The following is a 52,381-nucleotide window of genomic DNA, read 5'->3' as shown; positions in this document are numbered from 1 at the left end:
GTCTTCGGGTCCCCAGACGAGCTCCCGTGCTTGCTTGACCCAGATACGGGCCATATAGAGCGTCTGCCCGGCGTTTGGATTGTCCATGGCTTCTCCGTGTGCCCGGTCCGGGAGTCTGCACAGCCATGCTTTCAACAGGAGCGCGTCGAGGTTGATGGGTGGTTTGGATCCGGGGTGCCCGGCGCCGTTGCCCATGCCCGGGCCTTTGGTGACAGCGGTCATGGTGATTGGGCCGTCGAGCATTTCCACGAGCGCGGGGACGTCTTTGAGTAGTCCGTCGAGCTCGATGATGCATTCGGTGCAGAGGTAGAGGGTTGTGTCCCGTCGGCAGTCTTCCGTGGTGCATTCGTTGCTCAAGCCTGATCTCCCCTCTCTTTGGGTTGCATCCATGGGGTGGTGATTCGGCCGCGCTCGTCGGACCATGCGCGAGATCCGCAATCCTTGCCGTTGATCCCGCATTCCACGAGTTCGTAGTGCTTCCTGTCCCAGCCCCATGCGATGACTGATTGACCCCTGTGCTGGCATTCGCCTTCGTAGTTTTCGACGGGGACAGGCCCGTAATCGCGGAACCATCGAATGTTGCCGTGGGTTTCGTCCTCGATGTGCGGGACGGTCATCGGCTGCCTCCTGCTTCGAGTTTCTGGATTTGCATGCGGAATCCGGTGGTGACTTTGACCGGCGTCCGGGGGTCGATGTCATGGTTGAGGGCGTTTTGGGCGAACGCGAAGACGTCGCCGACGGTCATGCCGGTTTTCTTGTCGTCTGCTGCGTGTTCGATCTTGATGTTGCTCATGGCTGCTCCTGGGTGATGGTGATGTCGAGTCCGCTGAGGTTGTCGGCCCAGACTTTGCGGATATTCCAGTGGACGATTCGAGCGTCGTCTTTGATGACCTTGGACTTGGTGAGTGCGTCACCGACGGCGCGTTGGAGCTTGTCGAGATCCGGGGTGCCGGCGGGCGCGTCGGCGTACTTGGTTGTCTTGGGTTTGGGTAGCCGGATCTCGCCCGCAATGGATACTGGCCCGTCGATTGTCGTCCAGTTGAGTCCGGCAGCGGCTCGGGCTGCTCCTTCGACTGCAGCGCGCCAAGCGGGCAGCTTCTCGTCCATCTCGACCAAGACGATCTTCCGCCCACGCTTGAACGCCTTCTTGCTGCCTTGACTGGCGGGAAAACCGTAGGCGACGACGCGCAGCGAGCTCATCGTCCGCCCCACTTTCGCCGGTCCCGACGTAGCGTGGGGTCGCGTGGGATGTTCGGTGGAAGTGGGATTTGGGCGAAGCTCATGGCCTCTAAGGCATCAAGTGCGGACTTAGCCTCGGGGAGCGGCGCGTATTTTGCCGCAACGGCTGTGCTTTCTCGTTCGACAGCCGCCTTCGAGGCGTAACCGGACCCGAATGCCGCAATGATTGGCGAGAAGGCAGCCGTCAATGCGGAGCCCAGCAATGCCCCGAAGTGCCCGAAGCTTCGTTCGTGCCGGTGGCATGCTTCGATGGCACGGAAGTGGTCCGGCTTGGTGACTCGGACTTCGCAGGGTTCGCAGGTGTACGTCCAGCGGGCTTTGCCTTCCTTGCGGATCATGGTTGGTCCTTCTCGGCGAGGATGAGTTCTTCGGGGGCGTAACAGACAGTGCCTCCGGCGCTGAGGCCGGATACGCCGAACGGGCGTGGATGGAGGCCTGTCTTTTCGATCTCGGTAATTCGCCCCACCTGATCGAAGTAGCCGGAATAGCTGTTGATGACGCGGACGGTGTCGCCCAGTTTGAATCTCATTCGTCCTCGATTCCGTTCCGGTTGATCGCTTCTTTCGCGGCCGCGATCATTCCGCGTTGCACGATGGATGTTGTTTGCGGTGTGTTGTCGATGTAGAGCGAGTCGGCGAGTTTCCCGTTGTCTCCGTGGGTTACTGCCCGCCTGAGAATGACGACGTCGGTGATGATGTCGCCGTCGTCCGGTTCCGCAAGCTCGACGTCGTTGCCGTCGATCGTGATCTTCATTTCTCTCCTGAGATGACTGAAGCCCCAGCGTTTGCCGGGGCTTCGTGGTGTTTTCGTTCGAGGATTCGTTGGACTAGAGCGCGGCCTTCGGGATCCGCAAACATTGCGGCCCGGCGTTCGGCGTCTTCGGATGATGTGAGCCCGTTGCAGCCGCCGTCGCATTCGCGCATGTCTCCGTAGACGTAGAAGCATCCCTCGCATGGTCGTGGTTCTGGTGGCCCGCAGCGATGGCAGCCGCCGCAAGGTTCGCCAAGCGACGGCCAGCAATAGCCGTGGTTCACGATGCTTGCCGTTCGCCGATGCTTTCGGCCTTCGCTTTGACTGCTGCGAGCTGCGTTGCGACGTGAGCGAAGGGGTTCAGTGCCCGCTCGACTTCCCTGATCGTTCCGTCGATCTCGCGCCTCACTTCGCGGGCGATCGACCTGCAGCGGGCGAGGTCGAGAATACCTTCGGCGATATCTTGCTCGGTGACGTCGTCGGGCATCAGGTAGGGCATCTTCGATTTGTAGTCGTGCTTGCCATGCTCGACCAGGTTCACGATCGTGTTGATTCGCTTCGTGTGCGGGCTGACGTGCCCGCCGCCGTTCAGGCGGGCTTCTTGCTCGCGTTGCTCGGCGCGTTCGGCCCGCTGCTTCCAGCTGTCGCGGTCATATTCTGCTCGTTTCACGACGCCTTCAAGCCTGCCAACCATGTAAGCGGCGAGGCGGGACAGTGCCGGTGCCATGTCGCCGTCGGGGGTGAGCTTCGGTGCTTCCCTCAGGATGGTCATTGAGCGGGTGCGCCTGCCTGACGGTGGTGCCATGACGCCCCACAGGTCGGGGATGGTCAGGCCCTCGATCAAGGCCGGGTCAGCGACGACGAGATACCAGCGGGTGCAGTACCGAAGCCAGGGGTCTGCCTTCGTGGGGTCGGCGAGCTCGGCCATGACGTCCGATCGGGTCACCTTGATCTCGTGCCCGATCAGGGTGTTTGCCTTTGCCCCTGCGATGGATATGGGGGCGACGAGCAGGTCGGCCCGCCGGCGCCCGCCAGGGGCTCCGATCTCGGGCATGAAGAGATGCCCCATTGCGCGGCCGTCTGGGTTGTAGTGCTGGCGTAGGAGCTCGGTCATGCTGTGGGCGGTGTGCGTCGCTTCCGTCACGGTTCTTCTTCCTCGCTTTCTGGTGTGTGGTGTTTGCCGATTTTGTCCGGCGGCCGGATCCCGGCTTTGACGTCGGCGTGGCATGAGCGGCATGTGTGGCCGTCTTGGCCGATGTGGTCTTCGCAGGGCGGCGGCTTCGGTAGTTGGCGGCGGGCGGCTTCGGGCCAGTGCGGCCCGGGGTGGAAGATCGGCGCCGGCGTCTGGCATGTCGGCTCCATGGCCTTGGTCGTCGCGGCGACGGTCAGGGCGCCCAGGCTTGGGACGTCGCTGTGCTTGTCGATGAGTGACACCAGCGAGGCTACGGGCCAGTCTGGTCGGATCTCGTGGAGCAGGTAGGCGACGGCCCGCTTTTGCTGGTCTGTGATGATCAAATTGGGATTCCTTTCAAGCCAAAAGTCCCGAACCCGCGCATCACCTAAGGTGACGATTGGTTGGAAACTCTTTTCATCACTTCTTTGAAAAGCACCTCAAACTCAAAGGCGAGAGGGGCCCACACGAGGTGAGTATTAAGTACTTGGTCTTGGTCTTGGTCTTGGGCACTGTTCCTGACGCGTTCCGTCCCGCCCTTTGTCCCGCGGGACATTCAGCGTTCCACCGCCGTTCCGGTTCTGTTCCTCCGCCATTCCGCCTTGCGCTCACGGGCCTTTGCCTTGTCGGCTTCGACTTGGCTCTTGGTGCGCTGGTATTCCTCCCAAGACAGGAATTGATAGTCATCGCCAGCGGATTCCCAGAGGCCCACCTTGATGAGCTTCTGCGCGAGTTGCTTACCCTTTGGCCACGACTCCACATACCAGGCCGGCACGAGCCCGTCCGTCAGGTAGTCGGTGCAATAGGTTCCTGCAAGTAGCCACAGGCCCATCGCTTCCAGACCAGCAGCCCGTGACTTCGGGTGGCCGTGCATTTTGTCATCCGCGTTGAACCAAGCCATCTACCTTCCACCTTTGCTCTTATGGCACCGAAGGCAGAGGGTTTGCAGGTTTTCTGGTAGGTTGGTCCCTCCGTCCGCATAGCGAATAATATGGTCCACCTCAAACGGGCTGCCAGCCCCGCACTGAATGCATGCCCTATCCCGCTCGACGACCTTCCTCCGCGTCGCCTTCGACAGTGGCTTAGTCCGCACGATGTTGCCGCCGTCGGTTATACGGTAGAGGTTGTCTCCATCAGGGCCCTTGAGCTTCAGGAGGGAAGATTCACGGGAGGTCATGGCTTTCAATTCGTGGACGCGAATTGCCTTCCAGACGTCGATGGGCATGGATCCGTCATAGGGTGGCAAGATTTCCATCGGTCCACCTCCCACGGGCCTTGATCCGCCCGTATTGCCTGGTCATTGATTCGTCCTTTCTCTGCTGGTTGGTAGCTGCTTGGTCATGTCCCGAAGGAATCCCGGGATGAAGTTGATAGGGCGTGGTGATGCGAATTGATTAGAACCTCTGGCTAACTGGGCCGATCTCCCTGTCGATAGAAGTCTTGGACTCCCGCAAAAGTGGCCAAACGTCGCCGCCGGGAGCCCTTAGAGGGGGAACTATGAACTCAGATCACTGGAATGCGCTTTCGACTCTCATTGCAACGGCAGTGGTTCTTTTGGGCAGTTTTCTGCAGATGATGACTAGGGCATCAGACTTCAAGGAAAAGCAACAACAGAGTGGCAGGTCTCTGACCCGTTTGGCTGACATCATCAATGACCGCGCCAGCATCACCGTCGCCATAGGAGCAGGCCTTGCTTATTGTTTCGCCGCAGGGACCTTCGTTTGGGTATGGGGTTTCGGGTTCGACGCGCCCGCGCTTAGCATCCTGATCTTCGGGGCAATCGCCGTTCTATTCTTGATAACGCTCTACTACGCGCTGCGGGTTTGGAAAATCCGCGATGGCGTCAGGATGCCGACTCCTTAGTAGTGCGTGTGTCGAGAAATAGCATTCTCACCCGGCCACGCCGAGTGATTCGGCGGCGATAATGCCGAGGTTCGGCAGCTAGTGTCAGTGCCGGTCTGTATGCTCCGCCCATGACTATTGATGCGACGACGGCCGGTCTGTTGGCACAGGTGATTCCAGTGTTGCTTGTCTTCTTGGCACTTGAGGAGCGCTTGCAACCCGCGAAGATTAGCTCTCGGAGGTGGAGAAAGCGGATCGGGTCGGCCCGAGAGCTTTCGGTGATGTTGAGCCTGGTCTCCTTGTTCATGTGCCTTTGGGTGGCCGTGACGAAGGTCGAATCAAGCCTTATGAGTTGGTTTGTTGGTCTGAGCATGATTTTGGTTCTCTTCACCCTTTTCGTTCTTTTTGCGGGCATGTTCGGTCGGGAAGCCATCTCTGAGAGAGGCCACCGGCGCTCCTGAGAGCATCAGCTGAGGTCTTTCATCGGCTCGGTTCGGGGCGTAGAGTGCCGCTGTTATCCATGCCAGAAGAGAGGGGATCGTTATGGCGGTCATCAATTTCGGTGACGAATCGTACGTGGTATCAGGGGACTCGGGCGAGATCTCCGACGGCATCAGCACTGCGTTGCGGGGTGGCCAACCGCTGAATCTTGAGGCGGCTCTTTCCACTCAGCTAGGGATGCGAGTGGCCCAGAAGCCGGGTCGCCTAGTGATCGGGCAGGCGCAGGCTTTCTTCGTCACAGATTAGATCGTGCGTGCCGTTGTCAGAGGCAAATCGGACACTCACCGACAACGGCACGCATTGCTCATGCGGCTTGGAGCGATTCGGCGGCGATCATGCCGAGGTCCCGGGCGTTGGGCGGGCAGACGGCGTTGCCAGCTTGCTTGACCATTTCCCGCTTGGTTCCGGTCATCGTGTAGTCCTTCGGGAATGCCATGCCCCAGGTGACTTCGTGTGGTTCGAGCATGCGGAAGGTGCAGTCTTCGACGGCGGGCGGGTTGACGCCCATGAGGGCGTGATGGTTGCCGTTGGCCGCGAAAGTGTCCAACGGGCCGTAGACGTCCTTGGGCGCGTTCTGCCCGCGCAGCGTTATCATGGCGTACCGGTCCACCGTCGTCAGCGTCCCGATGGGCTGGTCCACGCCCTGCGGCTTCGAGCTGCCGTAGTAGGGCATGAGCAGCGACTCGTGATTGCCCCCGCCGACAAGTGTCCTCAGGGGGTCATGGACTGTTGCCGTACGGCTCGCATCTGCCCCGGAGACGTTGTTGATAATCAGGGGTGGCATTAGTAATCCGGTCTCATTGCGAGTCGTCTGGGTCCGCATTGCCTCGCTGATGTCTCGCGTCTCTTTGCCGTCCCGTCCTTCCACTGGCACGAGCAGGCCCCTTGTGTAGCTCGTGGTCTGCGTCTGAAATGGTTCCGAGTTCACGGCCGCCAGGATCTGCGCGCCCCGTACGGCGTCGATTGCCACCGGTTGTCGGCCGTACTTTTCGAGACCAGCAAGAATGCGTGCCATTGTCTTGGGCGCAAGCGGTCCGGAACCAATGAAATCGCCAGCCTTGTTGTAGTAGTCCTTGACTGGACGGTCGCCGATGCGCTGGCCTTCGATGCCCCAGTCGATGGCGTCTGAGGCGGGCCGCCAGCCGGGCTCGATGATGCGGTTCCGGCAGGAGACTTTCGGACATCTCCAGTTGTATTGGGCGCGGTAGCGGCCCCAGCGCTCGTTGGGCTTTTTGAACACCTGCAGAGCGCGCACGGTCTCGTCGCAGGACGGGCAGTACGCGAGTGGCCGGAGTTTGTCGAAGTTGGGCTTGGTGTTGCCTTTCTTCCAGAACATCACGTACATGCGGTCCCTGCTCTGGGGCGCGGGCAGGCCGCCAAGTTGGGCGTGCATGCTGTTCATGTAGACGATGTGGTGTTCGTAGTCGAGGGACTTCATGGCGAGCAACCAGGCGTCGAACATGACCCACTTGGCGGCGTCCACGACGTTCTCTGTGATGATGATCTTGTAGTCGTGCACCTCGGCGTAGGCCGGGATGTCCCACATCGTGGCCCTGGACCGCATGGCCGCCTCGTCCGGGGCCTTGTCCCCGAACAGCGCACCCTGATTGGTGATCCGCTTCCGGCCCTTCGCCACGGAGTGGTTGGTGCATTCTGGGGAGCCCCACAGCATCTCGGTGGTGGAGATAGAGCGAGGGTCCGTGAGCTGGATGTCGGCACAGATGTGGTCCACGTCCGGGTGGTTGGTGTTGTGCGTTTCGATCGCACGGGCCCAGTGGTTCATGGCCGTCTTGACCGTGATGCCCGGGACAGCAGAAAGGCCGGTGGATGATCCTCCGGCCCCGCAAAACATGTCTGTAACTGTGATCGTCATGAGGTCTCTTCCTGCGCAAGCCGATGCTTGTCGGTTTCGGTGATTGGTCGCGGCTGAGTCTCGAGTTCGTGAGGGCCCAACAGCTCGAAAATGTCTGTCTGGCCTTCCAAGATCTCGTCCAATGTCAGCCGCCGGAGTTGTGTCGGTATCCGCGGCCAGTGGCTGGCACGGCGGGTGCTTCGATGACGATGACCTGGAGCGCGCCGCCGGATCCCGGGACGCGCCGGCCGTCAGCGATGCATGCCCGTGGCGGCCCGACGATAGTCGCGTTGTGGCGGTGGGCGACACTGGGCAGGTCGCCGATGGCCTGCAAGATGAGTTCAGGGTCCGTGGTGGCGGTACCAGTGCCTTCGACAATGGGCCAGACGGCGCGGAAGGTGTGCGTGGCGGTTGGCCGTTTGGGCCTCCGAACGCTCATCGATCCTCCTTCGGATACGAAAAAGGCAGCTTTGGGGCGGCCTTGGGTTTTGGTGCGCGCGTTTCGCGCGTGACGTTGTTGACGGCTTGATTGCCGGTCGGGTCGCGGTAGGTCAAATTGGAAGCGGCCCGTTCCTCTTCGGAATGAGCCGCTTTGTGGTGGTCGCAGTTGTGGTGGGTTGCGCACACCCCAGATGGGGTGCGGCATAACCAACAGCAGGGATCTTTCAAACGGGGTCCTTTCAGGCGTAGGCTGTGGCTGTTTTCTCGCCACAAGAGAGGGGATAGTAATGGCGGAATTGAGCGCATCTGAGCGCGACAAGATGGTTCTAGACCTGATTTTTCGACTGATGGATGAGACCGGATCGGAGTTGGTTAATCGCGACAGTCTGATGGCGCAAGTCGACGGACTCGGCGCCGAGAAGGTCATGGAGTCAGTGCAGGTCCTAACCGAGAACGGTCAAATCAAGCGCGACCTGTTTCTCGGCGGCAACTGGGTGATTACGGCGATGTCGGACCACGAGCTGTTGACCAGGTACGAATCGAAAGGAATTGACGTCGGGGCAGAGCAGAAGCGCCTCTTGCGCGAGATCGTCGAGCACGGATCTGTGCCGAGGCTTGATGGCGTCCCTGAAGTCCTAATGCGTTCGATGGTCCGGACGTTCCTCGGCCGCCGTTATATAGAGGGGCATTTGGGTCACGGCTCCAGCTTCATTGGCACCGCGACCGCCACTGGGCGACGCTGGCTCGAGGAGCATGACTAAGGATGTACTCGCTCATGCGGCATCGGCTCGTTTTGTGATGTGCTGCTCGATAAGGTCGGGGCGGAAGCCTGACCAATGCTCGTCGCCTTCGATAGCTGAGACGTAGACGACGGGCGCTTGCATGTATCCGAGGCCGCCGTCAGGAACGTCTCGGGTAATGAAGTCCCTGGCGGTCGCGTCCTGCGTGATGTCCACCTTCGTGTAGGCGATGTTGTCTCGGTCGAGCATCATGAAGGTTTGGTTGCATTGGACGCATTTGGGCTTGGTGTAGACGACGACGGCGACGCCTTCGAGTGCTTGGAGTTCTTGTGCGTGGTTTGGCATGTGGTTCTTTCAGGTAAGGGGCGCGGCGCCCGGCAGGGGGTCCGGGCGCCGCGGGCATGAAAAAAGGCCCTCAGCGGGGCCTTGCGTTTTTGTAGTACAGGTGTGCGGTTATCCCCAGCCGCCGTGGTTGGCAGCGGGCTCGTTGCCCCAGCTGGCGGCTTGGTCGGATTGCGGGTTGCCCCAGCCTTGGTCCTGATGCTGGGCTTGCTGCGCGGGCTGTTGTTGCGAGCCTTTCTTGTTGACTACTGAGAGGCCTCGGACGGTGACGTCCAGCGATGTCCAATTGACTCCGTCTCGGTCAACGTATTCGCGGGACATGAAGTCACCGTGGACGGTGACCCTGGCGCCTTTGCGGAGCCGTTCGATGTAGTACTCAGCGTCAGGGCCCCAGAGTGTGCAGCGGAACCATTGCGTCTGCTCCTGCGACTTGTCCCAGTTGCCTTGCCCGTCTTTCTTGCCTTTGGTGTCAGCGACGTTGAAAGTGAGGCATGCGTTACCGCTGCGTTTGAAGTCGATGGCTGGCTCGCCGCCGAGGTTGCCGGTGAATTCGATCTTTGCCACTATTCGGCCGCCTCCGCGATCGTTTCGAGCACGCTGATCCACTGGCGGGCGACGTCGGGTTTGATGTGGAAGAAGAAGTCGTCGCCCATGCGGATTTGCTGGCCGATCCGCTCATTGGATGCGATGGGGGCGACGTCGATGGGGCCTGCGAGGACTGAGACGGATACTGATCCGGTGTTGCTCATGCGTTGGTCTCCTGGTGGTGGTCTTCTCGTACTGCTGCAAGGATTTTCTGCGCATCCTCGGCGCTGATCTTGTTCGGGTGATCCCATGCGGCGCCTATGACCTGCCCTGCGGTGGCGAGCATCTGCTTTCCGTCGCCTTCGTAGCCGGCTGCGGTTAGCGCGTTGGTGATCGCCTGCCATTGCGCCCGCCACGGCTCTGTCTGTGGTTCGGCCAGAACTTCGACGTGATGCTGCTTGACCTGCTTACTGTTTAGGCGGACGGGGATGGTGAAGTCGGCGGCAATGTGGGACATGGCGATGACTTCCACGCCGCCCATCTTCACGCCGGCATAAATCACTTCGGGGTTGTTGGCGAGCTTTACCAGCCGGCCAATCCACGTATCGGATTCGGTGCCCCATGCGTGCGCGATTACCCGCAGCATTCCCTTTGACGGTTTCCACGGTCGCCCGTCCATGCCGACGAGATCGATAATGACGGGCTTGACCGCGTCGCCTCGGCGCACGGCGGCGATGGTTGCGACGATAGGTGCGCCGGTCAGGTCCGAGGCGTTGAGTTGGTCAGATTTGGCTACGAGCGCCTTTGATATGTCCACTAGAAAGTGATCTCCGTTTCTGTGTTGAGCCCGAGCAGGTCTTCGGCTTTGTAGATCGCCCACATTGGGAGGCTGACGGGCTCGGTGCTCGGGTAGCCCGGCCAGGTGTTCGACTCAAAACATTCGCGGTAGATGCGCTTGGCACGGTCGTTGAGCGCCCGGCCGATGTTGATTGCCTCGGCGTCCAGCGATACGACGGACACAAGGTATGGCTCAGTTTTTTCGACTAGGACGAATGGAAAGGGCAGCTCTTCGCCGGTGGCCGCTTTGACGCCGTCGATGTAGTGAGCGGCGGATTGGTGGTAGCCGTAGTCGGCCGCTGTTTTGCCGAACTCGTTTGGGTCGGCGTTCCGAGTGGTCTTGAGGTCTACGAGGATGGTGGGATGCCAAGCGTCAGGGCGGCATTTTAGGAACTGCCCGTCTTCTTCCCAGAACACGGAATGCTCGGCGCGGTGGCCGGTAAACATCTCCCGCGCAACGGGGTGCGTCATGACGGCATCACGCATTCCCTTAACCTGCTCCCACTCGGCGAACTTGAGCGGGATCTTTCCCTCAGCTCGTGCTGCGTCGGCCGGTACTGTCCATTTAGCGCCGCGCTTGTCCTCGACGTCGATCACTTCGACGGCAGACTCGTCCTGCTCCAGGATCAGCGAGTGGGCGACGGTGCCGAGGTCATAGGCGTCTTTGTGTACGGGGTGATCGCGTTCGTAAAGCCAATGCGCCGGCGTCCGCGTTGCCAACGTCTTCAGCGACGTCGATCCGAGCGCAGGATCGGCGTGATAGTCGAGGTTCGAAATACCTTCGTAAATTCCGGGGCTGTACCCCATGTTGTTCTCCTTGGATTTGGGCATGAAAAAGGCCCCTGTCGGGGCCGGTTGTCTTACTCAGGTTGTTACGATGAGCCAATGATGATGTCTGCGGCTGACGCTGATGTGGCGAACTCGCCCCAGGTCGTTGCTGCTATCTGGGTGGCTGGTGGAGCTGCTTTCATCGGGCTTGTGAACGTCGTCGTGACTATTCACCAAGGCTTCCTCACCCGCAGAGCCACCTCAAAAAGGGAAGACCGTGGACAATGGTGGAACCGATTCATCTGGGCGGCCGAGCATGTGGACGGTAATGACTCAGAATTCAAGGAACTCGGGGCCACTGTCCTACGGTCACTAGCGACCGTAGACTGGATCGAGGATAGCGATAAGGAACTGATCGACGCGATCCTGGAAGATGTCACAGATGAAGTCAGTGACGAGGATGTAGAGGAAGCACAAAATGGCTAAAGTCACTCGTGCCCACATCATTGCTGCGCGCGCCCGAAGAGATATTCTCAAGAGCCAGAAGAAGCCGATTCCCCCGAAAATTGTCAAGCTTGCTGACCTCGACATCACCAAGTTCCCACGGTCCGCGGTTTCAGTGTCGGTCGGTGAAAGTCATCCGGACCTACAGGCTCATCCAGCTGTTAGGGGATGGCTTGCGGGCCATATGCCGCTAGCAAATCACTTCCCGTGGCGTGATGTGACGGCCAAAGAAGAATCAACGGAAACAGAGCGTCGCATCAAATAGCATGAGCGGGATGCTCGGTGGACTCTCAGGATCCCACAACTTCCGTTTCACACCGTTCGGCGTCGCGACCTGCCAGAATTCCTTTGAGTTTACCGAGGTCTACTATGCCGTTGCCCCAGGCGAGCTCAATCTCGTAGAGGGCTTGTTTGTTGCGGCGGTGGGCTTCACACTCGGTCATTTCGTTCCTCCGAGTAGTTCGTCACGGTAGGCGGCCGGGAGTTTGGATAGGTTCTTGATCAGTCTGTAGTTGCGTTCCGGATCGAGACCGTAGTTCGGCAAGTCGATCGGGCGGGTTGCGGTCGGGATCGTCACGGCTTCCGCATCTGCCTTGTTGGCGGCGATGATGACGCTGCGGGCCTCCATGACCGTGATGTTGTGCTCGCGGGCCTTCTCGAACACCTCGGCCGGCGTCGGGATCGTCACCGGGTTACGGCCCATCAGTTCTCCGGTCATGGCATTTCCTCAGCTGTGGCCTGAACGGTGTGCTGGATGAGCGACTCGGGCACGGTGACCACAGCCTCCGGCGTCAATGGTTCGAACGCGGCCGCAGGGAGACGGATCCGCACCTTGACCACAACACAGCCAGGTTCAAGGACGGCGGGCTTGCGCTGAGTCGACTTGATGACGCGCAGCGGTCGGTTCCAGACACCTTCAGTGCGGCGCAGCTGCAGGTAGGTATCCGCTTCGATGTAGCCACTCATGGCTTGGCCCAAACAATGTGGTGGCGGCCCGGGACAACCTGCGGAATCAAGCGGTCAACGATATAGCGGCCAAACGTCCAACGGTTGGCGCGACGGGGTGTGGTGGTCATTAGAATCCGTGTTCCTTTCGGGCAGCGTCCGCATCATCAGCGGCGCGGGTGTCACGCTCGGCATCGAGCAGGTCGTAATCGATGTCTTCCGGCTCCTCAAACAACCGGTCATGTTCGGCGGCGCGGGGAATCATCACGAAACCTCCAACCATCGACGTCGCGAGGATCAGTACAAAAAGGCCGTTGATCATGTCTCCTTCTTTCTCCAAGTCCGTGTGACGCCGTGCTTGCGGGACTTGACGCGTGATGTTTGGTAGCCGACTGCTTCGATGAGGCCGAGGTTCTTGGCTGCGATGAGTGCCTGGCCGGTCCAGTTCCTGTGAGCGGGCGCCGGCATCTCGCCCCGAATGTCGTCGGCGGTAAAGAATTCGTGCCCACGCGAGATTCCGACGATCGCCGCGATGGCGTCTTCTCGCCACTGCTCCTTGTGCTGCTCTAGGACCGCGGCCTTCATGCGCAGCTCACCGCCATCTCACGCAGCAGGGTGTGGACATCGGTGTGCTCGTCGTCGTCCTTCATGCCGCCACCGCCAAGCGTCGAGCCGCGTTGGCTTCGTTCTGGGCAGCCCGTTCGGCGAGGACATTCTCGACGGCGGTTTCCCCGGTGGGATCTTGGTACAGGAGAAAGAAGGCGTCGAGGTCGACCGGGCCGCGCTCGTCGTGCAGTTTCTGCATGCGGCGGGCAGTCTTCTTCATCTCGGAAAACGTGGCGGTGATGCCGTGCTTGGCGTTGTAGGTGGCGAGTTTGGACAGATAATCAGTGTCTTTGGGCATCACAAATAGACCCTTCTTCTCGCAAAGAACACGAGAGTGATGGTTTAGAGCGGGGGAGTGGCCCCTGATGCAGGCGAGGTGCCAGGGCTGCGGCGAGGCCGACTCTGCGGCGAGGAAGGGAGCGGCTAAGCGCTCTTCATAAGGCGCTTGATGTTCTGTCGCTGAGTCCTGGGACGTTCAACAGGCTTGGTTGCTGGCGTGATGAATGCTTGGTAGTCGGACCGGCGTATACGGTATCTGTTGCCGTGCTTCGTTGCCAGCAGTTTCCCACTGTTGATGCAGCGGTAGACGTAGTGCTCGTCCATCCGGAGCGCTTGGGCAACCTCGGTGACAGTCAGCAGTTCATCCTCGTTCACGCCGCCCCCTCAACGGAGTATCGGTTGATGAAGTAGGCCTGCCCTTTGCCGGTTACTTTGGGCGTCTTGGACACGGTCACGTGGCCGTCCGAGTGGGTTACTGCTGTTTCTTTTACCTTGAATAGTTCGAGTTCCATGGCGCGCTGGGTTGGCATGTTCCAGTCGGTGCCCTGACGCCTGATCAGGTAACCGTCTTCGCGGAGCTGCGCGAACAGACGGTTAGCGCCGATCATGATGCCATTGCCGCGGAGGATCTTCGCCAGATCACCGACGAGGATGGTCGTCTCCGAAGTGGCTACCGAATCGGCGAAAAGGACTTTGGGGGCATCGTCCGCGACCTTCGCGGCCAGGGCCTCACGGGCCTCTACCTCAGCGGCGTAGGCTCGGAGGGCCTGTGGAAGTGTCTGCGGAACGGCCTGAACCCCATAGCCGCCGGTCTTGCGGATCTGAGGCAGAACCTCATGAGTCACCCACCGCTTGAACTGACGAACTTTCTCCATCTTGGCGTCGATCTCAGACTGATGCAGGCCGCGAGCCTTCTGCGGCTGCAGGGAGAAGAGGAGAGCATAGAGCCCGGATTCGTTGATCGTGGACAGCATCTGGCGACCGCCAGGGGTGTCAATCTGCGTACCCCCCTTGTCCTCTACGTCTACAACCTGCATGGCGCGGTTGCGGTTGCTGACTCCGAAGTAGTCGCAAACATCTGCGGCGACGAACCATGGTTCGCCGTCAATCGTGACAGTGCGAACAGGGGAGTGGTTGAAGTTGAAGGTGGTAATCTCGGACACGAGATTCCTTTCTCTAGGTTTTTCTCTTGGCCCTCAGCTATGCCAGTAGCTGGGGGCTATTTCTTTGCAGAGAAGTCGGGGTAGCTGATTGCCTCCATAGGAACGCCGAGGCCAACGGCAATCTTGCGCAAAGTTGCCGGAGATACTTCGCGGGAGCCGTTTTCTACGTGAGTAAGCGAGCCCTTGCTTACTTCTGCGCGGGCGGCGAGGTCCATGTGTCGTATGCCGAGTGCCTCGCGGATTACTCGGACTGCCGCACCGTTAACTCGGCGCTTCATTGCGGTTTCCATAGAGAAAACTCTAAGCAACTGAGCGCAATTTAAGCAAGTTGCGCAACTCGATTCTTTCGCAAACCGTGTAACTACCGGAAAGTTTGCCTTGCGAAGTTGCCTTGAGTTGCCATAACGTGTGGGTATGGAGATTAGCGCAGAAGACTTGAGGCTCACGAGGAACCACTTAGACCTGACTCAGGCAGAGCTTGCCGAACGCCTCGATGTGTCACCCCGGACGATCGTGAACTGGGAAACGAGTGGCGTCCCGGCACGTCGCGTGCCGCGAGTCGAGAAGCTTATTGGTGGTGCTATCCGTGAAGCTCTCGACCTCGAAGCGTCGTTCCAGTCCTTTAAAGAGACCCTGCCGCCTGAAGAAGTTCAGAATCGATGGGCCGAGGAAGGTAGTGCAGCGCAAGAGGCTGAAGCTGCAAAGCCCGCAGGCTTCCCAGAACCTGGACTTCACCCCGAAGCGAGGCGGGCGCACTTACTTATGCCATTTTCTGACACTGACCTACTCAATGAGCTGAGAAGTCGCGCATCTCGAAGGGGCGACAGGGCTTCGACTTGGAATGCCGAGCGGTTTGAGCGGTACCAAGAGTTCATCAACCCGAAGTGGGTCGAACTGGCCGCTAAAGAAGGCGACACTGACGAGGATCCCGACTACTCAAAAATGTCGGAGCAGGGTGCTTATGATTTGGCGGCTTACAAGGGGGACGAAAATATTGGACACGACGATCTACCGCATGAACCCTAAGGTAGTTGCTCATCGGATGGGGGTGCGTGTGAGGACCGCTGTGACGCCGGCCGGTTGGTGGGGTGCTTATGACCATCAAAGGCGACTGGTCACGCTTCGCCCTGGTTTGGGGCCGATCCAGTCGGCCTGCACGCTAATGCACGAGCTCGGGCACGCCTATTACAGTCATGTGGGGGTGACCGGCAAGCAGGAAGCCCTGGCGAACAGGTGGGCGGCGTACCGGTTGATTGAGTTCGACCGGGTCGTGACGGCCGCGGAAACTCATCAGTCGTCTGTGGCCGTGGCGGCCGAGCTCGGCGTTTTGCCGAGCGTGCTCGAAACGTACCTTCAAACGCTCACGAAGTCTGAGCTTGGGGCGGTTCGAAAGGCCGCACTGAGGATTGCCGCATGATGACCAAACGGGAGATTTTCGGTGTTGACGCCGTCAACAAAGCGCGCAAAATCGGCTTCCGGACGATTCGGGCGCGGGCAGGAGAAACCGCGTGATTCCGGCGTTTTTGGCTTTATGACGCGATATTACGCGGGGGTTCAAATCCCCCATTCTCCGCGTTTTGGCCCCGGTCCTTGGACCGGGGCCTTTTTGCATTCCCGAAGCCTCGGGCTTGGCCCGCCGAAGCCTGGGGCTCGGCCCCTCGAACGCCCTACACCCGTTCCGCGGCCACCCGTTCCAGCACCTCCCGGCACGCCAGGATTGCGGGATGGATCCGGCCTGCGGTGCGGGTTGAGGTGAAGACTGTCCGCTTGGGCAGCCCGGGCAGGTCCAGCAGCTGCAATGGCGTGGTGCGTCCCGTCCAGACGAGGTCCGGCATGAGTGCCACGGCATTGCCCGATTCGATGAGCCGGATCTGTGCTTGGAGGTCGGCGGTTTCGTAGCGGACGTCGGGCTCGAAGCCTGCGGAACGGCATGCTTGCTCCGCCCAGTGGCGGGACGCCGCACCGCGCGGTTCCATGACCCACGGCAGAGCAGCGGTGTCCGCAAGCGAGGAAATCGATTCGCCGCCGAGGCCAACCGGCGGAGTGGCCAGCCTGATGGCGTCGCTGGTCAGGGTGGCCCTGTCCAGGCCGGGGTGGTGCGGGGCGGCGTGTCCGGGGTATTGCTCGGCCACCACGATGTCGAAGTCGCGGGCCCACGTTTCATAGAGCGCAGTCTCCGGTTCGCGTTGGATCATCTCGACGCGCACCTCCGGATACTCGCTCTTCATGATGGTGAGAAAGTCCGGCATGAGAGCCAAAGCGGCGGTTTGGAACACGGCCAGCCGGACTGTGCCCGTGACCGTGGAAAGCGAGGCCGCCAAGTCCGTCTCCGCCCGCTCAAGGGTGGCCAGCAACGCGGCCGCATGTTCCACCAGGATCTCGGCCTGCGGGGTGAGTTGCACGCGTCTTCCCGACTTCCGAAGCAGTTTCACGCCGGCTTCCTTCTCCAGCAAGGTCAACTGCTGGGACACCGACGACGGGCTGTACTTCATCGCATCGGCCACTTCTGCGAGCGTTCCGCGGATCTTCAGTTCGTGCAGCAAGCGCAGCCTGCGGACATCCAGCATTCGGCCCTCCAGAAGGTTCTAGAAATCTAATGAATATTCTTCAGAAAAGATCGCTTTTCCTAATCTGATTGTAGATCCATACTGATGGAAACAAAGCCCTCTCCGCACCAAAGGAACGAAGCGCATGAGCACACCAACCCGGGATTCGAGCATCGACGCCAGGACGCAGTCCACCCTGGAATCCGGTCACCTCCAGGAGTTGGCCGATGAAGCCATCCAACTTGTCCGACACTGGCTCACCGAAGCCTCGAAGGTGCCGGTTGACGTTTCCGCGCAGCGCCTTGCCGGCGTCCTGAAGGATCCGAACGGCCTGGACTTCACGGTCGGATTCGTCGACGGCGTCATCCGCCCCGAAGACCTGTCCGTCGCCGGCCGCAACCTGGCCAAGCTTGCCCCGAAGGTCCCCGCCTTCCTGCCTTGGTACATGCGCGCTGCCGTACGCACCGGCGGCGTCATGGCGCCGGTCCTGCCGCAAGTGGTCATCCCGATCGCCCGCAAGGTCCTCCGTGACATGGTGGGCCACCTGATTGTGGACGCCACGGATGCCAAACTCGGTCCGGCCATCGCCAAGATCAAGCAGAACGGCGTCCACCTGAACGTGAACCTCCTGGGCGAGGCCGTCCTGGGCGAACGCGAAGCCAGCCGCAGGCTCCAGGGAACCCTCAAGCTCCTGGCTCGTGACGACGTCGACTACGTCTCCATCAAGGAGTCCTCCACGGTGGCCCCGCACTCGCTGTGGGCCTTCGACGAGGCAGTGGATCACGTGGTGGAGAAGCTCACCCCGCTCTACAGGCTGGCTGCATCATTCCCCAAGCCCAAGTTCATCAATCTGGACATGGAGGAATACAAGGACCTCAGCCTGACCATGGCCGTGTTCAAGCGCATCCTGGACAAACCCGAATTCAAGAACCTCGAGGCCGGCATCGTGCTTCAGGCGTACCTCCCGGATGCGCTCTCTGCCATGCAGGAACTGCAGGAATGGGCTGCGGTCCGCCGGGCAAACGGCGGCGCTCCCATTAAGGTGCGCGTCGTCAAGGGTGCCAACCTGCCCATGGAACAGGTCCAGGCCTCGATCCAGGGCTGGCCGCTGGCAACGTGGGGCACTAAGCAGGATTCGGACACCAACTACAAGCGCGTCCTCAACTACGCCCTCACCACCGAGCACATCGATGCGGTCCGGATCGGCGTCGCTGGCCACAACCTTTTCGATGTGGCGTTCGCCTGGTTGTTGGCCAAGGAACGTGGAGTGACCAAGGGTATCGAGTTCGAGATGCTTCTCGGCATGGCCACGGGCCAGGCCGCGGCCGTCCGCAAGGACGTCGGCAGCCTCCTGCTGTACACACCGGTGGTCCACCCGGGCGAGTTCGACGTCGCCATCGCCTACCTGATCCGCCGCCTCGAAGAAGGCGCCAGCCAGGACAACTTCATGTCCGCGGTATTTGAACTCAGCGAGAACGAAGCGCTCTTCGAGCGCGAGAAGAACCGCTTCCTTGCCTCCCTCGCGGCCGTGGACGACTCCGTTCCGCTGCCCAACCGCACCCAGAACCGCAACAAGCGAGCGGCGCCGGGGCCCACGGACCGTTTCGTCAACACTCCGGACACCGATCCTGCCCTGCCCGCCAACCGGGCCTGGGGCCGCGCCATCCTGGAGCGCATTCCGGGCTCCACCGCCGGCAACGCGATCGTTGAAGCCAGCAAGGTCAGTGACCCGCAGGAACTGGAACGCATCATCGCCGCCGCCGTCGAGGCCGGCGAAAAATGGGGCGCCATGCCGGCTGCGGAGCGCGCAGCCATCCTGCACCGTGCGGGCGACATCCTGGAATCCCGCCGCGCCGAGCTTCTTGAGGTCATGGCTTCCGAGACCGGCAAGACGATCGAACAGGGCGACCCCGAAGTCAGCGAAGCAATCGACTTCGCGCACTACTACGCCGAGCGCGCAAAGGACCTGGAAAAGGTCGACGGCGCCACGTTCGTCCCAGCGAACCTCACCGTCGTGACTCCGCCCTGGAACTTCCCGGTGGCGATTCCTGCGGGTTCCACGCTCGCGGCTCTCGCGGCGGGATCCGCCGTCGTGATCAAACCCGCAAAGCAGGCCCGCCGCTCCGGTTCCGTCATGGTGGACGCACTGTGGGAGGCCGGTGTGCCGCGCGAAGTGCTGGCGCTTGTGCAACTCGAAGAACGCGAACTGGGCACCCAGCTGGTCTCGCACCCCAGCGTTGACCGCGTGATCCTCACCGGCGGTTACGAGACCGCTGAGCTCTTCCGCTCCTTCCGGCAGGACCTCCCGCTGCTCGCGGAGACCTCCGGCAAGAACGCCATCATCGTCACTCCGCACGCGGACCTCGATCTAGCCGCCAAGGACGTCGTCTATTCGGCTTTCGGGCACGCCGGGCAGAAGTGCTCCGCGGCTTCGCTCGTGATCCTGGTGGGTTCCGTTGCCACCTCGGAGCGTTTCCATAACCAGTTGATCGACGCTACACGTTCCCTCAAGGTGGGCTACCCGGAACAGGCCACCACCCAAATGGGCCCGATTATCGAGCCGGCCAACGGCAAGCTCCTCAACGCGCTGACCACCCTCGGCGACGGTGAGACCTGGGCCGTGAAGCCGGAGAAGCTCGACGAGACCGGCCGCCTGTGGTCCCCGGGCATCCGGTTCGGCGTCAAGCGCGGCTCCTACTTCCACCTGACCGAGTTCTTCGGCCCGGTCCTCGGCGTCATGACCGCTTCGACCTTGGAAGAAGCCATCGCCATCCAGAATGAGATCGAATACGGCCTCACCGCCGGACTGCACTCGCTCGATTCCGATGAAATCGGCGTCTGGCTGGACACCATCCAGGCCGGCAACCTCTACGTGAACCGCGGCATCACGGGCGCCATCGTCCAGCGGCAGCCGTTCGGCGGCTGGAAGAAGTCGGCCGTGGGCGCGGGCACCAAAGCCGGCGGACCCAACTACCTCGTCGGACTGGGCGGCTGGCTCCCCGCAGAGCCCGGCGCGAAGCGCGGTGCCACGCTCAAGGGCGCGGCAGCTTCGATCCTTGCCGCTGCCAAGGCCGCAGGCCCGCTGGTCGAGGCCGGCGATGCAGAATCCCTGCAGAAGGCGCTCTTCAGTGACGCCGCGGCATGGGCAACGGAATTCGGCACCCGCAAGGACGTCTCCGGCCTGAGCGCCGAGCGCAACGTCTTCCGGTACAGGGCCGTCCCCGTGACCATCCGCTTGTCCGAAGGCGGGAAGCTCGTCGACTTGCTTCGCGTCGTAGCAGCCGGGGCAGTGGCGGGTTCGGCACTCACGGTGTCCTCCGCCGTCGAGCTTCCCGAATCGGTTGTGGCAGCGTTCGCGGTGCTCGGCGTGAGCACCCGCATCCAGAACGACGCCGAATGGCTGGCTTCCGCGGCAGGCATCAACGGTGGCCGCATCCGCCTGATCGGCGGGGACAGCAGCGCGCTGAGCGCCGCGACCGGCGGTCGTCCCGACGTCGCGATCTACCACGGCACGGTGACCCCGGCCGGACGCATCGAGATGCTGCCGTTCGTGCACGAGCAGGCCATCAGCATCACGGCGCACCGCTTCGGCACTCCGAACCACCTGTCGGACTCGCTGATCTAGCGGTTCGTCAAAGAAGCCCGGCAGGACGGCCACAAGCCTTTCCGCCGGGCTTCTTTGCGTCTACGCCTCGTACCCCAGGCGCCGCAACCGCTCACGGGCGGCCTGCTCGCTGGGGCCGCTGCGGCCCAGAGTCAGGCGCACGACGGCGAGGACCACCCGCGCGGCGAGAATCGACGGTAGCGGGATGGGGCCAAAACGGGCCTTTTCCAGCCCCAACAGTTCCCGATACCGGGGTTCCAGGCTGGCCACGGCCGCGGCGAACAAAATCCGGTAGCCGGGTTGCAGCGACGCTTTCAACGGGGGATAACGGATGAATTCGATGGTTTCCCTGAGCCGTTCGTCCGCGCGGAGGTGGCCGGAGGCATACCACTGGTCCATTTCCGACGCCACCTCGGCGAGGCTCAGGGGAGGGTCCTCGACTCCCATCAGGCGGCCGGCCTGGGCCCACTCGCGGACGTACGCATCGGTGCCCCCGGGGATGGCGCCTCCCCAGATCCGGTGCGCCGCCACGAACGAATCCGCGTACGCAACGTGGACCCAGCGCAGAAGCTCGGGATCGTTGGCTGAATACTCGCGGGCGCGGCCCTGGGCGTCAACGTAGCTGCCCTTGACGGAGTCGTGCACCCGCCGCACGAAGTGGGTTGCGGTCTCAGCGGCATCCATGGAGCCGTAGCTCACGGTGAAGATCCAACGGATCGTATTCGCCAGCCGGCCGAGGGGATCCCTTTTGAAGCCTGAATGGTCGTACACGCCCGCCAAGGCGCCGGGGTGCAGGGACTGCATGAGCAGCACCCGGATTCCCGCGACGATCGTGGACATGGACCCGTGGACAGCCCAGACGGCCGAGCCGGGAAGGTGGTATCCGGGGTCGTTTCCCTCAGCAAGCCGCAGCACCCAGTCGGGAGTGGACTGCGGGTGACCCGTGAAAGTCATCCGCAGTTCCGCTTGCCACTTCTTCAGGAAGTTGACCATGGTCCATTGTTGCGCAGCATTCTGTTGGCGCAAGGTGCGGCCTTGTTTACACAAAAGTGCCGGCCCGCTGTGGAAACAGCGGGCCGGCACCTCTCACACGAGTCCGCTTAGGCTGCGGGTTGCTCCGCAAGTGCCCGACGGCGGCGCGCCGGGGACGCTGCCACCAGCAGGGCCGCGATTGCCACGGCAGCGCTCAGGACCAAACCGGGACGGTACTGATCGAGCATGGCTGCCGCGCTGAGCGTGCTGCTCGTGCCATTGGTGCTGTGCCCGCTGACGATCGCAGTGGTCACGGCAAGGACAAGCGCTGCTCCGACCTGTGTGCTGGTCTGGATGAGTCCGGCGGCCAGACCCTGCTCTGAATCCCGGATGCCAGCGGTGGCTTGGACATTGATGGACGGGAAGGCCAAGGCGAAACCGATGCCCAGCAGGATAACCGAGGGAAGGATGTCCAGGACGTAGTTGGGCGAGGTTCCAACGCGGAGGAACAACACGTAGCCCAGTCCCAGCGAGGTCAGCCCTGTGAGGATAAGCTTCGGGGCCCCGAATTTCTCGATGAACCTGTCCGCGAAGGGGGCGCTTGTTGCCACCAGGAGCCCCGTGGGAAGCAAGGCAAGCGCCATGCCCAAAGGGGACCAGCCGAGAACCGACTGCAGGTACATGGTGAGGATGAACTGGAAGCTCAAATAGGAGCCGAACAATCCGATGGCGCTCAGGTTGGCACGGGCCACCCAGCCTTCACGAAGGATGCCGAAGCGGATGAGCGGGTGCTTGACGCGGTTTTCGATGACGGCGAAGGTTGCCAGCACGGCAGCGGAGATAGCGAATCCGGCGATTGTTGCCACAGATCCCCAGCCCTTCTCCGGAGCTGAAACCAAGGTGTATACGAGGCCAAGCATGCCGAGCGCGAGGGTGACCGCGCCCCAGACGTCATGGCCGCTCTCTTGCATGGATGGCTTGTCCCGGGGAATGAACAACATGCCGAGAAGCACAACGGCGACCGCGATCGGTACCGACACCAGGAAGGTCCAGCGCCAGCTCAAGCTGGTCATGAGCCCGCCGACCACCAGCCCGAGCGAAAAGCCGCTCGCGCCGAAAGTGGTGAAGATGGACAGAGCCTTGTTGCGCTCGCGGCCTTCAGCGAAGTTGGTGGTGATGATGGAGAACCCGGTAGGGGCAGTGAACGCCGCGGCCAGGCCTTTGACGAAGCGCGTGGCGATCAAGAGGGTCGGATCGTTCACGAGGCCGCCGAGGAGGGACGCCGCGGCGAACACGGCCAAGGCGATCAGGAAGATCCGGCGCCGGCCCAGCAGGTCGGCGAGCCGCCCGCCCAGGAGCAGGAGGCTCCCGTAGCCCAGGACATAGGCGGAAACGATCCACTGCAGGGAATCGGTTCCGAGGTGGAGTTCGTGGCCGATGGAGGGAAGGGCTACGCCCACCATGGAAACGTCCAGGCCGTCGAGGGCCAGGACGGTGCACACCACCATCAGCAGCAGCCACTGGGCTCTGGTCCAGCGGACGGCTGTATGGAGCTGCTCGGCAGATCTAGTGAGGGTGCTCGGTGAAGTCATGGATTCAATCTATATGACACGTCATTCAATGACAAGGAATATGACTAGGAATCTTATGACGTGGACTTTATTTGGCGTTTCGACTAGAATCAGGACATGGCAACAACGCAGGATCGCCAGCTGGTTGAGCAATGGCGCAGCATCCAGAACTCGTACTTCCGCACCGCGGCCGCCATAGACCGCGCCCTTGAAGCCAAGTTCGACATCGGCCTGAACGAATTCGAAATCCTCGATCTCGTCGCCGAAAGCGTCGACTCTGCCTGCCGCATGAAGGCGCTCGGGGAACGGACTCCCATGACCCAGAGCGCCGTCTCCAAGGTTGTTGACCGCCTCGAGAAGGCCGGACTCGTCTCCCGTGTGACCTGCGCGGATGACCGCCGCTCACTGTACCTCGAGCTGACCGACGCCGGCCGCGCGCTCCATTCGGATGCCGCCGTCGAGCACCGCGCGCTGCTGAAAGAGAACCTCGGCGAGTAGCCGGGCACGGTCCGGCGAGTAATCCGCGGACAGGCCAAGTAGGAAGTCGAGTGTTCCCATTCGATTTAATAGCGGCCAGAATGGGACAAGCGCGCCCGTACTACTGGGAATGAGCGCCTGTCTCAGGAGCCGCTGTGGGAAAGCATCATGAGTCTGGCCGGATTGTCGATCTGGTGCTCACAAGAAAACTCGGCCGGATCCTTTCGGCTTGCTTCCTCGCTGTCGTGGTGATCCTCGCTTTTGGTTTCCAGGGCCCGCGCCTGGGCGGTCCGGCAAGCGACGGATCGTTGGCGACGGGCCAGGTTGAACCCGGCATGCTGCCCACGGATAGTGCCACGTCGAGCGCGCAGGAGACCGTGCCTCAAAGCCCCTCATCGGCACCGGTGCAGGCAGGTGACAAAGCCACGGTGGCCTTTGAACGTTCCCCGGTCCAAACCCTCGACAAGAACGGCGTCGGTGCTCTCAACGTCTCCTCGAGTTCCCTCGACCGGCCCCCCGCCGGGAAACTCTACGCGCCGCTCGAAATGCTGCTTCCGAGCTCTCCCTTCGGGTTGAGGATCGATCCTTTCACCGGATTGCCGGGGGAGTTCCACTGGGGCCAGGATTTCGCCGCGGCTTGCGGCACGCTCGTCTACGCAGCCGACTCCGGCGTGGTCCGGGCCGTGGGCTGGCACCCTTGGGGCGGCGGCAATCGCGTGGAAATTGATCATGGCAACGGTCTCGTCACCACGTACAACCACCTGCAGGGAATCGCGGTGACCAAGGGGCAATCGGTCCGCGTGGGCGAGGTCATTGCCAGGGTGGGAACAACGGGTTCCTCGACTGGTTGCCACCTGCATTTCGAGACCATTCTCAACGGCGTCTACACCAACCCGATGAACTGGACGTTCCTGCCGACCAAACAGGTGGATCCCCTCGGCGATATCCCGATGGTCAGCTACCAGCCAGGTTCCGCCACCGCGACCTCGGCGGGGTCGGTCTGGTCCACCCCAGGGGCCGTGCCGACTGACCCGGGAGCCGCGCCCCCTGGACAGGCAGTCACCGGCGGGGTGCAGGAGACGAAGGTTGTGCCTCCAAGCCCGCCTGCTACGGGCACGCAAACGCCGACGGCGTCACCCACCGGGACGCCCAGACCGACGGGGACGCCAAGCGCTACGCCCAGACCGACGGCGACGCCCACGGCGTCACCCACCGGGACGCCCAGACCGACGGGGACGCCCAGACCGACGGGGACGCCAAGCGCGACGCCCAGACCGACCGCGACGCCGACTGCCACCCCAAGCGCGGCGCCGAAGCCCTCGCCGAGTGCCTCCCCCACGCCAAGCAAGACAGCGAGCGGCACTCCGTCCCCTACCGTGACGCAGGCTCCTACCAGGACGCAAGCGCCTGTGACATCGACGCCCACAGTGACAGCACCGCCTGTGGTGGCCGTACCGCCCACGGTGGCACCGACGTCGGGCCTCCCTGCTCCGGTCCCGACGGTGACGCACACCCAGTCAGCCCCGCCCCCGCCGGCGACGCCGGCACCTGCCAAGCCCACGCCGTCGGCGCCCGCGAGCCCCACGCCGTCGGTTACCGCGACCACCAAAACCACCCCTACGGCCCCCCGGCCGTAGAAGTCATCGCTTTCCTGGAGCCCGTCCGGCCGCACTGCCGCGCGTAGACTCGGAGGCGAGCTTGCCAAGGTTCCCCGTCGTAAGGAAGCGATTCAATGTCCCCGCTCTATAGCATCCCCCTGACGTTCAACGACGGCTCCGAAGCCGATTTCGGGCGTTTCGAGGGCAAAGCCGTACTGGTAGTCAATGTGGCTTCGAAGTGTGGATTCACCCGCCAGTACTCGGGACTTCAGGAGCTCTACGGCAAATACCGTGACCGCGGATTCGAGATTCTTGGTGTGCCGTGCAACCAGTTCGCCGGCCAGGAACAGGGGTCCGACGCCGAGATCGCGGAGTTCTGCCAGCGCAATTTCGGAGTCTCGTTCCCGCTCGCGAGCAAATCCAAGGTCCGGGGCAAACAGCAGCACCCGCTGTATGCCGAGCTGACCCGGACGGCCGACGGCTCCAAACCGCAGAAGGTGAAGTGGAACTTCGAAAAATTCCTCGTGAGCCGCGAAGGCGAGGTGCTCGCCCGCTTCCCGTCCGCCGTCGAGCCCGATTCCGAAAAGCTCATCGAGGCACTCGAAGAGGCCCTCGTCTAAGCAGGCTGGAACGAGCCGCGACTGACTCCTCCGGTGTGGGCCTGGCTGTTGTCAACAACGATTTCTCCGTCGACAACAGTCAGGATCACCGGCGTCTGCGCGAACTCGTCCGGCGCGGTGGTCAGGGGATTGTGTCCAACAATCGTCAGATCGGCGCGGGCTCCCCTCTCCACGATTCCGCCGACTTCGCCAACTGAGCGCCAGTACTGGCTCGTGTAGCCTTCGAGCGCGGCACGCGCGGACAGCGACTGCTGGGGCTGGACGGGCTCGACGTCGGGCCGGCCCGCCGGGCGGCGCGTCTGGGCTGAGGCGATGATCGCCCGCGGGTCGAAAGGCGCGATGGGCCAGTCCGATCCGAGGGCTACGATGGCTCCGGCGTCTCGGAGATCCCGGGTCCGCCACGCGTGGTTGGCCCGTTCGCTGCCAAGCCTGCGGGACCAGTTGTCGCTGTGGTCGGCGCGGCTGTAGAGGGCGCAATGCGTCGGCTGCAGGCTCGTGGCAGCCCCCGCGCTGATGATTTCCGCCAGGACCGAATCCGGGATGGACTCGATGTGCTCGATCCGGTGGACCGTGCCGTTCTTGGGAAGGGCCCCGATGGTCCGCGCGACGAAGGACACCGCTTTGTCGCCGATGGCGTGCGTGGTGGTGGGGATCCGGTCTTCGTGGAAGAACTTCATCGTTGCGGCGAGGGCCTCAGGATCATGCCAGAGCGGGTGGAGCGATTCTCCGTGGGTATCGGGTTCAAAGAGCCATGCCGTGCCATTGTCGATGGTTCCATCCATCATGAGCTTGATGCCGTGAACGTGCCAGCGCCTGCCGTGCCGGCCCTGTATCGCCAGCATGGCCTTCAGTTCTTCCTCGGTGGCACCGGGCATGACCCACGGGGAGATGCGCAGCCGGATGGCGAGCTCGCCTCTGCGTTCGAGGGCCTCCAGCACTTCCAGGGTGTCCGGGGCCCCGAAGTCCAGCATCTGGCCGGCTACCAGTCCGGCTTCGGCCATGGAACGCAGGAGTTCCCCGAGTTCGTCGACCCGCTGATCGAAGGAGGGCCGGGGGAGGATGCCGCGAACGAGGTCCTGGGCGGCCATTTCGTAGAGCATGCCGTTGGGCTTGCCGTGCTGGTCGACGCCGACATAGCCGCTGCCGGGAAGCTCTTCCATTCCGGTGATCCCGGCGAGCTTGAGGGCGGCGTCGGAGACGAGTGAGGCGTGGCCGTCGAACAGGGTGATGAATACGAGTTCGTCGTCGAGGATGCCGTCGAAGAGGGAGTTGTCGAAGACGGCATCCCCGAAGATGACAGGGTCCAGGCCCCAAGCGAACAACCAATCGGAGCCGACGGCGTGCGGCGTTGACGCGGCGTGCCGCGCGAGGGCGGCGCGGACGGCGTCGAGATCGGTGACCCCGCCCAGGTCAAGGCCACGGGCGATTTCCGCCCCGTGGATAGGGTGGATGTGGGCGTCGATCAGGCCGGGGCAGATGGTTGCGTCGCCGACGTCGATCACGTGTTTGGCCCGTGCGGTCCATTCGGCGGCGCGGTTGGCTGTCTGCCCGCCGTCGGCGCGGCCGACGTGCGCAATGCGGCCATTTGAGATGGCGACGAAACCGGCGGTCTCAGTGAGCGCCTCACCGTGGAGGATGCTGGACGAGAAGATGACGAGATCGATGGGCTCGGGCGTGGTCAAGATGTAACTCCTTGTGGTGTTCGGGTTTCCGACGCCTGCCCGGTGAGGATCAGTCGTCGTCGATAGCGGCCTTCAATCCTGCCGAGAGGACATCGGCCAGGAAGGCGAAGCGGTCTACGGGGTGCTCTGCCACGGCTTTCTTTGCCGCGAACAGATGCGGATAAGTGCCTTCCTCCTCTTCGTTGATGCTCCATGCTGATTCCATCGTCAATGCGTCGAGGCTTGCGCCAATCGCTGCGCTGTCGAGGGCTTCCAATGCCGGGATGATGAGGTGCCGCGGCGTCCCCGCGATCTCAAACGCTTCGACAAACTGGTCGTAGCGCTCCAGGGCTGCCGGGTGTGACACCGGCTGCGTGAGCAGGAGGGGAAGGAGCGCCGGCACCATGCTGTACGCCTTGCGGAGTGAGTCGAAGATCTTGCGGATGACGTCGTCGAGGCTGCCGGCCGGCAACTCGGGCATCGGAGCTTTTTCCACGAGCGCGCCGCGGGCCAGTTCGATGATCTCCTGGCGACCGGTGACGTGCTTGTAGAAAGATGACTGCCGGACGCCCAGGCGTTCCGCGAGCCGCGGGATGGAGAGGCTCTCTTCCTCTTGGAACATCTCGAGCGCCGCGCGGCCGATCGCCTTCCGCGAGAGCCTCGGTGTCCGGGGCCGTCCTAGTTGGCTGGTTTTGCTGGGAGTCTGCATCCCTCAAGACTAGGCTCCGGGATCACTCGGCGTGGCCGATCCGCTGGTAGGCGGCCGGGTTGACCTTGCGCAGCACGAGGGCCAGTACGGTTCCAGCGGCAAACAGGATCGGTGTGAACACGAGGAGCGTGGTGTTGACGGGATCTCCGGCCGGGAGGCCTGTGAGCAGTTGGGCATTGTTGGCCATCAGGTAGGTCACTACGCACATGATGATGGTGGCGACCGCGGCGGAAGGGACGACGTACCAACGAAGGCCGTGGTCCCTGGGCCGGGTGAAGAAGACCACGACGCCGACACCCGTGAGGGCCTGCAGGAGGAGGATGCCGATCACGCCCGGGGTGTTCGTCCAGATCAGGAACTGAGTGAAGGGGTCCAGGTGAAATAGGGCCGCGCCGATCACGAGGGCGAGCGCGAGGAGGGTTTGGTCGAAGCCGGCCACGGAGGGGGTGCGGTATCGGGGGCTGATGCGGCCGGAGCGTTTCGGGAAGATGCCCTCGCGGCTCAGGGACAGGGTGTAGCGATTGATGGTGTTGTGGAAGGAGAGTTGGGCGGCGAAGATGCTGGTGACGATCAGGACGCTCATAAGGTTCACGCACCAGCCACCTGCGAAGTTGCCCGCTGCGATGTAGGCGGTGTCCCCGGCGTCGAGGTGGCCCGCGGCGAACGCTTGCACGGCGGCCGCTCCGAAGGCCTGGACGATGATCCAGACGGCGAAGGCGTAGAACGCGCCGATGAATGCGATGGAGATGTAGGTGGCACGCGGGACGCTGCGGTCTGGGTCCCGGGCCTCTTCACGGTACAGGGCTCCGGATTCAAATCCCATGAAGGCGGAAAAACCAAGCCCAAGGACTGCAGCGAACTGCGGGGAGAAGATGGCCTGCGGGCTGAATGAATCGAAGCTGATTCCGTGTGCGCCGCCTTGGGCAAGTACGAAGGCGGCGACGATGGCGACGATCAGGGTTTCGAGGGTGAGCAGGACGGCGAGAACCTTGGCGCCGACGTCGATCCCGCGCCAGCCCAAGTAGCAGACGGCACCGATCGACACGATCGCGTAGAGCCACCAGGGAAGTTCCACACCGGTGAAGGACTTCACGGCGAGGTTGGCCTGGATACCCAGCAGGCCGTAGAGGCCGATCTGCAGGCCGTTGTAGCTCATCCAGGCAGTTAGGCCGGAACCGAGGCCGACCACGCGGCCGAGGGTTTTCGAGATGTACCCGTAGAACCCGCTGTAGGACCGGACGTGGCGGGTGAGCGCCATGAAACCGATGGCGAACAGGCCCAGGCCGATAGCCGCGGCGATGTAGATGGAGGGAGCGCCGACGCCGCCCACAGCGAGGGCGAGCGGGGCGATGCCGACCACGATGGTCAGCGGAGCTGCCGCTGACACCAACATGAACACAATGTCGCGAGTGCCGATTGCGTTCTTCTTCAATCCAAGCTCAGGGCTGGACGTTGCGGGCGGCGCCATTGCCGCTGTTTCTTTAGTGAAAGCCAGCCACTTATTGTGAGGGGCGGCACATGTTTGAGTCAAGAGGACACCGACGCCCGCTCACTTATGTCGCGGTTTGGTGAATCGCTCGCTCACCTATGCCGTCTTTTGGTCTATCGCTCGCTCACCTTTGGTGAGCGGGCGTCGTCGAAAGTTGCCCTATTGGTGAGCGGGGATCGCCGCGGAAGGTGAGTAATTTTCCAACATTCCGCCCGTAAGTTACCCTGCGTTAGCCTTTTGTCTGGTTGGATTGGGTTTATTGGGGCAGACACTGGAGGCGCCGTCTCCTACCGACCCGAAGGTAGTAATGGAGCTCATCGAGGCCGAATATCCTCGGCCAGGACACGTCCTTCTGCACCTTAGCGACTCCCATTTGGTGGGAGGGTCGGAGCCCCTTTACGGCGCGGTCGATAGCGAAGCCCATCTCAGGCAACTATTTTCGGAAGTGCACGCGTCAAAGGTCCGTCCCGACGCCGTGATCTTCACCGGGGACCTCGCCGATCAAGGTGAGCCGGGCGCCTACGCCAAACTCCGGTCGATCGTCGAGCCTGCCTCCCGAGAGATGGGCGCGCGGGTGATCTGGGCGATGGGAAACCACGACGATCGGGCGAACTTCCGTGCCGGCCTCTTCGACCAGAGCGACAATGACGCCCCGGTGGATCACAGCTACTTCGTCAACGGCCTGCGGATCATCACGCTCGATACCTCCGTGCCTGGCTTCCATCACGGTGAGATAAGCCAGAGCCAGCTCGACTGGTTGGGATCGGAGCTCGCGACGCCGGCTCCTGACGGCACGATCCTCGCACTCCACCATCCTCCGGTCCCGAGCGTCCTTGACCTCTCCATCCTGGTGGAGCTGCGCGGCCAAGCGGCGCTGGCCGACGTCGTGCGCAATTCCGATGTCCGTTCCATCCTGGGCGGCCACTTGCACTACTCCACCACAGCCACGTTCGCGGGCGTGCCGGTATCAGTGGCTTCCGCGAGTTGCTACACACAGGACCTCAACGTTCCGCAGGGCGGTACCCGCGGACGGGACGGCGCCCAGGCGTTCAACCTGGTGCACGTTTACGAGCAGACGATCGTGCATTCAGTGGTGCCATTGGGAAAATCGCCGACTGTCGGTGAGTACGTCAGCCCGGAAGCCACCAGGCGCCGGCTCGCCGAAGCAGGCATCCGGATTCCCCAGCGAGCTACGCACGAACGCGGTTCAAGGGCCGATGCGAAGCGCCCGGAGATGACCCGCCGCTAGAGCACTACTTCTCCCACGGCGCCTTGACCGGGAAGTACTTCTCCATGAAGTCCGTCACGAGTCCGGCCCGTTCGTCGGCAGCCACCTCGGGGAAGCTGCCATCGTTGAGGCAGAAGAAATCCACGTTGCGTTTGGCGAGCAAGGTGGGCAGGTAGTGCAGCCCGGACCACAGTGTGGTGTCCACATACCTGACCTTGGCTGCCGTCTGCGTCACGGCCCGGCCCGTGAGCAACGAGTAGTAGTGGTAGAACGAGTTGGTTACCGAGATGTTGTCTGCCGCGCGGAACCTGCTGCCCGCCGTCTTGGCGAATTCGGCCGGAAACTCGCGCTCCATCTCTGCGATCACGCTGCGGCGAAGGGGCGCGGCGGTGTGCTCCAGATGGCGAGTTGTGATGCGCCCGAACCGCTCCCAGAGGAGCTTCCTGTTGACGCGGGCCGCGTTCTCGAAGCCGCTGCGTTCGGCGTCGTTCTCTCCCAGCCCGATCCGGGTGGAAGCTTCGATGAACTTGGTGATTCCGCCGGGAGTGAAGAACATGTCCGGTGCTACGGGCCGGCCGAAGAACATGTCGTCGTTGGAATACAGGAAGTGCTCGGAGAGTCCCTCAATGTGGTGCAACTGGGATTCCACGGCCTGGGAATTGTGGGTGGGCAGCACTGTGGGGTCCTTGAAGAACTCCTCGCTGCGCATGATCCTGACGCTCGGGTGCTCGGCCAGCCACTCCGGCGCGGGGGAGTCCGTGGCGATGTAGATCCGCCGAATCCAGGGCGCGTACATGTAGACGGAGCGCAGGGCATATTTGAGCTCGTTGATCTGCCGGAAACGGGCCTCGTGGGCGTCGCCCTCGCCCACGATGACGTCTTTCATCTGTTCGCGACGGGCCGCAATGTACGCCGGATCGTTGCCGTCCACCCACGAAAAGACAATGTCGACGTCGAAATCGATGTCGCTCGCGTGGTCCGCGAACATGTTCTCGATGGTCGGCCAGCTCAGCCCGTGGCGTTCCACCGTGCCCCGGACAGCATCCTGGCGCAACATGGTCCGCCGGGTCAGGGAGTTTTCCACCGGCAACACGAGTTGTTCGCCGTCGAACTCCCACAATTCCAGTTGCACGCCCAGCGAGGGGCCGTAGGTCAGCCCGCCGCCGGGTTCCACGCGTGGACGGAAGAGCCGGAAGATCCTGGCCTTCCGGTTGTTCGAGAGCTCGCCGTCGGCAACCAGCAACGTGGATTTCTTCCGCGCGTCAACGGTCATGGAGTAGAACGGCTCGTTCCGGAAAGCCGACACCAAAGCCTGGCGCAGTTTCTTCCGGAGCTTCCAATCGACGGCGATCACGGGCCGGTGATCATTGCCGCGGACCAGGATGAAGTCCAGCCCGGCGGCGTCCAGTGCGGCGCGGATCACGAGGAGGTCTTCGACCATCACCTGCTGCGGGGTGCGGTTCTGGTTCAGCAAGCTGTATCGGCCGCGATGGCGGACGACGTCGGCCCGGTGCTTGAGGCGCGCGTCAACTGCGGGCGATGTCGGTTCGGGAACGACCGCATCGTCGTCGGAGGCGGGGCTACCGAAGTAGATTGCTTGCTGGTCCATGACTGTGATGGCTTTTCTCCGAAAGGTTGTGGTTCGCGCGGGCCCGGTGACCTTTAGCCGACCAACGCTTCACGCCAACTGCGCAGGAATGCGCCTCCGGCGTCGTCGTGAATGACGTCCTCGCCCAGGCCGAGGTCTGTGGCTGTAAGAACATCGTAGGGCTTGTTGGGCACTCCGTCCGCCGGCCGGACGTCGACGTGCTTGACGCTGTGGTCGTTGTGGTGGAGCCAATCCGCCATCGCGTAGTCCGTGCGCGAATCTCCCACCGTCCGCCAGGCCTGCGGCGTGATTCCCTGGGCGGCGAGGAGTTCCACTGCGCGGCTGGCGCCGAGATCCTTGCCAAGCCGGATGGACTCGATGTCCGTGGAGATGATGGTGGGATCCAGGCGGTAGTCGGCGGCGTCGTCGGACTCTGGTGCGTGGTGATCCAGGAGAGCGGCGGAGAGCCCGTGCCTGCCCATGAGCTCCAGGGCATCGGCGTCGAAGAGCTTCTGCTCGGCCAGGTAGTCGTCATTTGAGACATCCAGATGCTGCTCCACCGAAACCATCGCGCGCTTTGTCTCGTCGAAGAACATGTGCGTCGCATAGTCCTCGGCCACCATGCGGCGGACGTCGTCGCCGTAGGCCTTCGGAACAGCAAGGTCATGGTCCACATGGATGGGTCCCGGGCCGCCCGAGGTGTAGCTGAACCACACGGCGCCCTTCTCGCAGATCGCGTGGACTACCGTTCCCGCAGGCATTCCGGCGGCGATCATGGGCGCCATGACCTGCTCGCGAATGAAAGCGTCTGAGCGGCCGGTGTTGAAAATGACGGGGATGCCTGCGGATGCCAAGCCCACGAGGTCGGCGATGATTTCCGGCTTCACGTCGCGCGTCACGGGACTCGCGACAGGGCCGTCGACGTCGAGGAGGAGTGCGAGGGCGGGAGCAGCCTGGTGCGTGCCTGGCATTGAAGCGGTCATGAACCCATTCTGTCAGTACGGCGTGATGGCGGCATCGGTGTGACGGCGACGGCGACAGGGGGCGCCGTTTCAGCGCGCACCGTCCGTCAACGGTTACCTTTTGGCCACAACCTTGGTCACCGACTTCTCACAAGTTCCCTTGGACGCCTTACTTCTTTAGGCTTGCAAAGTGATATTTAAAGCTGTGGGCGAGGGACGCCCGTACCCTGACCATGGTTTTTCCACGCCCAAGGACTGGGCCTCGCTGCCTCCGCGTCCGGTCCGGCTCGACGAACTTGTCACCACTAAGCGCACCCTTGACCTGGAAGCACTGCTGGCCGAGGATTCAACGTTCTTCGGCGACCTTTTCCCGCATGTGGTGCAGTACCAAGGCCTGCTGTATCTCGAAGACGGGCTCCACCGTGCAGTCCGTACTGCGCTCCACCAGCGCACGGCCATCCACGCCCGTGTCCTGGTGATAGATGGTTAACGAAATAATCCCGGAGGAGCAGGTGGCAGTGCCCGAAAATGCGGATCCGAGGAAGCGCCGGAAACGTCCCCGTCGTCAGAAAGACCCGGCGATTCTGCATGGGCATCGGGTTGTCACCGGTCCGGAACTTCGGGCAACCTTTGCTGAGGCTCCCCGCCCTGAGAGCCATCCCGGGTGGTTCAGCCGCCGCCTCTTCCATGGGATCGTTCTCGCGCTGCTCGTCGGACTGGTCGTTGCCGGACTCGTGGGCGCATGGGCAGTGATGAACGGTGTGATCCGCTTCCCCTCGGCCGTTGCAAGCCAGGCGCCGGCGGCCGTGTGTCCTGCCACTGTTTTCGACTACACGCCCAACAACAAGGTCAAGGTCAATATCTACAATGCCGCGGGCAGGCCGGGCCTGGCCAAGAACGTGGCAGATCAGTTGAAGGCCCGGGGATACAACGTTGGCACCGTCGACAACTCCACCACCAGCTACACAGGCCCCGCTGTGGTTGTCTCCGGATCCGGCGGCCAAGCGGCGGCGTTCAACATCCAAAGGAACATCGCGGGTACCGACTACGTTCAGGACCAACGCACGGATGCCTCTGTAGACCTCATCCTCGCGCCCGGCTTCTCGGCATTGGTGCCGCCGGAATTGGTGGATAACACCCCTGGCAAGCTCAGTTGTCCCCGGTTGGAACAGAGGATTGCGGACAATGCGAAGCTGCCGGTGATGCCGACGCCTTAGCGTTGCCTTCCAAGGACAGCGTTAGCCCCACGGCCGGGTCACGCCAAGCGCGCGGGCCGGCCGTCGTCGTCGAACCTTGCTCCTGCGCCCAACTGGATGAACCGCACGGTCTGCACCAGCCGCTCCTCACGTTCGTCCAGCTCCGCCCCGTTCGCGGCATTGCCGCGTGCCGCGCTGGAGGAAAGAGTACCGTGGATGAGCCTGGCGAGCTGTCCGACGTCGGTGGGCGGGAGGTAGCCGGCCGCGATTCCGTCGCGCAGGATGTCCTGGAGCAGCAGGTTGAGTTCGCCGACGTGATCTGCCAATTTCGCGAAGGAAGCGGGGGAGAGGACAGCCGCCATCGCAGGACCCGGCGGGAGGTGCCGGCGGCTCAGGTCCTCCACCTGGGCGCGGACGTAAAGGGCCAGGCGGTCCACCGGATTCTGCAGTGCCGCAAGGGATTCGCGTAGATCGCCCAGGAATCGCTCGGTCTCGTCCAGGGCGTACGCGATGAGGAGCTGTTCCATGTCGGCATAGTAGTTGTATACCGCCGTCCGGCCGACGCCGGCGTGCCGCGCGACGTCGGTCATGGTCAAGCCGGGCAGGCCATGGGTGAAGAGCAGTTCGCCGAAAGCTGTCAGGACCCGGCGTCGGGTTTCAGCGCGTTGCGCCGCGTTGCTGGCGGCCGTAATCCTAGGCATACCGACACTTTACAGTGATCTGTCAGTAAAGTTGCGTGGTTGAGGGGCGAACTGGCAGCAGATGACCTCTAAACGCGCTGTTGGGGTCATCTGCTGCCAGCTCGCGCGGTGACCCGCACCGAATCCCACGCGAGGCCCGAACTAGTACCCGTAGAGGCCGGAGAAGGTCTGGGTCATGGACGAGGCGTGGGCGATGCTGATCACGAGGCTCACCACAAACACGCCGATCAAGGCCCATACCGGGTCCAAGCCCCTGCCGGGCGCGACCTTCCGCACGATCACGGACCGCCCGATCACGTAGACACCGAGGCTGAGGAACGTCCACGCCCAATGAAACGGGCGCACGACACCCGCCCGGTCAAGCGTTTTCCAGTCGAAGTAGGCTGCGACAATAGTCCCCGCGTAGGCGAGGAAGCCCACAGCGACCACCACAAAGTACCCGGGCGTGATGACAGAGAAAGGGTCAATGGTCCTGACGCCCCGGACGTAAACCAATCGTGGAACGGGATTCCACAAGGCTGCCTGCAACAGGACAACGACCAGAGGGGTCGCGACGATCAGCCAGACGAGGGCGTTGTAGACGGGGGTCTGGGGGCTGATCAAAGGACGCCACCTGCCAGGAGCAACCGCAGGCTGCGCCAGATACCCGGACCAGGTGGTGCCGTTCCACCAGAGGGACCTGCCCGACCCCGCCGGATCCGGATACCAGCCCGGTCCGGGAGGTACTTGGCCTGTCGGGCGCTCTGTCATGGTGCTCCTCATGTGGGTGGAAATGATTCCTGGCTTGAAGATCGAGCCCTGTAGGGACTCCCTTCTATATACGCCACCCGTGTCCTGTTCTTGACGCACGCCACGAAATCCACAGGGGAGCCGCCGTCGAAGCCGCACGGAACCTTCAATGAGCCAGCCGGCGGACGCCTTAGATTGCGCAGCCGTCGGGGCCGCAGGCTTCGGCGTCGGGGCTGCCGACGGCGACCAGCGGATTCGCTTCCTGCCATGCCTGTGTGAGGGCCTGGGTGAAGACCTCGGAGGGCTGAGCGCCGGAGAGTCCGTACTTGCGGTCGATGACAAAGAACGGCACGCCGGTGACGCCGAGCATCCGGGCTTCGGCGATGTCGCCGCGGACGTCCTCTGCGTACTTGTCGGTGCTGAACAACTCAGCGACCTCGGCGTCCGGCAGGCCCAAGTCGGTGCCGAGCCCGGCCAGGTACTCCTGGCTTCCAATGTCCTTGCCATGTTCAAAATGGCCGCTCAGGAGCAGTTCCTTGGCATGGTCCTGCTTGCCGTGGGCGGCCGCCAGGTGGATGAGGCGGTGTGCCGTGAAGCTGTTGGCAACCACGACGTCGTCGAAACGGTAGTTGAGGCCTTCGCCCTTTGCCTGCAACGCCACGTGCTCGAACATCTGGCTTACCTGCGCGGGGTCCATGCCCTTGCGCTTGCTCAGGTAATCGAGCTCGGTGCCGTCGTAGTGTTCCGGGATGCTCGGGTCCAACTGGTAGCTGCGCCACTGGATCTCGACCGAATCGCGGTGCGGGAACTCGGCAAGGGCTGTTTCGAACCGGCGCTTTCCGATGTAACACCACGGGCAAGCGACGTCTGACCAGATCTCAATCTTCATGGTGGCGACAACCGGAAGCGGTGGCCCGGCATTCCCGGAATGGGCTGTTGGACTGGTCACAGCGGGTCCATTTCCGCGTCGCTAATGCGCGTCCAGGGTCCTAGACCGCCCGCTCCATCACGAAATCGTGCTCGACGGCATCGCCCAAGCGGAACGACTTGGTCCCGACCCTCCTGAATCCACTCTTCTCATAGAAGCGGATGGCCTTCGCGTTCTGGCTGTTGACACCGAGCCACACCCCGGCAGCACCGGCGCCGCCAGCACGGTCCAAGGTGGCTTTCATGAGCTCCGCGGCAGCACCCAGGCCGTGGTGTTCCGGATGCACATAGCACTTGCTCAGTTCCGTTGAAGGGTTGAGCGTCAAGACCGAAGCGACATCGGCATCGGTCGTGGGCCGGGCCACGAGCATGCTGTAGCCGCGGAGTTCCCCGGCGGCGTCGATGGCCAGTATGGTGACGTCCGGATCGGCAAGGTATTCCGTGAACTTCTCCGTGCTGAGTGTCCTGCGCAGGTGCGCCGCGATGTCTTCGGGCGAGGAGTCCGGCGGGCAGGCGAGCGGAAAGGTGACGGCTGCAAGCTCCGCCAGCATTCCGGCGTCGTCCGCTGTTGCTTCACGGATTATCTGGTTCATGGCGTCCTCTCTGGCAATCGGGCGCAGACATGCCCCTCAAGACTGATCTTAAGGGGCATTCCAGGAGGGATTACGACGGCGGTGGCCGGCCGGAGCGTTCTGCTCGCGGGGCCGCCGGGCTGCTTAGGGGCGGGTTCCCGCAAGCAGGCGGAGATCCTCCTCCGGCTGTGGATCCTTGCCCAAGGCGAGCCCGACGATGGTGACCACCGCAGTCGCGAGCAAGTATGCCGCGATCAGGAGCCAGTTTCCGGTGGCGGCGTAGAGGGCCGTGAAGATCAACGGTGCAACGGCTCCGCCCACGACGCCGGCCACCGTGTAGGCAAGGGAACTGCCGGCATAACGGAGCCTGGCCGGGAATTGCTCGGTGATGAACGCCGCTTGCGGGCCGTACATGAAGGCGTGCAGCCCAAGGCCGATCACGACGCCGACGGTCAGCACCAGGACGGACCGGGACTGGACCATGAGGAAGAACAGGGGGATGTACACGGCTGTGGCGGCGGCGGTGATGCCATAGACCAGCCGGCGGTTGAACCGGTCCGTGACTGCTCCTGCGGCGGGGATCAGGAACAGCTGGAATGCCGAGCCCACCAGGACTGCGCCCAGGACGTTGCCGGTGGTCATGCCAAGTTCCTTGGTCGCGTAGACCGCGACGAAGACGGTGAACAAGGCGTACAAGACGTCGGGGCAGATCCTGCACAACGCGGCGGCAAGAAGCGGGCGGAACTGGGTGGTGAGGACTTCCTTGATGGGAGCCTTAGGCCGTTCGCCGGTGGCTTCGATGGCCTTGAACACCGGGGTTTCCTCGAGCTTGAGCCTGATGACGAGGCCAAAGGCAACGAGGATGGCCGAGCTGAGGAAGGCCACGCGCCAACCCCAGGCAATGAAGGCGTCGTTGCTCATGACGGCGGCGAGGACGGCCAGTGCGCCGTTGGCCAGAAGGTTGCCGGCAGGCGGCCCGATCTGGGCTGCGGACGACCAGAACCCGCGCTTGCTGGGATTGGCGTACTCGCCGGACAGCAGGACGGCGCCGCCCCATTCGCCGCCGACGCCGATGCCCTGGGCGAGGCGAAGGAGGACCAGGATGATCGTGGCCCCGATGCCGATGGTGTGGTAGTCCGGCAAGGCACCGATGAGGACCGTGGCCGCGCCAATGAGGACGAGCGTGATGACCAGGACGTTCTTGCGTCCGATCTTGTCGCCGAGCCGGCCAAAGACAATGCCGCCGATAGGCCGGGCGAGATAGCCCACGGCGAAGGCAGAGAAGGACAACAGGAGACCGGTGGTTTCATCGTTGGTGGGGAAGAAGATCTTGGGAAAGACCAGCGCCGAGGCGACCGAGTAGATCGCGAAGTCGTAGTACTCCAGGGAGGTTCCTGTGACGCTGGCAATAAAGGCTTTGATGGCGCCTGCGGAGGGTTTGCTGCGCCGTGTTGGACTTGGCGAAGTGGTCGCGGACATGGTTCCTCCATGGAACGTTGGGCGGGCTTTGTGATCCCGATCTCAATCGGGGCCTACACCCAATGATGCATCACTCGGAGGAATTGTTCAACAATTTTTTGGCAAGAGTTCCTTCCGCGGGTTCGTGTCAGTTGCTTGGATAGGCGACAAATGCGAAACGGATGGAGTCGGGTGACCAGCTGTTGACGTTGAGGGTTCCCTGGCCGCCGAAGAGGGGCCAGGTGTGGAGCGGCGTCGCCCAGTCGCTGGTGGAAACAACGACGACGTCGACCGGCAAGTCCGCGGGGTGGCCCACCGTCCCGCTGGGGAAGCGGATGTAGCTGGCCAGGCGCCCGTCGGGCGAGAGGTGCGGGAACCAGTCGACGGTGTCGCTGTCGAGCAAGCGTTCAAAGCCCGTACCGTCCACCCGTGCGCGGGCAATCTGCGCATGCCCGGCCAGCGTGGTGAATGACTCGGTATTGAAGTAGAGCCATTTCCCGTCAGGAGAGTACTCAGGTCCGTCGCAATGGCCGGGGCCGGTGTCCACGAGCGCCGATGGGCCGCGGGTCGCAGGCATCGTCATGAGTCGGCCAGGCTTGCTGAAATCGCCGCCGTCGATGCCTACGTAGGCGAGTTCAAAGCCGTCGGGGCTGACGCCGTGCAGGAAATGGAAGGAGCCGTCGTCGTCCGTGAGCTTGGTGACTTCTCCGCCGTCGAGCGCTGCGCGGTAGATGTGTCCGTCATTCGCCGAGAGGAAGATGCGCGCGCCGTCGGGGGCGAGGACGTGGTCATTGTTGAGGTCCGGGATCCCGGTGAGGGGTACTTGGGCGATGGTCCGGTCCCGGACATCCAATGTCCACAGCTTGCCCGCACCATTGAGGATGAGGTGGGCGCCGTCGAGGCTCCAGTTCGGCGCCTCGAAGAGCACCTCGTCAGAGGTGAGGACAAGCTCGAGCGCTCCGGTGCTCGCAGAAGCAATCCAGACCTCGCACCTTTGGCCCGGCCGAAGGGTTCGTATCACAGTGCTCTGTCCTTTCCCTGGCGCGAGTTGGCAGCAGATGCCCGCAACATCGGATTTTGGGGTCATCTGCTGCCAGTTCGCGCTAACTGGAGGGGTGGTTAGTCCTGGTTGAAGGCGGCGTCGAAGCTGGTTTGCGACGGCGGGAAGTCGAACTTCTTGAGGTTGGCGAGGGCTTCGGGGGCGCCGTGGAGGCGGTCCATGCCGGCGTCTTCCCATTCGATGCTGATCGGCCCGGTGTAGCCGATCGCGGTGAGGGCGCGGAAGCTCGATTCCCAGGGGACGTCGCCGCGTCCGGCGGAGACGAAGTCCCAGCCCCGGCGCGGGTCGCCCCAGGGCAGGTGGGAGCCCAGGACGGTGTTCCGGCCGGTGGGGCGCAGCTTGGTGTCCTTGCAGTCCACGTGGTAGATCCGGTCTTTGAAGTCCCAGATGAAGGAGACGGGGTCGATGCCTTGCCACATGAAGTGGGAGGGGTCCCAGTTCAGCCCGAACGCTTCCCGGTGCCCGATCGCTTCCAGGGTCCGCACGGTGGTCCAGTAGTCGTAGGCGATCTCGGAGGGGTGGACTTCGTGGGCGAAGCGGACCCCGCATTCGTCGAAGACGTCCAGGATGGGGTTCCAGCGGTCCGCGAAGTCCTGGTAGCCGGCCTCGATGACTTTTTCGGGGACGGGCGGGAACATGGCGACGTACTGCCAGATGGAGGAGCCGGTGAACCCGACGACGGTGTCCACCCCGAGGGCTTGGGCGAGGCGGGCGGTGTGTTTCATTTCCTCGGCGGCGCGTTGGCGCACGCCTTCGGGGTCCCCGTCGCCCCAGACTTTGGCCCCGACGATTCCCTGGTGGCGGAAGTCGATGGGGTCATCGCAGACGGCCTGGCCTTTGAGGTGGTTGGAGATGGCCCAGACCTTGAGGTTGTATTTTTCCAGGACGGCGAGCTTGGATTCGACGTATCCGGGTTCGTCCCAGCGCCAGGCGTCCAGGTGGTTCCCGGATACGGCGATTTCCAGGCCGTCGTAGCCCCACCCGGAGGCGAGTTTCGCGACGTCCTCGAAGGGCAGGTCGGCCCACTGGCCGGTGAACAGGGTGTACGGGCGGGGCATGGTTCTCCTTATGAAAGATTGCGCTGCGGGGTGCTTAGTGGCCGGCGACTTGGATGATGGCGGACTTGGCGTCGGCGGATTCTTCGATGGCGGCCAGGATCTGTTGGACGGCGAGTCCTTCCTCGAACGACGGCGACGGCGGGGTCCCGGTGTTGATGGCGGTGAGGAAGTCGCGGATCTGGTGGGTGAAGGTGTGTTCCCAGCCGATGACGTGGCCTTGCGGCCACCAGGCGGCCATGTAGGGGTGTTCGGGTTCGTTGACGAGGATCCGGCGGAAGCCCTGCTCCCTGACGGGCACCGTGGCGTCCATGAAACCCAGTTCGTTGAGGGTTTCCAGGTCGAACAGGAGCGAGCCCTTGTCGCCGTAGATTTCCATCGTGAGCGAGTTCTTCCTGCCGGTGGCCATGCGGGAGACTTCCACCGAGGCGAGGGCCCCGGAGGCGAGGGTCAGCGTGGCCCAGGCGGCGTCGTCGACCGTGACCGGTTCCGGGCCGTGCGGGCCGGGGCGGCTGTCCACGAAGGTGTGCAGCCGGCCGGAGACCTCGGTGACGCTGTCCCCGAGGAGGAAGAGGACCTGGTCGATCGCGTGGGAGGCGATGTCGCCCAGGGCCCCGGATCCGGCGCTTTCCTTGTTCAGCCGCCAGGTCATGGGGGAGTCCGGGTCCGTGAGCCAGTCCTGCAGGTACGCGGCCCGGACGTGCCGGACGGTTCCGAGCCGGCCCTCGGCGATCAGTTCCTTCGCCAGGGCCAGTGCCGGCACCCGGCGGTAGTTGAACCCGATCATGGACTGGATGCCGCGGCCCCGGGCGGCGCGCGCGGCGTCGGTCATGGCTTCGGCCTCGGCCAGGGTGTTCGCGAGGGGTTTCTCCACGAGCACGTGCTTGCCCGCCTCCAGCGCCGCTATGGCGATCTCGGCGTGCATCCAGCCCGGCGCGCAGATATCCACGATATGGACGTCATCGCGTTCCAGGACGGAGCGCCAGTGGGTGGCGGACTCGGCCCACCCGTACCTGGCGGCGGCCGCGGCGACCTGGTCCGGGTCCCGGCCCACGAGCACTTTCTGCTCGAAGGCCGGAACATCGAAGAAGCTGCCCACGTTCCGCCACGCGTTGGAATGGGCTTTGCCCATGAACGCGTAGCCGATCGCGGCAACACCCAGGGGTGTCTTGCCCGGGTCGCCGGTGTGCGGGTTGGTGGGGGTGGGGCTGGTCATGGGTGGGTTCCTAGAGGGTGGCGGCCATCGGGTCCCAGTCCTCGGGGAGGGCCTGGGATGTGACGGCCGAGCTGTCGACGCCTACGAAGGTGCCGGTTTCGGCGGACTCGGCGATGGAGACCAGGGTGTCGACCACGTGGTAGGCCAGGGCGCCCTGGGCGCGGTGCGGGACGCCGGCGCGCAGGGACCGGGCCATGTCCAGCACGCCCATGCCGCGGCCGTTGGCCGGTCCCGTGGCGGGGATGGTTTCGGCTTCCCCGGCCCCGGCACGCCAGAGCTTGAGGTCCCCGTCGAAGTAGTTCGGGTCCGGCACTTCCAGGGTGCCCTCGGTGCCGGTGATCTCCACGAAACCCATCCGCAGGCGGGGGGATTCGAAGCTGAAGACACTGTGCGAGGAGGCCCCGGTCTCGAACTGCAGCATCGCGGAGACGTGGGTGGGGACCTCGACCGGGAATTCCTCCCCGGCCTTGGGCCCGGAACCGACCACGCGGGTTTCCTTGGCCTTGGACCCGACGGCGGCCACGCGCCGCACGGACCCGAAGGCCTGGACGAGGGCGGTGATGTAGTACGGGCCCATGTCGAACAGGGGTCCTGCGCCGTGGGCGAACAGGAACGCCGGGTTCGGGTGCCAGGACTCCGGGCCCGGGGTCTGGAACATGGTCAGGGCGGTCAGCGGGGTGCCGATGTCGCCGCGTTCGATGATCCGGCGGGCCGTCTGCAGGCCCGCGCCCAGGAAGGTATCCGGCGCGCAGCCCAGCCGGATGCCCGCCGCGTCGGCGGTCTTCAGCAGGGCCAGGCCGGATTCGCGGTCCAGGGAGAAGGGCTTCTCGGTCCAGACGTGCTTGCCGGCGTTCACGGCGGCGGTGGCCACCTCGACGTGCGCGGCCGGGATGGTCAGGTTCACGATGATCTCGACCTCGGGATGGTTCAGGGCCGCGTCCACCCCACCCCACGCCGGGATGCCGTATTCCTCCGCCCGCGCCTGAGCGGCGTCCTCGAAGAGGTCCGCGATGACGTGGACCACCAGGTCCGGGAAGACCGTCAGGTTGTCCAGGTAGGCCTTGCTGATGTTGCCCGCGCCGATCACCCCGACCCCGACCGGGCCCCGGCGCGTCGACGGGATGGACTGGTGCGTTCCGGCGCTCATGCGTTCACGTCCTGTGCTGCGTTGTTCTGGAGGAAGGCCAGGCTCTGGGCGATGCCTTCGAAGATGTCTCCCGCATAGTCATCGAACTCCACCACGCCCACTTCGAGGGACTTGGCGGCAGCAACGACGTCGAGCACCGGGATGGTGCCCTGGCCCGCCGGCTGCTGGGCTTTGGTGTCCGTGGTGCCGGGGCCGTCCTTGATGTGGATGAACTTCACCCGGTCGCCGAGGCGGGCGAGCAGCTCCACGGGATCCTGGCCGCCGACCGATGCCCAGTAGGTGTCGACTTCCAGGACCAGTTCAGGGTCGAGGAGGCTTTCGAAGTACTCCAGGGCGGTCTGGCCCTCGATGCTGGACTCGAGTTCCCAGGCGTGGTTGTGGTAGCCGACGCGGATGCCGTAGTCGGCGCCCTTCTTCGCTGCGGCGTTGAGCTTTGCCGCCGTGGCCTGGATGTCCTCGGCGTTCTGCCAGTGCTCGGCAGGAAGGTACGGGTCGATGACCGTGCTGATGCCCAGTTCCTTCGCGGCTGCGAAGATCTCATCCTGGTCCTGGCTCAGCAGCGGCGCGTGGCCGGAGGGGGCGCTCAGCCCGTTCTCCTTCAAAGCAGCGCCTAGCTCCTTCGCTGTAGCCACGAAGTTGTAGGGCTCAACCTGCGTGTAACCGATCTCGGCAACGCGTCTGATGGTGCCCGGCAGGTCTTCCTGCATGGCGTTTCGCAGGGTGTACAGCTGGACGGAGTAAGACATGGTTTTCCTTTGCGTTTGTCAGTTGCGTGAAAAAAGTTCGATTAGCGGCCGGCGAGGGAACCGCCGATGCCGCCGACGCTGAAGTATTTGTTCAGGGTGGCGAACACGATGATCGGCGGGAGCATCATGATGACCGCGAGGGCCATGACGCCGGACCAGTCGGTCTGGTTTTGCTGGAAGAACGACTGGACGCCCATGGGGAGGGTGAAGATTTCGTTGGAGCGCAGGAACACGATCGCGACGAGGTAGTCGTTCCAGGCCAGGAGGAAGGCAAAGATGGCGGTCGACAGGATGCCGGGCAGGGAATTGCGCAGCACCACCTTCGTGAACGAACCGAAGACCGAACAGCCGTCGATCCACGAGGCCTCCTCGAGGCTGACCGGGATGGAATCGAAGTATGCGGCCATCATCCACGTGGCCACGGTCATTGTCGAGCCGACGTAGATAATGATCAGTCCCATGAGGTTGTCCACGAGTCCCAGGCCTGCGAACAAGATGAACAACGGCACCACCGAAGTGATGATCGGCAGGGACTGCATGACGAACAGCAGCAGCGAGTAGCCGGAGACTGCCTTGGAGCGGCCGCGGGAGAGGACATAGCCGGCGGGCGCGGCCACGGCGACGGCGACGATCACCGTGCTGACGGTGGTGATGAGGCTGTTCTTGAGCCAGGTGGCGGCCAGGGTTTTGGAGAAGACGTTGCTGATGTTCTCCAAAGTGAGGCCGGTGGCGGTGCTGTTAGGGCCCGGTGTCAGGGCCAGGACCACGGTGACCATGATGGGAACCAGGACGACGGCGGTGATGGCTAGGATCAGGACGAACCGCCACCAGCGTCCGCGCATGCCTGCTTCGGAGAGGACGCGGCGGGTTTTTTGGGGGCCCGCGACACCGAGCGCGGGTCCGGATTCGGGATGGGCGTGGAGTACTGCGCTCATTATTCGACGCTCGACTTTCGGATCTGGCGGTACAGGAAGACCGACACGACGACGAGGGTGAGGGTCATGAGGAAGGCGATGGCGACGCCGGGACCGGTCTGGAAGTCCTGGAAGACCGTGCGGTAGGCCAGCACCACGAGGGAGGTGGTGGCGTCAACGGGGCCGCCGCCGGTAAGGAGGTAGATGGTGGGGAAGTCGTTGACGCAGAAGATCGTCATCAGGATCCAGCTGATGTAGGTGGAGCGGGCGATCAGCGGCAGGGTGATCTGGGTGAACTGCTGCCATTTGCTGGCACCGTCCATGCTTGCGGCTTCATAGACGGTGGTATCTACCGAGGCCAGGGCGGCGGAGATCATCATCATCATGAAAGGGAAGCTGACCCAGACCTTGAAGACCATGACCATGACGGCGGCGAGATGCGGGTCCGCCAGGAACAGGGGCGTGCCGAGTCCGAGGTTCCGGAAGATGGAGGGGATGAGGCTGTCCGGGGTCGCGACGAGCCAGTTCCAGGCAGTGGAGGACACCACGATCGGGACCACCCAGGGCAGTAGGAGGAGGACCTTGAAGGTCCCGCCCGCCGGGATTTTGGTGCGCAGCAGCAGGGCCAGCCCAAGGCCGACCAGCCAGGAGCCGAAGACGCCGACGATTGTGAACCACAGGGTGAACTGGGCGGCCTTCCAGAAGGCCGGGGAGGTCAGGACGTGGCCGAAGTTGTCGACTCCGACGAAGCTGCCCGTGTCGATCAGGGAGCCGTCGTGGGTGGCCTGGACGCCGGCGTAGACCAGCGGGTAGCCGTGGATCAGGACGAGCAGGATGACCGAGGGGAGCAGGAGCCAGAAGAACGTCCGCTTGGTTTGCCCCGAAAGTTTGCTCTTGCGGTTCAGGGACCCGCCGCCGGACCCGCCGGGAGCGAGCCCCCGACGGGCCCGGGCGAGCCCGGATTGTGTTGTGGTGGTTGCCATGGCGACGGCTTTACTTCTTGATGACGGACTCGAGGCCGGTCTTGAAGGCCGTGAGCGCCGTCTTGGCGTCGGTCTTGCCGGTCAGGATGGTCTGGGTGAACTGGTTCAGCGCCTGGCCGCCGTCGAGGACAGCGAGGTTGGCGTTGAGCGAGGTTCCCTGTGCGGCGAAGGTCTTTGCGATGGGCTGCCATTCCTTGACGATCTTGACGTTGTTCGGGTCGCTCGTGAATTCGGGCATTTCCGTGATGGATTTGAATACCGGGAGCGCATTCATGAGCTTCTGGCGCCACAGCTCCTTGAGCTGGCCCATGTAGTAGGTCAGGAAGGCCTCGGAGGATTCCTGGGACGGGGTGTTCTTGTACATCATGATGTTGTTCGGGAACACCAATCCGTGCTTGTCGCCGTGCGGGCCTGCGATCGGACTGGCCACCCTGATGTCGCCGGATGTGTCGCCGACGCGAGCCGGCACGCCCAGGACGTACGGGCCGAAGGCAGCCTTCTTGTCCTTCCACTGAGCGTTGAGGTTGTCCGAGGTGTAGCTGACCGCAGCGGGGTCGATGATGCCATTGGAGACCAGTTCCAGGAGGTACTCCGTGGCTTCGACGTTGCGGTCGTTCATGACGTCCAGCTGGCCGTCCTTGGTGAAGACGCCACCGCCGTTGTTGACCATCATCATGATCATGGAGTGGTTGCCGATGTTGTTGCCGGCGCCGGAGCCGGTGGCGAAGCCGAAGACGCCGATCTTCTTCAAGGCCTTGCCTGCATCAAGCAACGAGGCCCAGTCGGTGGGCAGTGCGACGCCGGCCTGGTCGAAGAGGGACTTGCGGTACCAGAAGACGCGCATGTCCAGCTGCCAGGGAACGGCAACGTAGCCCTTGTCGGACTTGAACGGGTCAAGCACGCCGGGCAGGAAGTCGTCGAACTGGCCGTTCTTCTTGAGCGCGTCGATGACCTTGTCCGCGTAGGCAATCTGCCCTTGCTGGTCGAACTGGAAGGCCTGGAAACCGCCACCGGTGGACACCGCGGGGCCGGTCTTGGATGCAATGGCCGAGGAGAAGGTCTGGTAGAAGTTGTTCCACTGGATGAGCTGGTAACCGGCCTTGCCGTTGCTGCCGGTCGGGGCGTAGGACTCGGTGATCTTCTTCGCGGCATCGTTATAGGCCGGGGTGGCCCACGGCATGTCCCAGAACTTGATGGCGCCGCCAGCAGAGCTCGAGCTGGAGCCGCCTCCGCAAGCCGCGAGCAGGGGGACAGCCGCTGCTGCCGCCGTGAGGCCGAGGAAACCCCTGCGGGAGAAATTGCGGCTGGCTTCGGACTGAACATTCATGATGGTTCCTTTCGGGACCGCTGCGTGGTCTTCGCGTTTGATGCGGTCCTGCTCGTCGTCGAGAAGGCTGATGATTGCTTTTGGTGCTCTGTTTTGCTCGATTTGCTGGGTTGCGTAGTTGAGGAGCTCGGGTTCAGGTCAGGTGCGCGATGGATTCGGTCAGCCGCGCAAAGCCGGCCAGGTCGGAAGGGAGAGTGCCGGCGTCGAGGTGCTCCTTGAGCCGGCGCCAGGTGGTGCGGTGGGCGGATTCGTAAAGCGTGGGCAGGAGGATTTCTCCTTGGGGTCCGGTGGCCCGGACCTCCGCCGGCCAGGCGGCATGCGGCTCCGGAACCGTGATGCTGACACCGCCGTCGTCGGTGTAGAGGCGGAAGTCGACGCCGGCGGGCCGGGAGTTGCTCAGCACGCCCTGGAGCGAAACCGGAGCACCGTTGGCGAGCCGCCCGGAAACGGTGTAGCCGTGCGTGCCGCGGCGGAGGAGGCGAAGCGCGTCGAGCCCGCCGGTGACGCGCACGACGGCGGCGAGATGCTCGGTGAGCAGCCCGTCCGGATCCGAGCCTGCCGCGGCCGTTGCGACTGAGTCCAGCATGGCGGCACGGCCGGCCACCGTGCGGGCGGCGTCTTCTGCTCCGGCGAGACCGGGGTTCGATGCCCAGCGCTGGTCCAGGACAACCGCGACGCCGGACACTTCAGCGGCGTGGAGCAGGGCGGCGGTGCTTTCCGGTACAGGATTGACGACGACGATGCCCGACGCCCCGCCGTCGATCGCCTTGATGGCCTCCGTGGTCCAACCAGGATCGCCGTTGATCGCGGAGATCCGTGCGGTCTCCCCGGCTGCTACCGGGCCGAAGCTTGCCGGAAGTGAAGCGACCGCGAGTGCGACGGCGCCGCTCTCTTCGGCCTGCGGGGTGGAGGTGACCGTGTATTGGGTCCTCATGAGCGGGCTCCTGCGTGGCTGTTTGCGTGCTGGGCATGCTCGGCTGCCGCCTCATCAACTGTGGCGTCGGCAATGGCTATCGCGAAGGTGAGGTCATTGATGAGGCTTTCGGCCGACGGCGGATGCTTGGTTCCGAGGGCCAGTTGGGCGAGTTCGCGCCACTCACCTTCGTAGCCGTTGTGCTCGAACGGTCCGTACGTGGTGCTCGTGGTGCCGCGGGTAATGGTTGCGACGGCCGAACCCGCCTGCACGTAGGAAGGAGTGAAGTCCACGCGAAGCGCTGCGTCGTCCGAGATCGCTTCGAAGACCCATTCCGGCTTCCATGTCTTGTTCATGGCTGCCCTGAGCTCGATGATCCGCTCACTTGCACCCGGTTTTCCGCACCGAAGGGAGATCACGTAACCGAAGGGGCGCACGTGGCGCGCCTGCAGCACCTCGAGGTCTTCGAAATCCGGGGTGAAGCGGCGGACGAGGGGAAGGTCGTGGATGGCGAGTCCCATGATGCCGCCTCGGAGGGCGTTCTTGATGACCTCGACGTCGCTGTAGTCAGGGGTGCCGCCTGCGGGCCGGGTGATGATTTCGGTGGCGAAGTCTTCGAACCGGGCATTGGGCGGGAGGACGATGGAAGAGCGGATGGTGTGGACATTGCCGGGGAGATCGCCCCAATTGGCTTCGGCGGCGAGCCAGCCTGGATCGAAGGTGTGCATGGCGCCCACGATGATCGGAACGCCGGTTTCCTCGCTGACTGCCGAAATCAGGGCCGCTTCCTCGCCGCTCATGGCGAAGGGCTTTTCGCAGAGGACGGCCTTCTTTCCCGCACGGCATGCGGCAATGACTTGGTCCGCGTGGAACTGGTGGGGGCTGCAGATGGCCACGATGTCGACGTCGGGATCGCCCAGGAGCGCATCCATGCTCGTGCTGTAGTTGGCGCCGACCCGGGCTGCGACCGATTCGGCAACCGAGGAGTCGACGTCCATGATGTGGCGGACTTCCAGGATGTTCCGGAGCCGGGCGAGGGAAGGAAGATGGATTGCTTGGGTGACCGGGCCGGCGCCGAGGATGCCGATGCCGAGGGGCCGTGGTGATCGTAAGGGTGTTGCCTGTGAGTGGCTAGACAAGATCAGTTACCTCTTCGTAAACGGAGTCTCTGGAGTTTCAGCGCGGCTTCGTGGGCTACGTGACCCTTCTCACGAACAACCTACGATGACTTTTGTCGATGAGCAAGCAAAAGATGGAATTCGTCAGACAATCTTTTGCTGCGTGACACACATAAGCAATCGTGCTATCACTAATGCATGACCTCAGCACCCGGAAAAGAGCCCGGCAAGGACGGCTCCGTACAGGACGCCGGAAGCCTTTCACGTGCGGGAGATCTGTTCCAGCTTCTTCGCGACGGCCAGGCACGAACCCGGGCCGAACTCGCCCTCACCACCGGACTGGCCCGCTCCACAGTTGCCTCGCGCATCGACGCCCTCATGAACTCCGGACTCGTGGGCCCCGCCGGTGAGGCGAGTTCCAGTGGCGGCAGGCCGCCGTCGCGCTTTGCCTTCAACCCTGCGGCCCGGGTTGTCTTGGCGGTCGACGTCGGAGCGACGCACGTGATCGTCGCGGTCACCGATCTCGGCGGAACAGTCCTTGCCGAGCGCCGCCTCGCACAGGAAGTCGCCGACGGCCCCGATGTGGTGCTCGGCAGGGTGGTCGCGGCAGGGCGGGAACTGCTCGCCGAAGCCGGCCGCAACCTTGAGGACCTTGCCGGGATCGGCATCGGACTGCCCGGCCCGGTGGAACACGACACGGGCCGGCCGGTCAAGCCTCCGATCATGCCCGGCTGGGACGGATTCGACGTGGTCCCTTACATGCAGCGCTCGCTGCCGGTTCCGGTGCTGGTGGATAACGACGTCAACATCATGGCCTTGGGAGAACGCACGGCGTTTTGGCCGGACCACGACAATTTGCTCTTCATCAAAATCGCCACGGGCATCGGCGCCGGCATCATCAGCAGCGGCGAGCTGCAGCGCGGCGCCAACGGCACTGCCGGGGACCTCGGCCATGTCCGGGTTCCCCGCGGCGACGACGTCCTCTGCCGTTGCGGGAACTACGGCTGCCTTGAAGCACTGGCCTCCGGGCCCGCCATCGCGCGCCAACTTCAAACCCAAGGACTCGCCGCGACCAACGGCGGCGATGTGTTGCGACTCGTGGCCGAGGGAAACCTGCAGGCCATCCAAGCGCTCCGGCAGGCCGGGCGCGACGTCGGCGATGTCCTGGCAACTGTCGTCAATCTGCTTAACCCCTCCATGATCGTCATCGGCGGCAGCGTGGGGGAGGCCGGCGAGCACCTCGTGGCCGGCATCCGCGAAGTTGTCTACCGGCGCTCCCTTCCATTGGCCACCTCGCATCTGCGCATCGGCATCTCGATGGCCGGCGACCGCGCCGCGATCCTCGGTGCGAGCCAGATGGTCACCCAGCACGTTTTGTCCCCGGCCGTGATCGAAGCCACGCTCCAAGCAACGGGCTGACGCGCCATTATGGCGTTCCGCCGCGCCATGCCGTGATAGCAATGAAGGTGATGCCTACTTTCCCCGCCTTTCACTGCGCTCCATGACCGGCCAATTCCTCGCCAAGGTCCCGCGCGGCTGGCTGATCCTCGCGTGCATCGGCCTCATCGCCCTCAACATGCGGGGACCCTTCGTCGCGGTGGCGCCGGTGGTGGATTCCCTGAAACGGGATCTGGGATTCTCGCCCGTGGAACTCGGGCTGCTGACGGGAATTCCCGTGCTCTGCTTCTCGCTCGCCGCGCCGCTGGCTTCGATGGCCGGACGCAGGTTCGGCGCCGAGTTCGCGGTGATGCTCACGCTGGTGGGTGTGCTGGCCGGCGTCGTGATCCGCTCAAGCGGCGGTGGTGTTCCGGTCATGGTGGGCACCGTCCTCGTCGGCCTCGCCATCACTATCGGCAACATCGCAGTGCCGCTCATCATCCGCCGGGACTTCGCGCCGCGACGCCAGGCAACCGCTATGGGTGTGTACACGGCGGCGCTGAACATCGGGTCCTTCCTGACCTCGGTGGCCACCGCCCCGCTCGCCGAACTCGTGGGCTGGCGGCTTGCCCTCGCTGCAAGTGCCCTCCTGGCCCTGGTGGCCATCCTGTTCTGGATCCCCACCGTCGGTGCCCGCAGCGCGTTCGTTCCGGAACCCGTTCCGGCCGCCGAAGGCTCGCGGTCCGGCAACGCTTCCGGCGTTGGCTGGCTGACGGTGGGCCTGACGCTCGGCTTCGCCGGCCAGGCATTTTCGTATTACGGCGTGACCGCGTGGCTTCCGAGCTTCCTCGCCGACGAGCTGGGCATGGGCACCGCACAAGCCGGTGCGGGATCGTCGCTCTTCCAGATTTTCGCGATTTTGGGCGGGCTCGGTGTACCGCTGCTCGCCCGTTTCGCGAGTACGACGGCGGTGGCGGCCACCTTGAGTGCCTTGTGGCTCACGGTGCCCCTGGGTTTGTTGCTGGCCCCGGGCTGGTGGTGGCTTTGGTCGTCCCTGGGCGGAATCGCGCAGGGTGGCGGCATCACGGTCATCTTCATCGCCATCATCAAGTTCGCCCGCGACCAAGCCTCGGCTGGCAAGATGTCCGCCGTAGTGCAAGGGGTCGGTTACTGCTTCGCAGCCCTGGCGCCCACCATCATCGGCTACGTGCACGGCATCTCCGGCAGCTGGACCGTGCCGCTCCTGGTAATCCTCGGCTCGGTCGCGGCGTTCTGCGTCTGTACTACCCTCTCAGTGCGCTGGGTGGCCCGGCAACGCTAGGAGACTGCTGAACTAATTGCTTTGAGGGGCTGGTCCGGGGCGTTCATGTGTTCCGGGCCAGCCCTTTGTCATTTGTCTGGGTTTTCGGGAC

Annotated in this window: 67 protein-coding genes and 1 pseudogene (1 of these 68 cut by a window edge); 17 read left to right on the top strand and 51 right to left on the bottom strand. The window is 63.4% G+C overall.

The window, feature by feature from the left end; all coding sequences use genetic code 11:
• The 11 genes from AB0O52_RS17560 to AB0O52_RS17510 all read right to left on the bottom strand — a co-directional run.
• A protein-coding gene (locus AB0O52_RS17560; protein ID WP_364540096.1) for a hypothetical protein crosses the window boundary here: on the bottom strand, positions 1–357 show its beginning. It extends 387 nt beyond the left edge of the window; the window shows 357 of its 744 coding nt (coding positions 1–357); the start codon lies at positions 355–357; its stop codon lies off the left edge, out of view.
• On the bottom strand, positions 354–617 hold the full coding sequence (locus tag AB0O52_RS17555; protein WP_364540094.1) for a hypothetical protein: 264 nt from the start codon (positions 615–617) through the stop codon (positions 354–356). The genes AB0O52_RS17560 and AB0O52_RS17555 overlap by 4 nt, the downstream gene beginning before the upstream one ends.
• Positions 614–793, bottom strand: a complete 180-nt coding sequence (locus tag AB0O52_RS17550; RefSeq protein WP_364540091.1) for a hypothetical protein — start codon at positions 791–793, stop codon at positions 614–616. Before AB0O52_RS17550 ends, AB0O52_RS17555 begins: the two co-directional genes overlap by 4 nt.
• On the bottom strand, positions 790–1,200 hold the full coding sequence (locus AB0O52_RS17545) for a RusA family crossover junction endodeoxyribonuclease (protein ID WP_364540088.1): 411 nt from the start codon (positions 1,198–1,200) through the stop codon (positions 790–792). The genes AB0O52_RS17550 and AB0O52_RS17545 overlap by 4 nt, the downstream gene beginning before the upstream one ends.
• Positions 1,197–1,577, bottom strand: coding sequence for a hypothetical protein (locus tag AB0O52_RS17540; RefSeq protein ID WP_364540086.1), 381 nt, complete (start codon positions 1,575–1,577; stop codon positions 1,197–1,199). The genes AB0O52_RS17545 and AB0O52_RS17540 overlap by 4 nt, the downstream gene beginning before the upstream one ends.
• On the bottom strand, positions 1,574–1,768 hold the full coding sequence (locus AB0O52_RS17535; RefSeq protein WP_364540083.1) for a hypothetical protein: 195 nt from the start codon (positions 1,766–1,768) through the stop codon (positions 1,574–1,576). Before AB0O52_RS17535 ends, AB0O52_RS17540 begins: the two co-directional genes overlap by 4 nt.
• Positions 1,765–1,992: a hypothetical protein gene (locus AB0O52_RS17530; protein ID WP_364540080.1), complete on the bottom strand. Its 228-nt coding sequence runs from the start codon at positions 1,990–1,992 to the stop codon at positions 1,765–1,767. Before AB0O52_RS17530 ends, AB0O52_RS17535 begins: the two co-directional genes overlap by 4 nt.
• A gap of 277 nt (positions 1,993–2,269) precedes the next feature.
• Positions 2,270–3,133 carry a hypothetical protein gene (locus AB0O52_RS17525; RefSeq protein ID WP_364540077.1) on the bottom strand — a complete coding sequence of 288 codons (864 nt, stop codon included), beginning with the start codon at positions 3,131–3,133 and terminating at the stop codon, positions 2,270–2,272.
• Entirely contained in the window at positions 3,130–3,504 is a 375-nt protein-coding gene (locus AB0O52_RS17520; protein WP_364540075.1) for a hypothetical protein, read from the bottom strand. Before AB0O52_RS17520 ends, AB0O52_RS17525 begins: the two co-directional genes overlap by 4 nt.
• A 212-nt stretch (positions 3,505–3,716) precedes the next feature.
• Positions 3,717–4,061, bottom strand: a complete 345-nt coding sequence (locus AB0O52_RS17515) for a hypothetical protein (RefSeq protein WP_364540072.1) — start codon at positions 4,059–4,061, stop codon at positions 3,717–3,719.
• Positions 4,062–4,337 (bottom strand): HNH endonuclease signature motif containing protein, encoded by a 276-nt coding sequence (locus AB0O52_RS17510; protein WP_364540250.1) that lies wholly within the window; start codon positions 4,335–4,337, stop codon positions 4,062–4,064.
• A gap of 320 nt (positions 4,338–4,657) precedes the next feature.
• On the opposite strand from AB0O52_RS17510, the gene AB0O52_RS17505 reads away from it, so the two are divergent.
• From AB0O52_RS17505 to AB0O52_RS17495, 3 genes are all read left to right on the top strand, one after another.
• Complete coding sequence (locus tag AB0O52_RS17505) at positions 4,658–5,023, top strand: hypothetical protein (protein ID WP_364540069.1); 366 nt, start codon at positions 4,658–4,660, stop codon at positions 5,021–5,023.
• 110 nt (positions 5,024–5,133) lie between these two features.
• Positions 5,134–5,463 (top strand): hypothetical protein, encoded by a 330-nt coding sequence (locus tag AB0O52_RS17500; protein WP_364540067.1) that lies wholly within the window; start codon positions 5,134–5,136, stop codon positions 5,461–5,463.
• Positions 5,464–5,545: 82 nt separating this feature from the next.
• Positions 5,546–5,749, top strand: coding sequence for a hypothetical protein (locus AB0O52_RS17495; protein WP_364540064.1), 204 nt, complete (start codon positions 5,546–5,548; stop codon positions 5,747–5,749).
• A 58-nt stretch (positions 5,750–5,807) separates the two neighbouring features.
• On the opposite strand, the gene AB0O52_RS17490 is transcribed toward AB0O52_RS17495, so the two are convergent.
• Both AB0O52_RS17490 and AB0O52_RS17485 read right to left on the bottom strand, forming a co-directional pair.
• A complete protein-coding gene (locus AB0O52_RS17490; protein ID WP_364540062.1) occupies positions 5,808–7,376 on the bottom strand; it encodes a DNA cytosine methyltransferase in 1,569 nt (522 codons plus the stop codon).
• A gap of 124 nt (positions 7,377–7,500) precedes the next feature.
• On the bottom strand, positions 7,501–7,794 hold the full coding sequence (locus AB0O52_RS17485) for a hypothetical protein (protein ID WP_364540060.1): 294 nt from the start codon (positions 7,792–7,794) through the stop codon (positions 7,501–7,503).
• Positions 7,795–8,083: 289 nt separating this feature from the next.
• Between AB0O52_RS17485 and AB0O52_RS17480 the strand changes: the two genes are divergently transcribed.
• A complete protein-coding gene (locus tag AB0O52_RS17480) occupies positions 8,084–8,557 on the top strand; it encodes a hypothetical protein (RefSeq protein WP_364540057.1) in 474 nt (157 codons plus the stop codon).
• A gap of 12 nt (positions 8,558–8,569) precedes the next feature.
• Here AB0O52_RS17480 and AB0O52_RS17475 read toward each other — a convergent pair whose 3' ends face one another.
• The 5 genes from AB0O52_RS17475 to AB0O52_RS17455 all read right to left on the bottom strand — a co-directional run bounded on the left by AB0O52_RS17475 (position 8,570) and on the right by AB0O52_RS17455 (position 11,071).
• Positions 8,570–8,881, bottom strand: a complete 312-nt coding sequence (locus AB0O52_RS17475; RefSeq protein ID WP_364540055.1) for a glutaredoxin family protein — start codon at positions 8,879–8,881, stop codon at positions 8,570–8,572.
• A 108-nt stretch (positions 8,882–8,989) separates the two neighbouring features.
• Positions 8,990–9,442: a single-stranded DNA-binding protein gene (locus tag AB0O52_RS17470; protein WP_364540053.1), complete on the bottom strand. Its 453-nt coding sequence runs from the start codon at positions 9,440–9,442 to the stop codon at positions 8,990–8,992.
• A complete protein-coding gene (locus AB0O52_RS17465) occupies positions 9,442–9,627 on the bottom strand; it encodes a hypothetical protein (protein ID WP_364540050.1) in 186 nt (61 codons plus the stop codon). Before AB0O52_RS17465 ends, AB0O52_RS17470 begins: the two co-directional genes overlap by 1 nt.
• Positions 9,624–10,220, bottom strand: a complete 597-nt coding sequence (locus AB0O52_RS17460) for a hypothetical protein (RefSeq protein ID WP_364540048.1) — start codon at positions 10,218–10,220, stop codon at positions 9,624–9,626. The genes AB0O52_RS17465 and AB0O52_RS17460 overlap by 4 nt, the downstream gene beginning before the upstream one ends.
• A complete protein-coding gene (locus AB0O52_RS17455; protein WP_364540045.1) occupies positions 10,220–11,071 on the bottom strand; it encodes a PD-(D/E)XK nuclease-like domain-containing protein in 852 nt (283 codons plus the stop codon). The genes AB0O52_RS17460 and AB0O52_RS17455 overlap by 1 nt, the downstream gene beginning before the upstream one ends.
• Positions 11,072–11,125: 54 nt before the next feature.
• Between AB0O52_RS17455 and AB0O52_RS17450 the strand changes: the two genes are divergently transcribed.
• Together AB0O52_RS17450 and AB0O52_RS17445 are read left to right on the top strand one after the other, a co-directional pair.
• Positions 11,126–11,494 (top strand): hypothetical protein, encoded by a 369-nt coding sequence (locus tag AB0O52_RS17450; RefSeq protein WP_364540042.1) that lies wholly within the window; start codon positions 11,126–11,128, stop codon positions 11,492–11,494.
• Positions 11,487–11,777, top strand: a complete 291-nt coding sequence (locus AB0O52_RS17445; protein ID WP_364540039.1) for a hypothetical protein — start codon at positions 11,487–11,489, stop codon at positions 11,775–11,777. Before AB0O52_RS17450 ends, AB0O52_RS17445 begins: the two co-directional genes overlap by 8 nt.
• Positions 11,778–11,802: 25 nt before the next feature.
• On the opposite strand, the gene AB0O52_RS17440 is transcribed toward AB0O52_RS17445, so the two are convergent.
• From AB0O52_RS17440 to AB0O52_RS17400, 9 genes are all read right to left on the bottom strand, one after another.
• Positions 11,803–11,955, bottom strand: a complete 153-nt coding sequence (locus AB0O52_RS17440; protein ID WP_364540037.1) for a hypothetical protein — start codon at positions 11,953–11,955, stop codon at positions 11,803–11,805.
• The gene (locus AB0O52_RS17435; RefSeq protein ID WP_364540034.1) at positions 11,952–12,230 is read right to left on the bottom strand and encodes a hypothetical protein; all 279 of its coding nucleotides are present in this window, start codon (positions 12,228–12,230) and stop codon (positions 11,952–11,954) included. Before AB0O52_RS17435 ends, AB0O52_RS17440 begins: the two co-directional genes overlap by 4 nt.
• Complete coding sequence (locus tag AB0O52_RS17430; protein ID WP_364540032.1) at positions 12,227–12,478, bottom strand: hypothetical protein; 252 nt, start codon at positions 12,476–12,478, stop codon at positions 12,227–12,229. Before AB0O52_RS17430 ends, AB0O52_RS17435 begins: the two co-directional genes overlap by 4 nt.
• 109 nt (positions 12,479–12,587) lie before the next feature.
• A complete protein-coding gene (locus AB0O52_RS17425) occupies positions 12,588–12,779 on the bottom strand; it encodes a hypothetical protein (protein WP_364540029.1) in 192 nt (63 codons plus the stop codon).
• Positions 12,776–13,042, bottom strand: coding sequence for a hypothetical protein (locus tag AB0O52_RS17420; RefSeq protein ID WP_364540026.1), 267 nt, complete (start codon positions 13,040–13,042; stop codon positions 12,776–12,778). The genes AB0O52_RS17425 and AB0O52_RS17420 overlap by 4 nt, the downstream gene beginning before the upstream one ends.
• Positions 13,043–13,103: 61 nt before the next feature.
• Positions 13,104–13,361 (bottom strand): hypothetical protein, encoded by a 258-nt coding sequence (locus AB0O52_RS17415; RefSeq protein ID WP_364540023.1) that lies wholly within the window; start codon positions 13,359–13,361, stop codon positions 13,104–13,106.
• A 125-nt stretch (positions 13,362–13,486) separates the two neighbouring features.
• A complete protein-coding gene (locus tag AB0O52_RS17410) occupies positions 13,487–13,717 on the bottom strand; it encodes a helix-turn-helix domain-containing protein (RefSeq protein ID WP_364540020.1) in 231 nt (76 codons plus the stop codon).
• A complete protein-coding gene (locus tag AB0O52_RS17405; protein WP_364540017.1) occupies positions 13,714–14,505 on the bottom strand; it encodes a phage antirepressor KilAC domain-containing protein in 792 nt (263 codons plus the stop codon). The genes AB0O52_RS17410 and AB0O52_RS17405 overlap by 4 nt, the downstream gene beginning before the upstream one ends.
• Positions 14,506–14,561: 56 nt before the next feature.
• On the bottom strand, positions 14,562–14,783 hold the full coding sequence (locus tag AB0O52_RS17400; protein WP_364540014.1) for a helix-turn-helix transcriptional regulator: 222 nt from the start codon (positions 14,781–14,783) through the stop codon (positions 14,562–14,564).
• A gap of 136 nt (positions 14,784–14,919) precedes the next feature.
• On the opposite strand from AB0O52_RS17400, the gene AB0O52_RS17395 reads away from it, so the two are divergent.
• Both AB0O52_RS17395 and AB0O52_RS17390 read left to right on the top strand, forming a co-directional pair.
• Positions 14,920–15,531: a helix-turn-helix transcriptional regulator gene (locus AB0O52_RS17395; RefSeq protein ID WP_364540011.1), complete on the top strand. Its 612-nt coding sequence runs from the start codon at positions 14,920–14,922 to the stop codon at positions 15,529–15,531.
• Positions 15,467–15,922 carry an ImmA/IrrE family metallo-endopeptidase gene (locus tag AB0O52_RS17390; RefSeq protein WP_364540008.1) on the top strand — a complete coding sequence of 152 codons (456 nt, stop codon included), beginning with the start codon at positions 15,467–15,469 and terminating at the stop codon, positions 15,920–15,922. Before AB0O52_RS17395 ends, AB0O52_RS17390 begins: the two co-directional genes overlap by 65 nt.
• Before the next feature lie 250 nt (positions 15,923–16,172).
• Here the strand turns inward: AB0O52_RS17390 and AB0O52_RS17385 are convergent, their stop codons facing one another.
• Positions 16,173–17,072 (bottom strand): LysR substrate-binding domain-containing protein, encoded by a 900-nt coding sequence (locus AB0O52_RS17385; protein ID WP_364540007.1) that lies wholly within the window; start codon positions 17,070–17,072, stop codon positions 16,173–16,175.
• A 124-nt stretch (positions 17,073–17,196) separates the two neighbouring features.
• Here AB0O52_RS17385 and AB0O52_RS17380 point away from each other — a divergent pair, with 124 nt between their 5' ends.
• A complete protein-coding gene (locus tag AB0O52_RS17380) occupies positions 17,197–20,676 on the top strand; it encodes a bifunctional proline dehydrogenase/L-glutamate gamma-semialdehyde dehydrogenase (protein WP_364540005.1) in 3,480 nt (1,159 codons plus the stop codon).
• Positions 20,677–20,736: 60 nt separating this feature from the next.
• On the opposite strand, the gene AB0O52_RS17375 is transcribed toward AB0O52_RS17380, so the two are convergent.
• Complete coding sequence (locus tag AB0O52_RS17375; RefSeq protein WP_364540247.1) at positions 20,737–21,648, bottom strand: oxygenase MpaB family protein; 912 nt, start codon at positions 21,646–21,648, stop codon at positions 20,737–20,739.
• A gap of 107 nt (positions 21,649–21,755) precedes the next feature.
• On the bottom strand, positions 21,756–23,219 hold the full coding sequence (locus tag AB0O52_RS17370) for an MFS transporter (RefSeq protein ID WP_364540003.1): 1,464 nt from the start codon (positions 23,217–23,219) through the stop codon (positions 21,756–21,758).
• Between the two features lie 96 nt (positions 23,220–23,315).
• Here AB0O52_RS17370 and AB0O52_RS17365 point away from each other — a divergent pair, with 96 nt between their 5' ends.
• Positions 23,316–23,696 (top strand): MarR family transcriptional regulator, encoded by a 381-nt coding sequence (locus AB0O52_RS17365; RefSeq protein WP_364540001.1) that lies wholly within the window; start codon positions 23,316–23,318, stop codon positions 23,694–23,696.
• Positions 23,697–24,010: 314 nt separating this feature from the next.
• A pseudogene (locus AB0O52_RS17360) lies at positions 24,011–24,559 on the top strand (M23 family metallopeptidase); the annotation flags it as partial.
• A gap of 74 nt (positions 24,560–24,633) precedes the next feature.
• Here AB0O52_RS17360 and AB0O52_RS17355 read toward each other — a convergent pair.
• Positions 24,634–25,281 (bottom strand): hypothetical protein, encoded by a 648-nt coding sequence (locus AB0O52_RS17355; protein WP_364540264.1) that lies wholly within the window; start codon positions 25,279–25,281, stop codon positions 24,634–24,636.
• A gap of 126 nt (positions 25,282–25,407) precedes the next feature.
• Here AB0O52_RS17355 and AB0O52_RS17350 point away from each other — a divergent pair, with 126 nt between their 5' ends.
• Positions 25,408–25,893 (top strand): glutathione peroxidase, encoded by a 486-nt coding sequence (locus AB0O52_RS17350; RefSeq protein WP_364539999.1) that lies wholly within the window; start codon positions 25,408–25,410, stop codon positions 25,891–25,893.
• Here AB0O52_RS17350 and AB0O52_RS17345 read toward each other — a convergent pair.
• Genes AB0O52_RS17345 through AB0O52_RS17335 form a run of 3 tightly spaced genes read right to left on the bottom strand, consistent with a single transcriptional unit; the run spans position 25,890 to position 29,731 of the window.
• A complete protein-coding gene (locus AB0O52_RS17345) occupies positions 25,890–27,575 on the bottom strand; it encodes an amidohydrolase (protein WP_364539997.1) in 1,686 nt (561 codons plus the stop codon). The genes AB0O52_RS17350 and AB0O52_RS17345 overlap by 4 nt on opposite strands.
• Before the next feature lie 49 nt (positions 27,576–27,624).
• On the bottom strand, positions 27,625–28,263 hold the full coding sequence (locus AB0O52_RS17340) for a hypothetical protein (RefSeq protein WP_364539995.1): 639 nt from the start codon (positions 28,261–28,263) through the stop codon (positions 27,625–27,627).
• A gap of 22 nt (positions 28,264–28,285) precedes the next feature.
• Positions 28,286–29,731: an APC family permease gene (locus AB0O52_RS17335; RefSeq protein ID WP_364539993.1), complete on the bottom strand. Its 1,446-nt coding sequence runs from the start codon at positions 29,729–29,731 to the stop codon at positions 28,286–28,288.
• A gap of 328 nt (positions 29,732–30,059) precedes the next feature.
• Between AB0O52_RS17335 and AB0O52_RS17330 the strand changes: the two genes are divergently transcribed.
• Entirely contained in the window at positions 30,060–31,001 is a 942-nt protein-coding gene (locus tag AB0O52_RS17330; RefSeq protein ID WP_364539990.1) for a phosphodiesterase, read from the top strand.
• Positions 31,002–31,005: 4 nt separating this feature from the next.
• On the opposite strand, the gene AB0O52_RS17325 is transcribed toward AB0O52_RS17330, so the two are convergent.
• Together AB0O52_RS17325 and AB0O52_RS17320 are read right to left on the bottom strand one after the other, a co-directional pair.
• Entirely contained in the window at positions 31,006–32,589 is a 1,584-nt protein-coding gene (locus AB0O52_RS17325) for a stealth family protein (protein WP_364539987.1), read from the bottom strand.
• 53 nt (positions 32,590–32,642) lie between these two features.
• Positions 32,643–33,551: a hypothetical protein gene (locus tag AB0O52_RS17320; RefSeq protein WP_364539985.1), complete on the bottom strand. Its 909-nt coding sequence runs from the start codon at positions 33,549–33,551 to the stop codon at positions 32,643–32,645.
• Positions 33,552–33,720: 169 nt separating this feature from the next.
• On the opposite strand from AB0O52_RS17320, the gene AB0O52_RS17315 reads away from it, so the two are divergent.
• Both AB0O52_RS17315 and AB0O52_RS17310 read left to right on the top strand, forming a co-directional pair.
• Positions 33,721–34,020 carry a type II toxin-antitoxin system VapB family antitoxin gene (locus AB0O52_RS17315; protein ID WP_059388531.1) on the top strand — a complete coding sequence of 100 codons (300 nt, stop codon included), beginning with the start codon at positions 33,721–33,723 and terminating at the stop codon, positions 34,018–34,020.
• Entirely contained in the window at positions 34,013–34,747 is a 735-nt protein-coding gene (locus AB0O52_RS17310) for a LytR C-terminal domain-containing protein (protein ID WP_364539981.1), read from the top strand. Before AB0O52_RS17315 ends, AB0O52_RS17310 begins: the two co-directional genes overlap by 8 nt.
• Before the next feature lie 38 nt (positions 34,748–34,785).
• Here the strand turns inward: AB0O52_RS17310 and AB0O52_RS17305 are convergent, their stop codons facing one another.
• The 15 genes from AB0O52_RS17305 to AB0O52_RS17235 form a co-directional block, all read right to left on the bottom strand.
• Positions 34,786–35,427 (bottom strand): TetR/AcrR family transcriptional regulator, encoded by a 642-nt coding sequence (locus AB0O52_RS17305; RefSeq protein WP_364539978.1) that lies wholly within the window; start codon positions 35,425–35,427, stop codon positions 34,786–34,788.
• 141 nt (positions 35,428–35,568) lie between these two features.
• Positions 35,569–36,177 carry a DUF2510 domain-containing protein gene (locus AB0O52_RS17300; RefSeq protein WP_364539975.1) on the bottom strand — a complete coding sequence of 203 codons (609 nt, stop codon included), beginning with the start codon at positions 36,175–36,177 and terminating at the stop codon, positions 35,569–35,571.
• Positions 36,178–36,346: 169 nt separating this feature from the next.
• On the bottom strand, positions 36,347–37,045 hold the full coding sequence (locus AB0O52_RS17295; RefSeq protein WP_364540244.1) for a DsbA family oxidoreductase: 699 nt from the start codon (positions 37,043–37,045) through the stop codon (positions 36,347–36,349).
• 100 nt (positions 37,046–37,145) lie between these two features.
• Positions 37,146–37,676: a GNAT family N-acetyltransferase gene (locus AB0O52_RS17290; RefSeq protein ID WP_364539972.1), complete on the bottom strand. Its 531-nt coding sequence runs from the start codon at positions 37,674–37,676 to the stop codon at positions 37,146–37,148.
• A gap of 123 nt (positions 37,677–37,799) precedes the next feature.
• A complete protein-coding gene (locus tag AB0O52_RS17285) occupies positions 37,800–39,134 on the bottom strand; it encodes an MFS transporter (protein ID WP_364539969.1) in 1,335 nt (444 codons plus the stop codon).
• 127 nt (positions 39,135–39,261) lie between these two features.
• Positions 39,262–40,134, bottom strand: coding sequence for a biopolymer transporter Tol (locus AB0O52_RS17280; protein WP_364539966.1), 873 nt, complete (start codon positions 40,132–40,134; stop codon positions 39,262–39,264).
• A gap of 98 nt (positions 40,135–40,232) precedes the next feature.
• Positions 40,233–41,231 (bottom strand): sugar phosphate isomerase/epimerase, encoded by a 999-nt coding sequence (locus AB0O52_RS17275; protein ID WP_364539963.1) that lies wholly within the window; start codon positions 41,229–41,231, stop codon positions 40,233–40,235.
• Positions 41,232–41,265: 34 nt separating this feature from the next.
• A complete protein-coding gene (locus AB0O52_RS17270; RefSeq protein WP_364539960.1) occupies positions 41,266–42,444 on the bottom strand; it encodes a Gfo/Idh/MocA family oxidoreductase in 1,179 nt (392 codons plus the stop codon).
• Between the two features lie 10 nt (positions 42,445–42,454).
• A complete protein-coding gene (locus AB0O52_RS17265) occupies positions 42,455–43,591 on the bottom strand; it encodes a Gfo/Idh/MocA family oxidoreductase (RefSeq protein WP_364539958.1) in 1,137 nt (378 codons plus the stop codon).
• The gene (locus AB0O52_RS17260) at positions 43,588–44,337 is read right to left on the bottom strand and encodes a sugar phosphate isomerase/epimerase (protein ID WP_364539955.1); all 750 of its coding nucleotides are present in this window, start codon (positions 44,335–44,337) and stop codon (positions 43,588–43,590) included. Before AB0O52_RS17260 ends, AB0O52_RS17265 begins: the two co-directional genes overlap by 4 nt.
• Before the next feature lie 41 nt (positions 44,338–44,378).
• Positions 44,379–45,272 carry a carbohydrate ABC transporter permease gene (locus AB0O52_RS17255; protein ID WP_364539953.1) on the bottom strand — a complete coding sequence of 298 codons (894 nt, stop codon included), beginning with the start codon at positions 45,270–45,272 and terminating at the stop codon, positions 44,379–44,381.
• On the bottom strand, positions 45,272–46,234 hold the full coding sequence (locus AB0O52_RS17250; RefSeq protein WP_364539950.1) for a sugar ABC transporter permease: 963 nt from the start codon (positions 46,232–46,234) through the stop codon (positions 45,272–45,274). The genes AB0O52_RS17255 and AB0O52_RS17250 overlap by 1 nt, the downstream gene beginning before the upstream one ends.
• A gap of 10 nt (positions 46,235–46,244) precedes the next feature.
• Positions 46,245–47,561, bottom strand: a complete 1,317-nt coding sequence (locus tag AB0O52_RS17245; protein WP_364539947.1) for an extracellular solute-binding protein — start codon at positions 47,559–47,561, stop codon at positions 46,245–46,247.
• Between the two features lie 133 nt (positions 47,562–47,694).
• Positions 47,695–48,495: a hypothetical protein gene (locus tag AB0O52_RS17240; RefSeq protein ID WP_364539945.1), complete on the bottom strand. Its 801-nt coding sequence runs from the start codon at positions 48,493–48,495 to the stop codon at positions 47,695–47,697.
• Positions 48,492–49,613, bottom strand: coding sequence for a Gfo/Idh/MocA family oxidoreductase (locus tag AB0O52_RS17235; RefSeq protein ID WP_364539942.1), 1,122 nt, complete (start codon positions 49,611–49,613; stop codon positions 48,492–48,494). The genes AB0O52_RS17240 and AB0O52_RS17235 overlap by 4 nt, the downstream gene beginning before the upstream one ends.
• Positions 49,614–49,790: 177 nt before the next feature.
• On the opposite strand from AB0O52_RS17235, the gene AB0O52_RS17230 reads away from it, so the two are divergent.
• Positions 49,791–51,011 (top strand): ROK family transcriptional regulator, encoded by a 1,221-nt coding sequence (locus AB0O52_RS17230; protein WP_364539940.1) that lies wholly within the window; start codon positions 49,791–49,793, stop codon positions 51,009–51,011.
• Between the two features lie 82 nt (positions 51,012–51,093).
• Positions 51,094–52,290, top strand: a complete 1,197-nt coding sequence (locus tag AB0O52_RS17225; protein ID WP_364539937.1) for an MFS transporter — start codon at positions 51,094–51,096, stop codon at positions 52,288–52,290.
• Positions 52,291–52,381: the final 91 nt, after the last annotated feature.

Origin of the sequence: Arthrobacter sp. NPDC080073 (assembly GCF_040686575.1) — a bacterium.
Taxonomy (GTDB): domain Bacteria; phylum Actinomycetota; class Actinomycetes; order Actinomycetales; family Micrococcaceae; genus Arthrobacter.
This window is presented reverse-complemented; position numbering and strand designations above follow the sequence as displayed.

Bases quoted from the DNA above. Each gene is read 5' to 3' on its own strand.
- AB0O52_RS17485 (WP_364540060.1), bottom strand. From the start codon at position 7,794: ATGAGCGTTCGGAGGCCCAAACGGCCAACCGCCACGCACACCTTCCGC.
- AB0O52_RS17540 (WP_364540086.1), bottom strand. From the start codon at position 1,577: ATGATCCGCAAGGAAGGCAAAGCCCGCTGGACGTACACCTGCGAACCC.
- AB0O52_RS17305 (WP_364539978.1), bottom strand. From the start codon at position 35,427: ATGCCTAGGATTACGGCCGCCAGCAACGCGGCGCAACGCGCTGAAACC.
- AB0O52_RS17285 (WP_364539969.1), bottom strand. From the start codon at position 39,134: ATGTCCGCGACCACTTCGCCAAGTCCAACACGGCGCAGCAAACCCTCC.
- AB0O52_RS17245 (WP_364539947.1), bottom strand. From the start codon at position 47,561: ATGAATGTTCAGTCCGAAGCCAGCCGCAATTTCTCCCGCAGGGGTTTC.
- AB0O52_RS17335 (WP_364539993.1), bottom strand. From the start codon at position 29,731: ATGGCGCCGCCCGCAACGTCCAGCCCTGAGCTTGGATTGAAGAAGAAC.
- AB0O52_RS17425 (WP_364540029.1), bottom strand. From the start codon at position 12,779: ATGATCAACGGCCTTTTTGTACTGATCCTCGCGACGTCGATGGTTGGA.
- AB0O52_RS17340 (WP_364539995.1), bottom strand. From the start codon at position 28,263: ATGCAGACTCCCAGCAAAACCAGCCAACTAGGACGGCCCCGGACACCG.
- AB0O52_RS17450 (WP_364540042.1), top strand. From the start codon at position 11,126: ATGATGATGTCTGCGGCTGACGCTGATGTGGCGAACTCGCCCCAGGTC.
- AB0O52_RS17465 (WP_364540050.1), bottom strand. From the start codon at position 9,627: ATGAGCAACACCGGATCAGTATCCGTCTCAGTCCTCGCAGGCCCCATC.
- AB0O52_RS17545 (WP_364540088.1), bottom strand. From the start codon at position 1,200: ATGAGCTCGCTGCGCGTCGTCGCCTACGGTTTTCCCGCCAGTCAAGGC.
- AB0O52_RS17495 (WP_364540064.1), top strand. From the start codon at position 5,546: ATGGCGGTCATCAATTTCGGTGACGAATCGTACGTGGTATCAGGGGAC.
- AB0O52_RS17255 (WP_364539953.1), bottom strand. From the start codon at position 45,272: ATGAGCGCAGTACTCCACGCCCATCCCGAATCCGGACCCGCGCTCGGT.
- AB0O52_RS17550 (WP_364540091.1), bottom strand. From the start codon at position 793: ATGAGCAACATCAAGATCGAACACGCAGCAGACGACAAGAAAACCGGC.
- AB0O52_RS17295 (WP_364540244.1), bottom strand. From the start codon at position 37,045: ATGAAGATTGAGATCTGGTCAGACGTCGCTTGCCCGTGGTGTTACATC.
- AB0O52_RS17365 (WP_364540001.1), top strand. From the start codon at position 23,316: ATGGCAACAACGCAGGATCGCCAGCTGGTTGAGCAATGGCGCAGCATC.
- AB0O52_RS17240 (WP_364539945.1), bottom strand. From the start codon at position 48,495: ATGAGGACCCAATACACGGTCACCTCCACCCCGCAGGCCGAAGAGAGC.
- AB0O52_RS17325 (WP_364539987.1), bottom strand. From the start codon at position 32,589: ATGGACCAGCAAGCAATCTACTTCGGTAGCCCCGCCTCCGACGACGAT.
- AB0O52_RS17400 (WP_364540014.1), bottom strand. From the start codon at position 14,783: ATGAAGCGCCGAGTTAACGGTGCGGCAGTCCGAGTAATCCGCGAGGCA.
- AB0O52_RS17330 (WP_364539990.1), top strand. From the start codon at position 30,060: ATGGAGCTCATCGAGGCCGAATATCCTCGGCCAGGACACGTCCTTCTG.
- AB0O52_RS17415 (WP_364540023.1), bottom strand. From the start codon at position 13,361: ATGCCCAAAGACACTGATTATCTGTCCAAACTCGCCACCTACAACGCC.
- AB0O52_RS17490 (WP_364540062.1), bottom strand. From the start codon at position 7,376: ATGACGATCACAGTTACAGACATGTTTTGCGGGGCCGGAGGATCATCC.
- AB0O52_RS17445 (WP_364540039.1), top strand. From the start codon at position 11,487: ATGGCTAAAGTCACTCGTGCCCACATCATTGCTGCGCGCGCCCGAAGA.
- AB0O52_RS17385 (WP_364540007.1), bottom strand. From the start codon at position 17,072: ATGCTGGATGTCCGCAGGCTGCGCTTGCTGCACGAACTGAAGATCCGC.
- AB0O52_RS17270 (WP_364539960.1), bottom strand. From the start codon at position 42,444: ATGACCAGCCCCACCCCCACCAACCCGCACACCGGCGACCCGGGCAAG.
- AB0O52_RS17555 (WP_364540094.1), bottom strand. From the start codon at position 617: ATGACCGTCCCGCACATCGAGGACGAAACCCACGGCAACATTCGATGG.
- AB0O52_RS17455 (WP_364540045.1), bottom strand. From the start codon at position 11,071: ATGCCCAAATCCAAGGAGAACAACATGGGGTACAGCCCCGGAATTTAC.
- AB0O52_RS17515 (WP_364540072.1), bottom strand. From the start codon at position 4,061: ATGGCTTGGTTCAACGCGGATGACAAAATGCACGGCCACCCGAAGTCA.
- AB0O52_RS17225 (WP_364539937.1), top strand. From the start codon at position 51,094: ATGACCGGCCAATTCCTCGCCAAGGTCCCGCGCGGCTGGCTGATCCTC.
- AB0O52_RS17505 (WP_364540069.1), top strand. From the start codon at position 4,658: ATGAACTCAGATCACTGGAATGCGCTTTCGACTCTCATTGCAACGGCA.
- AB0O52_RS17475 (WP_364540055.1), bottom strand. From the start codon at position 8,881: ATGCCAAACCACGCACAAGAACTCCAAGCACTCGAAGGCGTCGCCGTC.
- AB0O52_RS17530 (WP_364540080.1), bottom strand. From the start codon at position 1,992: ATGAAGATCACGATCGACGGCAACGACGTCGAGCTTGCGGAACCGGAC.
- AB0O52_RS17440 (WP_364540037.1), bottom strand. From the start codon at position 11,955: ATGACCGAGTGTGAAGCCCACCGCCGCAACAAACAAGCCCTCTACGAG.
- AB0O52_RS17535 (WP_364540083.1), bottom strand. From the start codon at position 1,768: ATGAGATTCAAACTGGGCGACACCGTCCGCGTCATCAACAGCTATTCC.
- AB0O52_RS17430 (WP_364540032.1), bottom strand. From the start codon at position 12,478: ATGAGTGGCTACATCGAAGCGGATACCTACCTGCAGCTGCGCCGCACT.
- AB0O52_RS17480 (WP_364540057.1), top strand. From the start codon at position 8,084: ATGGCGGAATTGAGCGCATCTGAGCGCGACAAGATGGTTCTAGACCTG.
- AB0O52_RS17510 (WP_364540250.1), bottom strand. From the start codon at position 4,337: ATGACCTCCCGTGAATCTTCCCTCCTGAAGCTCAAGGGCCCTGATGGA.
- AB0O52_RS17380 (WP_364540005.1), top strand. From the start codon at position 17,197: ATGAGCACACCAACCCGGGATTCGAGCATCGACGCCAGGACGCAGTCC.
- AB0O52_RS17390 (WP_364540008.1), top strand. From the start codon at position 15,467: ATGATTTGGCGGCTTACAAGGGGGACGAAAATATTGGACACGACGATC.
- AB0O52_RS17320 (WP_364539985.1), bottom strand. From the start codon at position 33,551: ATGACCGCTTCAATGCCAGGCACGCACCAGGCTGCTCCCGCCCTCGCA.
- AB0O52_RS17420 (WP_364540026.1), bottom strand. From the start codon at position 13,042: ATGAAGGCCGCGGTCCTAGAGCAGCACAAGGAGCAGTGGCGAGAAGAC.
- AB0O52_RS17290 (WP_364539972.1), bottom strand. From the start codon at position 37,676: ATGAACCAGATAATCCGTGAAGCAACAGCGGACGACGCCGGAATGCTG.
- AB0O52_RS17375 (WP_364540247.1), bottom strand. From the start codon at position 21,648: ATGGTCAACTTCCTGAAGAAGTGGCAAGCGGAACTGCGGATGACTTTC.
- AB0O52_RS17350 (WP_364539999.1), top strand. From the start codon at position 25,408: ATGTCCCCGCTCTATAGCATCCCCCTGACGTTCAACGACGGCTCCGAA.
- AB0O52_RS17260 (WP_364539955.1), bottom strand. From the start codon at position 44,337: ATGTCTTACTCCGTCCAGCTGTACACCCTGCGAAACGCCATGCAGGAA.
- AB0O52_RS17370 (WP_364540003.1), bottom strand. From the start codon at position 23,219: ATGACTTCACCGAGCACCCTCACTAGATCTGCCGAGCAGCTCCATACA.
- AB0O52_RS17265 (WP_364539958.1), bottom strand. From the start codon at position 43,591: ATGAGCGCCGGAACGCACCAGTCCATCCCGTCGACGCGCCGGGGCCCG.
- AB0O52_RS17275 (WP_364539963.1), bottom strand. From the start codon at position 41,231: ATGCCCCGCCCGTACACCCTGTTCACCGGCCAGTGGGCCGACCTGCCC.
- AB0O52_RS17435 (WP_364540034.1), bottom strand. From the start codon at position 12,230: ATGACCGGAGAACTGATGGGCCGTAACCCGGTGACGATCCCGACGCCG.
- AB0O52_RS17230 (WP_364539940.1), top strand. From the start codon at position 49,791: ATGACCTCAGCACCCGGAAAAGAGCCCGGCAAGGACGGCTCCGTACAG.
- AB0O52_RS17500 (WP_364540067.1), top strand. From the start codon at position 5,134: ATGACTATTGATGCGACGACGGCCGGTCTGTTGGCACAGGTGATTCCA.
- AB0O52_RS17250 (WP_364539950.1), bottom strand. From the start codon at position 46,234: ATGGCAACCACCACAACACAATCCGGGCTCGCCCGGGCCCGTCGGGGG.
- AB0O52_RS17395 (WP_364540011.1), top strand. From the start codon at position 14,920: ATGGAGATTAGCGCAGAAGACTTGAGGCTCACGAGGAACCACTTAGAC.
- AB0O52_RS17310 (WP_364539981.1), top strand. From the start codon at position 34,013: ATGGTTAACGAAATAATCCCGGAGGAGCAGGTGGCAGTGCCCGAAAAT.
- AB0O52_RS17300 (WP_364539975.1), bottom strand. From the start codon at position 36,177: ATGACAGAGCGCCCGACAGGCCAAGTACCTCCCGGACCGGGCTGGTAT.